The 56,565-nt window shown below is 65.8% G+C and carries 50 protein-coding genes, 2 rRNA genes and 5 pseudogenes (2 of these 57 cut by a window edge); 28 read left to right on the top strand and 29 right to left on the bottom strand.

The window, feature by feature from the left end:
* The 3 genes in view from OUO20_RS16570 to OUO20_RS16560 are tightly spaced (at most 40 nt apart) and all read left to right on the top strand, a layout consistent with a single transcriptional unit that may run on beyond the window.
* Positions 1–501 carry the 3' portion of a DUF456 domain-containing protein gene (locus OUO20_RS16570; protein WP_018769725.1) on the top strand. It extends 3 nt beyond the left edge of the window, so 501 of the gene's 504 nt are visible here — the last part of the coding sequence; the start codon falls outside the window, past its left edge; its stop codon occupies positions 499–501.
* 40 nt (positions 502–541) lie between these two features.
* On the top strand, positions 542–934 hold the full coding sequence (locus OUO20_RS16565; RefSeq protein WP_268002193.1) for a nuclear transport factor 2 family protein: 393 nt from the start codon (positions 542–544) through the stop codon (positions 932–934).
* Between the two features lie 9 nt (positions 935–943).
* Entirely contained in the window at positions 944–1,921 is a 978-nt protein-coding gene (locus tag OUO20_RS16560) for a hypothetical protein (protein WP_268002192.1), read from the top strand.
* A 13-nt stretch (positions 1,922–1,934) separates the two neighbouring features.
* Here the strand turns inward: OUO20_RS16560 and OUO20_RS16555 are convergent, their stop codons facing one another.
* On the bottom strand, positions 1,935–2,594 hold the full coding sequence (locus OUO20_RS16555; protein WP_018769722.1) for a LysE family translocator: 660 nt from the start codon (positions 2,592–2,594) through the stop codon (positions 1,935–1,937).
* 107 nt (positions 2,595–2,701) lie between these two features.
* Here OUO20_RS16555 and OUO20_RS16550 point away from each other — a divergent pair, with 107 nt between their 5' ends.
* Positions 2,702–3,157: an Lrp/AsnC family transcriptional regulator gene (locus tag OUO20_RS16550; protein ID WP_268002191.1), complete on the top strand. Its 456-nt coding sequence runs from the start codon at positions 2,702–2,704 to the stop codon at positions 3,155–3,157.
* A gap of 18 nt (positions 3,158–3,175) precedes the next feature.
* Here the strand turns inward: OUO20_RS16550 and OUO20_RS16545 are convergent, their stop codons facing one another.
* The 3 genes from OUO20_RS16545 to OUO20_RS16535 form a co-directional block, all read right to left on the bottom strand.
* Positions 3,176–3,688 carry a hypothetical protein gene (locus tag OUO20_RS16545; protein WP_442781092.1) on the bottom strand — a complete coding sequence of 171 codons (513 nt, stop codon included), beginning with the start codon at positions 3,686–3,688 and terminating at the stop codon, positions 3,176–3,178.
* A 140-nt stretch (positions 3,689–3,828) separates the two neighbouring features.
* A complete protein-coding gene (locus OUO20_RS16540) occupies positions 3,829–5,301 on the bottom strand; it encodes a WXG100 family type VII secretion target (RefSeq protein ID WP_268002189.1) in 1,473 nt (490 codons plus the stop codon).
* A gap of 99 nt (positions 5,302–5,400) precedes the next feature.
* Positions 5,401–5,868 (bottom strand): Lrp/AsnC family transcriptional regulator, encoded by a 468-nt coding sequence (locus tag OUO20_RS16535; RefSeq protein WP_018769718.1) that lies wholly within the window; start codon positions 5,866–5,868, stop codon positions 5,401–5,403.
* A 325-nt stretch (positions 5,869–6,193) separates the two neighbouring features.
* Here OUO20_RS16535 and gluQRS point away from each other — a divergent pair, with 325 nt between their 5' ends.
* Complete coding sequence (gene gluQRS / locus OUO20_RS16530; RefSeq protein WP_144601176.1) at positions 6,194–7,093, top strand: tRNA glutamyl-Q(34) synthetase GluQRS; 900 nt, start codon at positions 6,194–6,196, stop codon at positions 7,091–7,093.
* A gap of 9 nt (positions 7,094–7,102) precedes the next feature.
* Positions 7,103–7,726, top strand: a complete 624-nt coding sequence (locus OUO20_RS16525) for an HD domain-containing protein (protein WP_018769716.1) — start codon at positions 7,103–7,105, stop codon at positions 7,724–7,726.
* Here OUO20_RS16525 and OUO20_RS16520 read toward each other — a convergent pair.
* The 3 genes from OUO20_RS16520 to OUO20_RS16510 form a co-directional block, all read right to left on the bottom strand.
* Positions 7,693–8,241 (bottom strand): flavodoxin domain-containing protein, encoded by a 549-nt coding sequence (locus OUO20_RS16520; RefSeq protein ID WP_134164916.1) that lies wholly within the window; start codon positions 8,239–8,241, stop codon positions 7,693–7,695. The two genes, OUO20_RS16525 and OUO20_RS16520, sit on opposite strands and share 34 nt — an antisense overlap.
* A 92-nt stretch (positions 8,242–8,333) precedes the next feature.
* Positions 8,334–9,650 (bottom strand): ATP-binding protein, encoded by a 1,317-nt coding sequence (locus OUO20_RS16515; RefSeq protein ID WP_018769714.1) that lies wholly within the window; start codon positions 9,648–9,650, stop codon positions 8,334–8,336.
* A gap of 123 nt (positions 9,651–9,773) precedes the next feature.
* Positions 9,774–10,721: an L-lactate dehydrogenase gene (locus OUO20_RS16510; protein ID WP_018769713.1), complete on the bottom strand. Its 948-nt coding sequence runs from the start codon at positions 10,719–10,721 to the stop codon at positions 9,774–9,776.
* 90 nt (positions 10,722–10,811) lie between these two features.
* On the opposite strand from OUO20_RS16510, the gene ggt reads away from it, so the two are divergent.
* Entirely contained in the window at positions 10,812–12,665 is a 1,854-nt protein-coding gene (ggt, locus tag OUO20_RS16505; protein WP_268002188.1) for a gamma-glutamyltransferase, read from the top strand.
* A gap of 82 nt (positions 12,666–12,747) precedes the next feature.
* On the opposite strand, the pseudogene OUO20_RS16500 reads toward ggt, so the two are convergent.
* The 9 genes and pseudogenes from OUO20_RS16500 to OUO20_RS21750 all read right to left on the bottom strand — a co-directional run bounded on the left by OUO20_RS16500 (position 12,748) and on the right by OUO20_RS21750 (position 20,839).
* A pseudogene (locus tag OUO20_RS16500) lies at positions 12,748–14,261 on the bottom strand (amino acid permease).
* Between the two features lie 27 nt (positions 14,262–14,288).
* Positions 14,289–15,704: an aspartate ammonia-lyase gene (locus OUO20_RS16495; RefSeq protein WP_056391096.1), complete on the bottom strand. Its 1,416-nt coding sequence runs from the start codon at positions 15,702–15,704 to the stop codon at positions 14,289–14,291.
* Positions 15,705–15,744: 40 nt separating this feature from the next.
* Positions 15,745–16,785 carry an asparaginase gene (locus tag OUO20_RS16490; RefSeq protein ID WP_134164920.1) on the bottom strand — a complete coding sequence of 347 codons (1,041 nt, stop codon included), beginning with the start codon at positions 16,783–16,785 and terminating at the stop codon, positions 15,745–15,747.
* Between the two features lie 30 nt (positions 16,786–16,815).
* A pseudogene (locus OUO20_RS16485) lies at positions 16,816–17,522 on the bottom strand (FadR/GntR family transcriptional regulator).
* A 42-nt stretch (positions 17,523–17,564) separates the two neighbouring features.
* A complete protein-coding gene (locus tag OUO20_RS16480; RefSeq protein WP_144601524.1) occupies positions 17,565–18,200 on the bottom strand; it encodes a DedA family protein in 636 nt (211 codons plus the stop codon).
* A 9-nt stretch (positions 18,201–18,209) separates the two neighbouring features.
* Complete coding sequence (locus OUO20_RS16475; RefSeq protein ID WP_223993053.1) at positions 18,210–18,965, bottom strand: phosphatase PAP2 family protein; 756 nt, start codon at positions 18,963–18,965, stop codon at positions 18,210–18,212.
* An 83-nt stretch (positions 18,966–19,048) separates the two neighbouring features.
* Entirely contained in the window at positions 19,049–19,585 is a 537-nt protein-coding gene (locus OUO20_RS16470) for a uracil-DNA glycosylase (RefSeq protein WP_268002186.1), read from the bottom strand.
* A 211-nt stretch (positions 19,586–19,796) separates the two neighbouring features.
* A complete protein-coding gene (locus tag OUO20_RS21755; protein ID WP_442781091.1) occupies positions 19,797–20,432 on the bottom strand; it encodes an HNH endonuclease in 636 nt (211 codons plus the stop codon).
* The gene (locus OUO20_RS21750) at positions 20,360–20,839 is read right to left on the bottom strand and encodes a DUF222 domain-containing protein (RefSeq protein WP_442781144.1); all 480 of its coding nucleotides are present in this window, start codon (positions 20,837–20,839) and stop codon (positions 20,360–20,362) included. The genes OUO20_RS21755 and OUO20_RS21750 overlap by 73 nt, the downstream gene beginning before the upstream one ends.
* A 312-nt stretch (positions 20,840–21,151) precedes the next feature.
* On the opposite strand from OUO20_RS21750, the pseudogene OUO20_RS16460 reads away from it, so the two are divergent.
* Positions 21,152–21,663: pseudogene (locus OUO20_RS16460) on the top strand (hypothetical protein).
* Positions 21,664–21,680: 17 nt separating this feature from the next.
* Here OUO20_RS16460 and OUO20_RS16455 read toward each other — a convergent pair.
* Positions 21,681–22,064: an RNA-binding S4 domain-containing protein gene (locus OUO20_RS16455; RefSeq protein ID WP_268002185.1), complete on the bottom strand. Its 384-nt coding sequence runs from the start codon at positions 22,062–22,064 to the stop codon at positions 21,681–21,683.
* Between the two features lie 154 nt (positions 22,065–22,218).
* Between OUO20_RS16455 and OUO20_RS16450 the strand changes: the two genes are divergently transcribed.
* Complete coding sequence (locus OUO20_RS16450; RefSeq protein ID WP_018771930.1) at positions 22,219–22,575, top strand: hypothetical protein; 357 nt, start codon at positions 22,219–22,221, stop codon at positions 22,573–22,575.
* Positions 22,576–22,621: 46 nt separating this feature from the next.
* On the opposite strand, the gene OUO20_RS16445 is transcribed toward OUO20_RS16450, so the two are convergent.
* The 4 genes from OUO20_RS16445 to OUO20_RS16430 form a co-directional block, all read right to left on the bottom strand.
* On the bottom strand, positions 22,622–23,749 hold the full coding sequence (locus OUO20_RS16445) for a sulfite oxidase (RefSeq protein ID WP_268002184.1): 1,128 nt from the start codon (positions 23,747–23,749) through the stop codon (positions 22,622–22,624).
* 87 nt (positions 23,750–23,836) lie between these two features.
* Positions 23,837–24,712, bottom strand: a complete 876-nt coding sequence (locus OUO20_RS16440) for an SDR family oxidoreductase (protein WP_268002183.1) — start codon at positions 24,710–24,712, stop codon at positions 23,837–23,839.
* The gene (locus tag OUO20_RS16435; RefSeq protein ID WP_018771927.1) at positions 24,713–25,717 is read right to left on the bottom strand and encodes an aldo/keto reductase family protein; all 1,005 of its coding nucleotides are present in this window, start codon (positions 25,715–25,717) and stop codon (positions 24,713–24,715) included.
* Positions 25,718–25,771: 54 nt separating this feature from the next.
* Positions 25,772–26,431 carry a hypothetical protein gene (locus OUO20_RS16430; protein WP_268002182.1) on the bottom strand — a complete coding sequence of 220 codons (660 nt, stop codon included), beginning with the start codon at positions 26,429–26,431 and terminating at the stop codon, positions 25,772–25,774.
* A gap of 162 nt (positions 26,432–26,593) precedes the next feature.
* Here OUO20_RS16430 and OUO20_RS16425 point away from each other — a divergent pair, with 162 nt between their 5' ends.
* Positions 26,594–26,992, top strand: a complete 399-nt coding sequence (locus OUO20_RS16425) for a YchJ family protein (protein ID WP_268002181.1) — start codon at positions 26,594–26,596, stop codon at positions 26,990–26,992.
* Here OUO20_RS16425 and OUO20_RS16420 read toward each other — a convergent pair whose 3' ends face one another.
* The 3 genes from OUO20_RS16420 to OUO20_RS16410 all read right to left on the bottom strand — a co-directional run bounded on the left by OUO20_RS16420 (position 26,993) and on the right by OUO20_RS16410 (position 30,255).
* Positions 26,993–27,826: a TIGR04086 family membrane protein gene (locus OUO20_RS16420; RefSeq protein ID WP_018771924.1), complete on the bottom strand. Its 834-nt coding sequence runs from the start codon at positions 27,824–27,826 to the stop codon at positions 26,993–26,995.
* 64 nt (positions 27,827–27,890) lie between these two features.
* Entirely contained in the window at positions 27,891–29,891 is a 2,001-nt protein-coding gene (locus OUO20_RS16415) for an acyl-CoA dehydrogenase family protein (protein ID WP_223993028.1), read from the bottom strand.
* Between the two features lie 61 nt (positions 29,892–29,952).
* Positions 29,953–30,255: a hypothetical protein gene (locus tag OUO20_RS16410; protein ID WP_026266177.1), complete on the bottom strand. Its 303-nt coding sequence runs from the start codon at positions 30,253–30,255 to the stop codon at positions 29,953–29,955.
* 269 nt (positions 30,256–30,524) lie between these two features.
* On the opposite strand from OUO20_RS16410, the gene OUO20_RS16405 reads away from it, so the two are divergent.
* The 4 genes and pseudogenes from OUO20_RS16405 (at position 30,525) to OUO20_RS16390 (ending at position 37,102) form a co-directional block, all read left to right on the top strand.
* Positions 30,525–31,982, top strand: coding sequence for a DUF3375 family protein (locus tag OUO20_RS16405; protein ID WP_268002180.1), 1,458 nt, complete (start codon positions 30,525–30,527; stop codon positions 31,980–31,982).
* On the top strand, positions 31,975–32,787 hold the full coding sequence (locus OUO20_RS16400) for a DUF4194 domain-containing protein (protein ID WP_268002179.1): 813 nt from the start codon (positions 31,975–31,977) through the stop codon (positions 32,785–32,787). The genes OUO20_RS16405 and OUO20_RS16400 overlap by 8 nt, the downstream gene beginning before the upstream one ends.
* Positions 32,784–36,255, top strand: a pseudogene (locus tag OUO20_RS16395) (ATP-binding protein). Before OUO20_RS16400 ends, OUO20_RS16395 begins: the two are co-directional and overlap by 4 nt.
* Positions 36,256–36,439: 184 nt before the next feature.
* Entirely contained in the window at positions 36,440–37,102 is a 663-nt protein-coding gene (locus OUO20_RS16390; protein WP_268002178.1) for a hypothetical protein, read from the top strand.
* Positions 37,103–37,156: 54 nt separating this feature from the next.
* Here OUO20_RS16390 and OUO20_RS16385 read toward each other — a convergent pair whose 3' ends face one another.
* On the bottom strand, positions 37,157–37,651 hold the full coding sequence (locus OUO20_RS16385; protein ID WP_018771917.1) for an FBP domain-containing protein: 495 nt from the start codon (positions 37,649–37,651) through the stop codon (positions 37,157–37,159).
* A 358-nt stretch (positions 37,652–38,009) separates the two neighbouring features.
* On the opposite strand from OUO20_RS16385, the gene OUO20_RS16380 reads away from it, so the two are divergent.
* The 7 genes and pseudogenes from OUO20_RS16380 to OUO20_RS16350 all read left to right on the top strand — a co-directional run bounded on the left by OUO20_RS16380 (position 38,010) and on the right by OUO20_RS16350 (position 46,430).
* On the top strand, positions 38,010–39,092 hold the full coding sequence (locus tag OUO20_RS16380; protein WP_268003453.1) for an iron-siderophore ABC transporter substrate-binding protein: 1,083 nt from the start codon (positions 38,010–38,012) through the stop codon (positions 39,090–39,092).
* A gap of 13 nt (positions 39,093–39,105) precedes the next feature.
* A complete protein-coding gene (locus OUO20_RS16375) occupies positions 39,106–40,185 on the top strand; it encodes a FecCD family ABC transporter permease (RefSeq protein WP_268002177.1) in 1,080 nt (359 codons plus the stop codon).
* A pseudogene (locus tag OUO20_RS16370) lies at positions 40,185–41,213 on the top strand (FecCD family ABC transporter permease). Before OUO20_RS16375 ends, OUO20_RS16370 begins: the two are co-directional and overlap by 1 nt.
* 1 nt (position 41,214) lies before the next feature.
* The gene (locus OUO20_RS16365) at positions 41,215–42,027 is read left to right on the top strand and encodes an ABC transporter ATP-binding protein (RefSeq protein ID WP_268002176.1); all 813 of its coding nucleotides are present in this window, start codon (positions 41,215–41,217) and stop codon (positions 42,025–42,027) included.
* 59 nt (positions 42,028–42,086) lie between these two features.
* On the top strand, positions 42,087–43,109 hold the full coding sequence (locus tag OUO20_RS16360; RefSeq protein WP_268002175.1) for a siderophore-interacting protein: 1,023 nt from the start codon (positions 42,087–42,089) through the stop codon (positions 43,107–43,109).
* A 180-nt stretch (positions 43,110–43,289) separates the two neighbouring features.
* The gene (locus OUO20_RS16355) at positions 43,290–45,485 is read left to right on the top strand and encodes a CBM96 family carbohydrate-binding protein (protein WP_268002174.1); all 2,196 of its coding nucleotides are present in this window, start codon (positions 43,290–43,292) and stop codon (positions 45,483–45,485) included.
* A 99-nt stretch (positions 45,486–45,584) separates the two neighbouring features.
* Positions 45,585–46,430 carry an SGNH/GDSL hydrolase family protein gene (locus OUO20_RS16350; protein ID WP_026266174.1) on the top strand — a complete coding sequence of 282 codons (846 nt, stop codon included), beginning with the start codon at positions 45,585–45,587 and terminating at the stop codon, positions 46,428–46,430.
* A 14-nt stretch (positions 46,431–46,444) separates the two neighbouring features.
* Here OUO20_RS16350 and OUO20_RS16345 read toward each other — a convergent pair whose 3' ends face one another.
* Positions 46,445–46,750: a YciI family protein gene (locus OUO20_RS16345; RefSeq protein ID WP_268002173.1), complete on the bottom strand. Its 306-nt coding sequence runs from the start codon at positions 46,748–46,750 to the stop codon at positions 46,445–46,447.
* A 60-nt stretch (positions 46,751–46,810) separates the two neighbouring features.
* Between OUO20_RS16345 and OUO20_RS16340 the strand changes: the two genes are divergently transcribed.
* Together OUO20_RS16340 and OUO20_RS16335 are read left to right on the top strand one after the other, a co-directional pair.
* Positions 46,811–47,308 carry a MarR family winged helix-turn-helix transcriptional regulator gene (locus OUO20_RS16340; protein WP_026266173.1) on the top strand — a complete coding sequence of 166 codons (498 nt, stop codon included), beginning with the start codon at positions 46,811–46,813 and terminating at the stop codon, positions 47,306–47,308.
* Positions 47,309–47,351: 43 nt separating this feature from the next.
* Complete coding sequence (locus OUO20_RS16335) at positions 47,352–48,113, top strand: SGNH/GDSL hydrolase family protein (RefSeq protein WP_018771907.1); 762 nt, start codon at positions 47,352–47,354, stop codon at positions 48,111–48,113.
* A gap of 30 nt (positions 48,114–48,143) precedes the next feature.
* Here the strand turns inward: OUO20_RS16335 and OUO20_RS16330 are convergent, their stop codons facing one another.
* Genes OUO20_RS16330 through OUO20_RS21740 form a run of 3 tightly spaced genes read right to left on the bottom strand, consistent with a single transcriptional unit; the run spans position 48,144 to position 50,890 of the window.
* A complete protein-coding gene (locus OUO20_RS16330) occupies positions 48,144–48,920 on the bottom strand; it encodes an FAD:protein FMN transferase (protein WP_442781143.1) in 777 nt (258 codons plus the stop codon).
* Between the two features lie 28 nt (positions 48,921–48,948).
* A complete protein-coding gene (locus OUO20_RS21745; RefSeq protein ID WP_442781090.1) occupies positions 48,949–49,200 on the bottom strand; it encodes an FMN-binding protein in 252 nt (83 codons plus the stop codon).
* Positions 49,201–49,210: 10 nt separating this feature from the next.
* A complete protein-coding gene (locus OUO20_RS21740) occupies positions 49,211–50,890 on the bottom strand; it encodes a ferric reductase-like transmembrane domain-containing protein (RefSeq protein WP_442781089.1) in 1,680 nt (559 codons plus the stop codon).
* Between the two features lie 318 nt (positions 50,891–51,208).
* Between OUO20_RS21740 and rpmB the strand changes: the two genes are divergently transcribed.
* The 5 genes from rpmB to OUO20_RS16295 form a co-directional block, all read left to right on the top strand.
* Entirely contained in the window at positions 51,209–51,445 is a 237-nt protein-coding gene (gene rpmB / locus OUO20_RS16315) for a 50S ribosomal protein L28 (protein WP_013602738.1), read from the top strand.
* Positions 51,445–51,612: a 50S ribosomal protein L33 gene (rpmG, locus tag OUO20_RS16310; RefSeq protein WP_013602737.1), complete on the top strand. Its 168-nt coding sequence runs from the start codon at positions 51,445–51,447 to the stop codon at positions 51,610–51,612. The genes rpmB and rpmG overlap by 1 nt, the downstream gene beginning before the upstream one ends.
* 2 nt (positions 51,613–51,614) lie before the next feature.
* On the top strand, positions 51,615–51,920 hold the full coding sequence (rpsN, locus tag OUO20_RS16305; RefSeq protein ID WP_009358853.1) for a 30S ribosomal protein S14: 306 nt from the start codon (positions 51,615–51,617) through the stop codon (positions 51,918–51,920).
* Between the two features lie 642 nt (positions 51,921–52,562).
* Positions 52,563–54,085: ribosomal RNA gene (locus OUO20_RS16300) — 16S ribosomal RNA — on the top strand.
* Positions 54,086–54,596: 511 nt separating this feature from the next.
* Positions 54,597–56,565, top strand: a 23S ribosomal RNA gene (locus OUO20_RS16295) (it continues 1,161 nt past the right edge of the window).
* The 16S and 23S rRNA genes sit together here, the layout of an rRNA operon.

The following is a 56,565-nucleotide window of genomic DNA, read 5'->3' as shown; positions in this document are numbered from 1 at the left end:
AGCTCCGAAACCGTGGTGACCATCCTGTGCGGCCTGGCGATCCTGGTGGGGGTGGCCGGCACCATCATTCCCGTCCTGCCAGGCAGCGTCCTCATTGGCGTGAGCCTGCTGGCGTGGGCCATCTGGGGCGGCGCCGGGTCTGCGGGGTGGGTCGTGTTTGCGGTGGCCATGATCTTTGTCGCCGCGGGGATGACGGCGGGTGCCGTCCTCACCGGCAGGAAGCTCAAGCAGCATGCCATTCCCAGCCGCAGCATTGTGGTGGCCCTCGTGGCGGGCGTGGTGGGGATGTTCATCATCCCTGTGGTGGGCCTCTTCGTTGGTTTCGCGGCCGGGCTGCTGGCCAGCGAGTTCCTCCGGACTCGGAATTTTTCGACGGCGGCGAAGTCCAGCTGGGCCGCGCTGAAGGCCACCGGGCTGGGGATGCTCGCGGAGTTCGGGCTGGCCTGCCTTGCCGCCAGCACCTGGGTCATTGGTGTGTGGATCGCCGCCGCCAACGGCTGAGTCCATTGCGCCCCGGACCCTGCCCGGGTACAACCAAGGTATGACCCAGCCAGCTTCAGCCCGGGACCATGTCCACGCCTGGATGGAAAAATACCAGGCTGCCTGGACCAGCAACGGCGCCGATGACATCCGCAACCTGTTTGCCCCGGACGCGCTCTACGAGACGCGTCCCCATGATCCCGAACCCTGGCGCGGCCAGGACGGGATCGTCCAGGGCTGGCTGGCGGCACGTGACGAGCCGGCCGACTGGACGTTCAGCTGGGAACTGCTGGGGTGCGACGGCGACACCGCCTTTGTCCAGGGCCTCACCACCTACTCGGGCGGCAGGCCCACGTACGACAATCTGTGGGTGATCAGGTTTGATGGATCCGGCCGTGCCCGCTCCTTTACTGAATGGTTCATGGCGGGGAAGCCGGAGATCCCTCCCGGTTAGCATGGAAAGATGAGCGCCGGGGAGACCGCACCGATCTACTGGGACCACCGCGACCTCACACCGTTCGGGCAGGCCCAGCTGCGCACCCCTGTCCACGACCTTGCCGGGGGAGTGGGCGGCCTGCTGACCGGCGTCCTCGGCGGCCGCAACCCTGCCCTGCTCTCCATCGACGGCGAGGTGCCGCGGCTCAAGCGGCTGCTGCCCAAGCCTGCCAAGGCGGTTCATGAAGCCGTCTTCACCAGCCACGAACCGGAGCGCCTGATCACCCTGGCGCGCGCCTACCCCGGGTGGGCGGGGCTCTGCTACCTCATGGGCGGGCTCCTGGCGTACAAGCACGGCGGCTACCCGCGGGCGTCGGAACTCCTGCAACGGGGGCTCGCCACCCGCAATGACGACGAAGCCAACCGTTACTCATCGACCTACCTCACCCGTATCGTCACCCGGATCGAACTGGCCGAGCGGGTGGAGATCCCCGTGCTGTTCAGCGAGGAATCGGTGTTCCTCGCCCTGTCCCATGCGCTGCGCGAGACGGGCCGCACCGAAGCGGCGCTCGACGCACTGGGCGGGCTGCCGCCATCGCTTCCCATGGCCCTGGCGCGCTGCTCGCTGGCCCTCACCCTGGGACGAAGCCGCACGGTCATTGACTGGACGGAGGGGCTGCTGAACGCGGACGATCTCTCCGCTGCCCTGCTGCTGGTCCGCGCCCGTGCCCTGCGGCGTGAAGGCCGGCTGGAGGCTGCGCACCAGGCCATCGCCGAAGTTTTGCGCCGCCGCAAGACACACCTTGTGCTCCGCAACGACGCGCTGACGGACCGGGCATTGCTCGTGCTGGAATCGGGCCGGCGGTCGCTGAATCCCCGCGACTGGGGACGCCGGCGCGGGGACCCGGAACCGCAGCGCGAACTCGAGGCGCCGCCGCCCATCCGCAAGGATGAGGAGATGCGGCGGATCTGGGAGCAGGACTGGAAGGAACTCGGCGGAGAGTAGGAACCCGGACCGGCTACTGGGGGCGGCCGGCCAGGAACGGCACCAGCTGCTCGCCGAGCAGCACGGCCCCCAGTGCCACCATGATGATGCCGCTGGCAAGCGTTACTGCCCGGGCGGCGCCGGGCCTGCTTTGCAGCAGGGAGCGCGAGAGCAGGGCCACCACCGTGTAAACCAGGCCCGCCAGTGCCACGAACGTCATGCCCAGCAGCCCGGACTGCACCGGCACGGGCAGGGAGGCCTCGGAGCTGACGAACTGCGGTATGAGGGCCACATAAAAGAGCAGGCCCTTGGGGTTGATCCCGCTGGTGCCCATCCCCTGCAGGAAGGTGCGCAGCTGTGTTCCGGCGGCCTGTATTCCGGCGGCGCCGGGCGCGTCCGCGCTGAAGCTCGCGCCGCGCCAGGACCGGAGGGTTCCCACCCCCAGCCACAGCAGGTAGCCCGCGCCGGCCAGGGTAATCCAGCCCAGGACCCCGGGCATGCCTGCCAGCACGGCGGCCAGCCCGGCCACCAGCAGGACGGTGTGAAGGACGTATCCGCCGCAGAGCCCGGCAACCGCGGGGACGAAACTGCGCTGCCGCAGGCCCGCCGCGATGGTGTAGGCCCAGTCCACCCCCGGCGTGCAGGCCAGGGCTGCAGCAACCACCAGGAAGGCAAGGAACAACTGCGGGTTCATCGGGTTTCTCCTGTCGAAGGGCTCTCAGGAGCAACCATAGGGAGAATCCAGCCATAAGTGCTGTCCTGTTTTCGCCCGCCCCGCGGTGACAGCAGTATGTTTATTGCGTGATAGACAAGATTGACAGGAATATCTTGCGGTACCTCCAGGAGGACGGGCGCATGACCGCCACCGCGCTGGCAGCGAAGGTGGGCCTGACGGTGGCTCCCTGCCACCGGCGGCTGCGCGACCTGGAGCGGTCCGGGGTGATCCGCGGGTACAAGGCAGACATCGACCCCGCGGCGGTGGGCCTGGGATTCGAGGCGATCGTTTTCGTCACGCTCCGCCAGGTGGACCGCCCCACCATGGAGATTTTCGAGAACCGGGTGGCGGACAACCCGAACATTGTGGAGGCACAGCGGCTGTTTGGTTCCCCGGACTATCTGCTGAAGGTCATAGCGGAGGACCTGCCGGCGTACCAGCGCTTCTACGACACCGAGCTCACATCGCTGCCCGGCGTTGAACGGCTGACGTCAACGCTGGTCATGAAGAACCTCAAGTCCAACGCGGGCCCGCCCGTCTAGGTCCCCGCGGTCCGCAAGTCAGTCGGCAGGCAGAATGTGGACGATGATCACCTGCGTGTCCTTGCTGCCGTCGTAGCGGAGATCGTAGTTCACCGTCAGTCCGGTGCCTGTTCCCGGCGTGATGGAGAAATCGCTCTTGGAAGCAGGATCCGCCTGGGTGCTGCTGATCCATTCTTCAGCCGGCTCCGCTGCTATCCCGTAGCGCTGCACGCCGTCCCTGATCAACTCAAAGTACTCGTCAGGTGAGCTGGCGGTGAGGAAGTAGGTGACCTCGCTGAAGTCCGTCCGCCGGTCCGTGGTGTTGAAACGGATCCGGTCCGTTTCGGCGGTTATTTCGCCGTTGGGCGCCAGGATGCTGAGGCTGATCTTGCCCGAACCCCGGGTATTGATCTCGGGGCCGTAACTGTCCTTGGTGACGCGGACGGCGTCCTTTTCCAGGCGTCCCGAGCTCATATCCAGGCGGGCCGTCCCGGTGGTGCGGATACTTTCCACGCCGGCGGCGTCAAGGGTGGAGAAAGCGGAGGTTTTCACGGGGCTCCCTGCAGAAGATGAAGTGGCGGTGGTCGGATCGGCCGGAGTTGGCGCTTTGCAGCCGGCCAGGACAAGGAGTGAAACGAGGGCAATGACGACGGCGGTCCGTTCGCCGGGTGCGGCGCGTCGGCGGGGCGCAATCACTGGTGGACCTCCGCGTCGAACCCGTCAAGGAACCGGTCCATGATGCCGGGAATGTTGTTGGTGGGACGGTACTGGTCCACCCGGCCGTCAAAGTCGGAGCCGATGATCTGCGCCGCCCGGTCCGGGTCCGTGGCCAGAAGATGTTGGTAAGCGGGGAGGGTGTCCTGCCGGATGAGGTTCCAGCGCTGGTCCGCGTTGGCGATGTTGCCGTCGGGGAAGCCCGTGGTGAAGTCGGTGCGGAACTGGGCGGGATTGTCCCAGCTGGTGAAGGGGATGTTCTCGGGCCCGGGGCTTTCCACGCTGAAGCTGTAGGGAAACACCTCGGGGTAGCTTTTGGCGCCCGGGATGGAGGGTTCCCCGGCGAGCGTCACCATATAGGTCACGGCTTCCCCTCCAGGGTGGCCGCGCATGTTGTCGTAGTCGTCCGCGATAATTTCGTTCTGCTCGCGGTACAGGAGGGCCGTGTTTCCTTCACGGACCTGGTCGGGATCTCCCGAATCGATCTGCGCCCACGCGTTGGCCGTGGCCTGGTCGATGGCGCCGGAGTCGCGAAGGCGGTTGATCTCATCGATGCCGCCGTTCAGATACGCCTGGTGCTGGCGCGCCTGGTCCAGGAAGATTTCCTTGTTCATGTCCAGCATGCTGGTTTCATAAAAGCGGATTTCCGCATCCGTCATCCCTGCGAGCTGTTCCAGCTGGTCCAGGACGGGAAGGGGGATGTCCGAGGCTGGATTGTCGGTGATTTGTTGAGCCAAATCCCGCAGCATGGCCATGTCCCGGAATCCGCCGGCGAAGGACGGGCCAATCATATTGGCCATGCCTGCCCACTGCAGGTCCGGGTTGGCAAGGTAGGCCTGGCCGTAAAAGTCGTAGACCTTGGTGATGGTCTCCCAGTTGTATTCCGTACCTTTTGACGTGTCCCAGTCGGCTGGATCAATGCCCATGTCCAGCATCGCCTGCCGGTTCCAGTAGGAATTGAGGAAGTCCTGGTAGCCCTTGGAGTTCTTGCTGATCAGGCCGGAGTCCGCCGCGGCGTCCATGGCGGTTTTGGCTGCCTCCGGGTTCGCCTGGGCCCACTGGCGGAACCCGTCGCTCAGCAGGTAGGCGCGCCGCTCGGCCGGGGTCATGGCATTCAGTCTGTCTGTCAGGTCCTGGGCGGTTCCGCTCCCGGATCCGCCCGACCCGGGTCCTCCCGGTCCACCAGTGCTGGCCTTCTCCTGTTCGTCCGCGTTGGCAAGGAGTGTCCTGGCGGCCGACTCCAGCCCTGCCGTTGCCGACCTCAGCAGCCTGGCGTGCGATGACGTCCACTCGCTGCGGAACCTGTCGCCGTCGCGCCCTTTCCACAGGCCGGAACCAATGCTGCTGCTGAGCTGCTGCCCCAGGACGTTGAGCCGGTTGGCGCCGGCAGCCAGGTCCTTGGCGAGTTGCCGCAGCTGCTCCACATCGCCGCCGTAAAAGTTTCCCGCCATGCTGCCCCCTGTTGGCTCCCCCGCTGTTGGCTCTTCCGTGCCAGCCTAACGGGGCATCCTCCGTGCGGCGATGGGGAGTGGTGCCCCTGTGGTCCCCGCCTACTCGGCCTGGTCCCCCAGGAGCCCGGTGGTCCGGTACGGGATGACTTCGCGGAGGAACATGCTGGTGGACGTGCGGACGATGCCCGGGCAGAGCCGGATCTCCTCCGACACCCGGTAGAGGTCGTCGGGGCTCTTGGCCACCACGCGGATCAAGAGGTCGGTATCGCCGGCCGGCGCATGGCACTCCAGGACTTCGGGAATTTCACGCAGGGCAGCGATGGCCTCGTTCAGGTGGCTCTGGTCCAGCTCTGCGCTGACCGCGGCGGCCACGCCCCGTCCCAGGGCCGCCGGAAGCACCCGGCTGCTGTTGGGGCGGAGGGCGCCGGATGCCGTCATCCGCTCCAGCCGGCTCTGGACGGTTCCGCGCGCGAGGCCCAGCCGCTGGGCAAGCACCATGATGGGGACACGCGGATCCTGGTCCAGGGCATTCAGGATGCGCCGGTCGGTGGCGTCCAGTTCCTGCAATCTGACCACTTCCTGTTGCTGCTGGCCTCAGGGATTGATCAAACTGATCAACTCAAGTTGGGCCAATTGTCCCAACTGTATGTTCTCTGCTGGAATAGTGGCAACAAGGACAAAAGCTACCGCTGGTCCGCGCAGGCTACAGTTTCCCCGGCACACCACCCGGCACCTGGACACCGCTTCCCGCAAGGAAGCCGCCGCTGATTGACGCTTGTTCACACCACGCTCATTCTGCAAACACGGCAAGAGCCCCTGAGCTACCGACGCCCGCCTCCCGGAGTCATCGGTAGCTGAGGGGCTCTTGTGTGCTTCCGTTTAGGGTTAATCCATGACCTCCGCCGGCCGCTTCGCCCCCAGCCCGTCCGGTGAGCTGCACGTGGGAAACCTGCGGACCGCAATCCTCGCCTGGCTTTTCGCCCGCTCCACCGGACGCCGCTTCCTGCTGCGGGTGGAGGACCTGGACCGCGCCCGCGCAGGAGCGGAGGCCGTGCAGCTGCGCGATCTGGCGGCAGTGGGCATCACCTGGGACGGCGATGTGGTCCGGCAAACCGACCGCGGGCCCCTCTACGCCGCGGCGATCACACGGCTTGAAGAGTCCGGCCTGACGTACGAGTGCTTCTGCACCCGCCGCGAGATCCAGGAGGCGCCGTCCGCCCCGCATGCTCCGCAGGGTGCCTATCCCGGCACATGCCGCAACCTGGACCGGGCGGAACTGGACTACAAGCGGTCCACGCGGCCGGCCGCCATCCGCCTGCGGGCGGATGTGCGGGAATACACGGTCCAGGACGTCCTCCACGGCGAGTTCACCGGGGCTGTGGACGACTTCGTGCTTCGCAGGAATGACGGGGTAACCGCCTACAACCTTGCCGTCGTGGTGGATGATGCCGCGCAGGGCATAGACCAGGTGGTCCGCGGCGACGACCTGCTCCCCTCAACGCCCCGGCAGGCTTATCTCGCCTCGCTCCTGCATATTCCCGTCCCGGAATATGTGCATGTTCCCTTGGTGGTGAATCGCGACGGCCTGCGGCTGGCAAAGCGCGATGGAGCGGTCACGCTGGCGGACCTCGCCCAGGCCGGGGTGGGTGCCCACGACGTGCGGAACCTGCTGCTGGAGTCCCTGGGATTACCCGCCGGAACGCTGGGCCACGCACTGCAGGCCCTGGACCCGGCACGGTTGCCCCGCGAACCCTGGGTGTGGCCCGGGATGGACCGCCCGGCCGCTGGCTAAGCTTGGTAGATGTCAGACGAGCACATTCCGGCCCAGGCCCGGACGCCAAGGTTCACGGTGGAGACCGCCAAAGTCCTCGCAGAGGTTGCCCACAACCGGCAGAAGGACAAGCTGAAGCGGCCCTACCGGGACCATGTCCTTGCCGTCGGGGATGCCCTGGCGGACTTCGACGACGAGATCCGGATCGCGGGTTACCTCCACGACATCGCCGAGGACACACCGATGACACGGCAGGCCCTGCTGGACATGGGGGTTCCCGAGCGCTCCGTGGACATCATCGAGCGCGTCACCAACCGCCTGCACAGCGACCCCGACGATTACCAGTCCGGCATCCGTGAGATCGCCGGGGACCATGACGCCGCCCTGGTCAAGATCGCCGACAATGCGCACAACTCCCTGCCCGAACGCGTCCAGGCGCTGGCGGAGAAGTGGCCGGACAAGCCCCCGGTGACAAAGTACCGGGACGCCAGGCCGGTGCTTTACGCAGCCGTGGAGGTGGAGGAGGTCCGCAAGATTTTGGCTCGGGCCAATCCGTGGCTGCTGGAGGAATTCGACGCGCAGCTGGATGAGGCCGATGACACCGACTACGAGAACCTCCGCTACGATTCCGGCCCGGGCTCCCGCTCCAAGTAGACCAGGAACTCCTCCGCGAACCGCCGCACCCCGTCCCATTCCGTGTAGATGTAGTCGCGGCCGGTGTCCGTATCCGGGCTGCCCTGGCCGCTGACGATCTTCTTCATCATCATGCGCTTGAGGAATCCGTACTGGGTGTAGAGGAGGGCGCCGCCGAACATCGCCACCTTGTCAGGATGCCAGCCGGTGCTGTCCTCGAACTCCGCAACGTACTTTTCCGCCTCTTCCGGCTCCGCGTGCGCCGAGAGGCTGACCGAGAACAGGGCGGCCGGCAGGCGCTCCAGGCCGGACCGGTTCCGGCGGACAAAATCGGCCACGTAGCCCTCGTGCTTCCCGGCATGGATGGAGGCACCCACTATGACGCCGTCATAGCCGTCAGGCAGGCCGTGGTCTGCGTGCTTGAGGTCCAACGTGTCGGCCTGGTGCCCGTGGGCCTGCAGGACATCAGAGATGTAGTCGGCGATGCGGGCCGTTTGCCCTTCCGAAGTTCCGTACGGGATCAGGATTCTTGCCATGACCACTACTCTGGCGTCCGCCCGGAACCGGGCAAAGGGGCAAAGGTCCCTGTATGCGGTGCCCTGCAGGCGTCCTGCGGAGCAGCCGGGGACTAGACCCGTCCCAGCGCTTCGATGTCCTCCAGGAAGTCCGCCTGCACCTCCGCGCTCACGGTGGTGCGGGTATCACCAATGGCGTCGAGGTAGTCCTGGGTGGAGGGACCTTTCCTGACGGCGGCGCGGACGGAAACGTCGCCCCCGGAGGCCAGCCCGCCGTCGTCGTACACGGCTTTTTCCAGCGCCCGCTGGGAGGCGCTGCGGGCCGCGTACTCGATGTCGGCCGGGGAGAAGCCCTCGGTACGTTCCACCAGGAGTTCCACGTCCACGGCGTCCACCACGGCCGCCGGGATGAAACGCTGCCACATCGCCTCCCGGGCCTGCCGGTCCGGCAGCCCGATGGGGATGACATAGTCGAACCGCCCGTGGCGCAGGAAGGCCGAGTCGAGGGCGCGGATGAAGTTGGTGGCGCAGACCAGGAGCCTGCCGGGCTGTTCCCGGAATGCGGGAATGATCTTCAGCAGCTCGTTGGTCACCCCCTGCAGCGGTGACGGCGGATCACCGGCGCGCTGGGAGGCGATCTCCTCCACCTCGTCGATGAACACCACCGCGTGCTCCAGTTCCGCGATTTCCAGGAAGGTCTCGCGCAGCGCGCCGGCCAGGCCCTGCGGGTCGCCGGCCAGGCGGGACGGGAAGACCTCCACGAACGGCCACTCCAGCCGGGAGGCGATGGCCTTGGCAAAGGTGGTCTTGCCGGTGCCGGGAGGCCCGAAAAGGACGACGGCGCGCGGCGGCACCACGCCGAATTCATCGGCCAGGTCCGCCTCGGCGAGCGGCAGCACCAGGCGCCGTTCCAGCAGTTCCTTTTCCCTGCGCATGCCGGCAACGTTTTCCCAAAGGTCGCGGGCCAGGACGCGGCCGCCCAGCTGGCCCAGGGCGCCGAGCTCCTGGCGCTGGACGGGAATGGTCCGCTCGAAGTAGCGCAGGTTTTTCTTGAGTGCGAAGCCGCGGCCCAGGAAGGCCTCCACGCGGGTTTCGGACTCAGGCATCAGGGCGGAGAGCTTGTTCAGGCCGTGCGGGGCCATCCGGTTTTCGACGGCGGCGAGCAGCGAGGTGCCGATGCCCCTGCCGCGGTACTCGGGAAGGGTGGCCAGGAACACGATCCAGCCCTGGTCATGCGCGGCCCGTCCCACAGCGGCGCCCACCACCTGCTCGCCCTGCACCGCAACCACCGCATGGTCTTTTTCGCACGACGCCAGGACCTCGGACAGGGCGTATACGGGTTCGACGTTGTGGGCCTTGAGCGTCTCCCACAGGTGCAGGATGCCGTCCAGGTCCGCCGAGTGGAAATCCCTGATCCGCCAGTTGGTCATGCGTTACTCCTGTTGGTTCGTCATTGAGCCAGCCGTGGTCGAGCCAGCGTGGACATCTCAGGTGAGCATATGTGAAGCAGGCACCGGGCGGGGTTGCGGTGGCGTTGCATGCCGTGCCCCTGCTCAAACCCCCAGCATGTCCATTGTGTTCCGCAGCGTGTCCGCGGAATGGTGCAGGGCGGCCAGCTCGACGTCGTCCATGGGCGTTTCCAGGACACGGTGCACCCCGCCCCTTCCCACCACGCTGGGGAGGGACAGCGCCACGCCGGAAATCCCGTACAGCCCCGACAGCACAGTGGAAACCGGAAGGACAGCGTTGTCGTCCCGGAGCAGCGCCTCCACAATGCGGGCACCGGACAGGCCGATGGCGTAGTTCGTGGCCCCCTTGCCGGCGATGACCTTGTAGGCCGCCTGCACCACTTCACGGGCGGTGCCGGCGAGGTATTCGGGCGTGAAGATCCGCTCCCCGCCCACCGTCCAGTCCCTGATGGGGACCGGACCGATCGTGGCGCCGGACCACAACGGGAACTCCGTGTCCCCGTGCTCTCCCACCATGCTGGCGTGGACGCTGGTAACGGAAACCCCGGCCTCCAGGGCCAGGAGCCACCGCAGCCGGGACGTATCCAGCACCGTGCCGGAGGAGAAAATCCGTTCCGGTGGCAGCCCGGAGATGCGCTGGGCAGCCACCGTCAGGACGTCGCAGGGGTTGGTCACCAGGACATAGACAGCATCCGGCGCACGTTCCAGCAGAGGCGGCATCAGCTGCTCGAGGATCCGGACGTTGGTCCCCGCCAGGTCAAGGCGGCTCTGGCCTGGGTTCTGCTTGGCACCGGCCGTGATGACCACGACGTCGGCGCCTTCCGTGACGGCGATATCCCCGCCGCCGGTGACGGTGGCCGACGCCGCGGCGAACTGGCTGCCGTGGGCAAGATCCAGTGCTTCCGCCTCCGCCTTGGGCGTGTTGACGTCGTACAAGGCGATACTGCTGGCGGAGCCGCGGATCAGCGCGGCGTACGCCAGCGACGTCCCGACGCTCCCGGCGCCCACCACTGCGAGCTTGGATCCTGCCATGCTGCACTCTCCCTTTCCGGAGCCGTTGAGTGTGTCCTACCCGAAGAGTAGCGTGGCCCACATCACTCAAATCCCCAATTAGGAGCCACCATGCCACATTATGGAGGCCGGCTCGCAGCTGTTACTGCAGCGCTGGCTATGAGCGTTACCACCGGGGCCATCAGTCCTGCTTTTGCCACCAACCAACACGGCGCCGATGAACGGCACACGGACAAGAATCCCACCGCCACCGGTTACGGCGGTGCCGTCAGCACCGTGGACCCGGAAGCTTCAGCGGCGGCCATTGACGTCCTCCGTCACGGAGGCAACGCTGTGGACGCCGCCGTGGCTGCTGCGGCCACCCTTGGCGTCACCGAACCCTACAGCGCCGGCATTGGCGGCGGCGGTTATTTCGTTTACTACGACGCGAAGTCCGGAAAGGTCAGCACCATTGACGGCCGCGAGACGGCTCCGGCGGGGATTACCCATGATGCGTTCATCGATCCGGCCACCGGCAAGCCCTACCCGTTCACTCCCGAGCTTGTCACCAGTGGCGTCTCGGTGGGTGTTCCGGGGACGCCGGCCACCTGGGAGCGCGCGCTGGAGCGCTGGGGAAAGTTCAGCCTGAAGAAGGCGCTGGAACCCGCCATCGAGGTGGCGGACCGCGGGTTCGTGGTGGACGAGACGTTCCGGAGCCAGACGGCGGACAACCAGAAACGGTTCGAAGCCTTCACCTCAACCAAGGACCTGTACCTGCATAACGGGAAGCTTCCGGAGGTGGGCTCGGTCTTCAAGAACCCTGACCTCGCCGACACCTACCGGCTGCTGGCAGACAAGGGCATGGACGCGTTCTACGACGGAGCGTTGGCCAAGGAGATCGCCAAGACCGTACAGAACCCGCCCAAGTCTCCGGACACCAAGCTTCCTGTGCCCAAAGGCTCCATGACCGAGGAGGACCTGGAGCACTACAAGGCCCTGGACCAGGACCCCACCCACGTGAACTACCGTGGCTATGACGTCTACGGCATGGCACCCTCCAGCAGTGGCGGCACCACCGTGGGTGAGTCGCTGAACATCCTGGACGTGTTCAACGTCCCGTCCCTCAAGGCTGACCAGCCCGCCGTGCTGCACCACTACCTGGAGGCCAGCGCCCTGGCTTTCGCGGACCGTGCCAAGTACGTGGGGGACCCCGCGTTCGTGAAGGTGCCCACCAAGGCGCTGACCGATCCCATCTTCGGCAAGGAGCGTGCCTGCGAGCTTGATCCCATGCACGCGGCTATTAAGCCCTTGAAGACCGCAGGCGATGTCACCTCCTACGACGGCACCTGCCCGGTCAAACCGGCTGCGCTCGCGGATGAGAAGGATACGGAAAACATCTCCACCACCAACATGACCGTCTCGGACAAGTGGGGCAACGTCGTCGAGTACACGCTGACCATCGAACAGACCGGCGGCTCCGGCATGGTGGTTCCCGGCCGCGGGTTCCTGCTCAACAACGAGCTGACCGACTTCTCCACGGTCTATGACCCTGCCGACCCCAACCGGATCGAGCCGGGCAAGCGGCCGCGGTCGTCCATGTCGCCCACCATCCTGCTGGAGGACGGCAAGCCGTTCCTGGCCCTGGGCTCCCCGGGCGGCTCCACCATCATCACCACGGTGCTGCAGACGCTGGTCAACCGCATCGACCTGGGCATGAGCATCCCGGACGCCATCGCCGCTCCCCGTGCTTCACAGCGGAACACCAAGGCCGTCACTGCTGAGCCGGCGTTCATCGACAAGTACGGCGCAGCACTGACGTCGCGCTTCGGGCACACCCTGACCCCATCGGGCGACTCGTTCTCCTCCGCCTCGGAGATCGGGGCGGCCACCGCCATCGAATTCCTGGAGGACGGCCGGACACTAGCGGCAGCCGAGCCGGTCAGGCGCGGCGGCGGATCGGCCATGGTGGTCAAACCGTCAAAGTAGAAGAGCCACTGCATTAAACGCCCGACGGCGGCACCCGGCTCCTGGATTTCCAGGACCTGGGTGCCGCCGTCGTTCAGGGCAGCTACTTTTTGAAGGTCTCCGCCGGGGCATTGGCAACCACCGGCGACATGCCGGTGTAGCCGTCGCGGGTTTCGGCGATTTGGCGGATGCGGGTGCGGCAGGCGTACCAGCCGGCGACCATGAGGATGGAGGCGATGGCGGTGACGAGCATGGTCAGGGGTGAGTCGATGAAGACCATGATGAGGACGCCGATGAGGAAGAGCAGGGAGAGGTAGCCGGTGTAGGGGGCGCCGAACATGCGGAAGGAGGGGCGGGTGACCCAGCCTTTGTCGGCCCAGCGTTTGAGTTGGATTTGGCACAGGACGATGGTGGCCCAGGTCATGATGATGCCGACGGAGGCGATGTTCAGGACGATTTCGAAGGCTTCGGCGGGGACGAGGTAGTTCAGGGGGACGCCGAGGAGGGAGACGGTGGCGGTGATGGCGATGCCGCCGTAGGGGACGCCTGCTTTGTTCATGCGGGAGGCGAAGCGGGGGCGGAGCCGTTGACGGACATGGAGCGCAGGATCCGGCCGGTGGAGTAGAGTCCGGCGTTCAGGGAGGACAGGGCGGCGGTGAGGACGACGAGGTTCATGATGACGTCTACGCCCTGGACGCCGATGGAGCCGAAGAAGGTCACGAAGGGGCTGACGCCTTTTTGGTAGGAGGTGAAGGGCAGCAGCAGGGCCAGGAGGATCACGGAGCCGACGTAGAACACGGCGATGCGGAAGACCACGGAGTTGATGGCCTTGGGCATGATTTTTTCGGGGTTTTCGGTTTCGCCGGCGGCGGTGCCGACGAGTTCGATGGAGGCGTAGGCGAACAGGACGCCCTGCATGAGGATGATCATGGGCAGCAGGCCGTTGGGGAAGATCCCGCCGTTGTCGGACAGGAGGCTGATGCCGACCTGTTGGCCGTCCACGGGGGTGCCGAAGATGACGAAGTAGGTGCCGATGATGAGGAACGCGACCAGGGCGGCGACCTTGATCAGGGCGAACCAGAATTCCATTTCGCCGAAGACCTTGACCGAGACCAGGTTCAGGGCCAGGACGACGATGAGGGCGGTCAGTGCCCAGGCCCACTGGGGGACGTCGGCCATCCAGGGGATGTAGTTGCCGAAGAAGTGCATGTAGAGGGCGGCGGCGGTGATGTCCACGATGGTGGTGGTGGCCCAGTTGATCCAGTAGAACCAGCCGGAGACGAACGCGGCTTTTTCGCCGAAGAATTCGCGGGCGTAGGAGACGAACGAGCCGGAGGAGGGCCGGTGCAGGACCAGTTCGCCCAGGGCGCGCAGGATCAGGAACGCGAAGAACCCGCAGACCGCGTAGGCGATGACCAGGGACGGGCCCGCGGCGTTGAGCCGGCCGCCGGCGCCCAGGAACAGGCCGGTGCCGATCGCGCCGCCGATCGCGATCATCTGGATCTGCCGGGGCTTGAGGTTCTTGTGGTAACCCTTGTCCTCCGCGTGCAGGGAGGTCTCGGACGCATGCGCGTGACCACCATCAATCAGGTGGTCGGGAAGGGGAGTATTTGTCATTGGTGTGTCCTTCGGAGCAGGTGGGGACTACTTGCTGAGGTTTGCCAGGCGTTCGGGGCTCAGGAGTTCCTGGAGCTGGGCGTCGGTGAGGAGCCCGTGTTCCAGGACCAGTTCAGCCACGCCCTTGCCGGTGGCAAGCGCCTCCTGCGCGATGGCGGTGGCGGTGGCGTAGCCGAGGTGGGGATTCAATGCGGTGACCAGGCCGATTGACTGCTCCACGGTGCGGCGCAGGTGTTCGGTGTTGGCGGTGATGCCACGGATGCAGCGGGCCGTAAGGGTGCGGCATGCTGCTTCCAGGTGGGAGATGCTCTTGTGGAGGCTGTGGACGATGATGGGTTCGAAGGCGTTGAGCTGCAGCTGCCCGGCCTCGGCGGCCATGGTGATGGTGACATCGTTGCCGATCACCTCGTAGGCCACCTGGGAGACCACTTCCGGGATGACGGGGTTGATCTTGCCGGGCATGATGGACGATCCGGACTGGACGGCCGGCAGATTGATCTCGCCGAAGCCGGCGCGGGGGCCTGAGGAGAGCAGGCGGAGGTCGTTGCAGATCTTGGACAGCTTGACCGCCACACGCTTCAGCACGCCGGACAGGTGCACAAAAGCGCCCACGTCCTGTGTGGCTTCAATGAGGTCGACGGCGGTCACCAGCGGCAGTCCGGTGACCTCCGCAAGGTGCCGGCAGGCCGTTGCGGCGTAACCGGCCGGGGCATTCAGGCCGGTGCCGATGGCGGTGGCCCCGAGGTTGATCTCGTGGATCAGCAGCTCTGCCTCCGCCAGGCGCAGCCGGTCCTCGCCGATGGTGACGGCGTAGCTGCCGAACTCCTGGCCCAGGGTCATGGGGACGGCGTCCTGCAGCTGGGTGCGGCCCATCTTGACCACGGTGCGGAATTCCATGGCCTTGGCAGCGCAGGCATCCTCGAGTTCTTCGAGTGCAGCCAGCAGCTCCCTCGCGGCGAAGATGGTGCCCAGCTTCACGGCCGTGGGGTACACGTCATTGGTGGACTGGCTGAGGTTGACGTGGTCGTTCGGGTGCAGCCGCGCGTAGTCACCCTTGGGGTGGCCAAGGATTTCCAGCGCCCGGTTGGCGATGACCTCATTGGCGTTCATGTTCGACGACGTCCCGGCACCGCCCTGCACCACGTCCACCACGAACTGGTCGGCAAGCCGTCCGGCCAGGACGTCCTGGCATGCCTGTTCGATGGCGTCGGCGCGTTCGGCGTCCAGCAGGCCAAGCTCGCGGTTGGTGCGGGCGGCGGCCAGTTTCACGGCGGCAAGCCCGCGGACCAGGTGCATGTTGGAGGACAGCTTCTGGCCGGTGATCGGGAAGTTCTCTACCGCGCGGAGCGTGTGCACGCCCCAGTAGGCGTGGGCCGGTACGTCGCGGTCGCCGAGCAGGTCGTGCTCGGACCGGACGTCTGCGGTGGTTTGGGTGATGGTCATGGGGTCCTTACGGGGCGTCGTTGTCGGGTTCGGACGGTGGTTATGCGGAAACAGGGGCAAGAAAATCGGTGGCCAACAGCCGGCCCACCTGGTGGCCGCCGCCCAGCACGGGTGCGGTGGCGATACCGGTGAGCGGTTCGATGTCCACGCCCAGCGCATCCAGCAGGCGGACGGTGGCGGGCATCCGGGCGCGGTCGCCGCCGTCGGAAATCTTTACAGCCACGGCGCTGCCGTCGGCCAGGCCCACCAGCTGCACGCCCTCAAAACCGTCCTTGGCCACGGCGCCGGGCAGCAGGCGCATCAGTTCGGTGACGTCGCGGCCTTCCCCGGCCACCATGTGCGGGTGCTGCTGCATGGCCAGCCCGACGGCGGCCTCCGCACTTCCCGAATCCAAGGCGTCATTGTGCGCGGCCGCTTGGGCGATCCGGCCAAAGGCGCGGGCCATGCCGCGCAGGCTCAGGGCAAACAACGGGGTCCCGCAGCCATCGGTGCTCGCCGCGGCCGGCTCCTCGCCGGTCAGGTCGGTGACGGTCTGCGCAACGAGTTGCTGCAGCGGGTGGGCGGGATCCAGATAGCCCTGCACGGACCAGCCGTTGATGGCGCAGGTGGCGGCCATGGCGGCGTGTTTCCCGGAGCAGTTCTGGGTGATCCGGGTGGCGTTTCCGCCGTTCCGCAGCCAGTCCTCACGCTCGGTGGTGCCGTAGGGAAGGTCGGTGCTGTTTTCCAGGTCGGTGGGGGCGAGCCCGTGCAGTTCCAGGATGCGCAGGGCGCCGTCCCGGTGGACTGCGGCACCCGAATGGCTTGCGGCGGCCAATGCCAGGAGGTCTGCGGGGAGTTCAAGGCCGGCGCGGACCAGGGCGACTGCCTGGAGGGGCTTGAGCGCAGAGCGGGGGTAGAAGGGAGTCTGGGGATCCCCAGCGGCTGCCGCCACTGAACCGTCAGCCGCAAGGGCGATCGCTGAGCCGTAGTGGACACTTTCCACCAGGCCGTCACGGGTGGCGGCCACCAGCGGGACGTGCTGCGGCAGGGCCAGCTGGGCCGGGGCAGCGGTGTGGGCAGCAGAAAACACGGGGGATGGCATGGAGTCCTAGGAAGGTTTGGTTGGATACGGCTAGTTGTTAAGGATGGAGTCCAGGGCCACGCCCACGGCTTCCAGGTGGTGGGCCATGGCGGCGCGGGCGTTTTCCGCCGAGCCGGCCTCGATGGCAGCGAGGATCTGCTGGTGCTCAATATCGGAGGCATGCTGGCGGTCTGCCACCATGTTCAGGGTCTCGGACTGGTGCGCCAGAGCGTCGCGGATGTCAGCCACGACGCTGGCAAACACTTTGTTGCCGCTGGCGCGTGCGATCGCGGCGTGGAAGCTGGAGTCCAGGGCCACCCAGGATTCCGGATCGGCTTCCGTGGCCATGGCGGCAACGATCCCGCGGAGGACGTCGAGCTCCTCCGGAGTGCGGCGTTCCGCTGCCAGGCCTGCAGCCGGGACCTCGATGTGCGGACGCGCTTCTGTCAGGTCCCGCGCCGAGTATTGCCCCAGCATGAGGTCGTTGGCCACCTTGCTGGCAATGACGAACGTGCCCTTGCCGGTCCTGGTGACCGTGAGGCCCAGCGCGGTGCAGGAGCGGAGGGCTTCCCGGATTACCGATCGGCTGACTCCGTACTGCTGCGAGAGGGTTGCCTCCGAGCTGAGCTTGCTTCCCACCGGAAGCGCGCCGGACTCGATGTCCTCACGGATGGCGTTGAACACCGCCTCGGCAGCGCTCAGCCGGGCAAGGGGCGGAATGCAGGCTGTCCTGCTGTCCGGCTGTCTGACAGGTTCACGCCTTAAATATGGCACTGGTCACAGTTGCTGTCAAGCTCTCCCTAGTCCTGCCGCCGGCTGGCCGCACGCCGCCGGTCGCGCCGCCGTCGTGACCGGACGTGCCAGACGATGAGCCCTGCCACCGCCACGATCGCTATGACGACGGCGAGATCCCGGCCCGCTGCCTGGGCAACGGCTTCGTAGGAGTTGCCCGCGAGGAAACCCAGCAGGACGAAGCCGATGCCCCACACCATGCCGCCCACCGCGTTGTAGGCAAGGAACCGGCCATAGGGCATCCGGGACGTGCCCGCGAGGGCGGGCATGACGGCCCGGAAAAAGGCGGTGAAGCGGCCCAGGAAGACTGCCGAACCGCCCTTGCGGCGGAGGAAGTCCTGCGCGTTCTCCAACCTCCCGGCATGGCGGCGCAGCATTCTTGCCTTCATGATGCGCGTGCCCAGATGTTTGCCCACTTCGTAGCCCACGCTGTCGCCGATGATGGCGGCAGCGACCACCAGGGCCATCATCGCGCCCAGCTGCACTTCACCGCGGCTGGCCACTACTCCACCCAGGACGGCCGCTGTCTCACCTGGAACCACGAAGCCCACAAACAATGCGTCCTCGGCAAAGACCAGGCAGAAGACGGCAATATATGCCACAAGCGGGCTGACGTTCAGGAGGCCGTCGATGAAGCCCGTCATGGCTGCTGGTCAGCCTTGCGGGGCCGGGACGGGGCCGAGCTTTGCCAGGAACGGGACCCGGGCCAGCAGTGACAGCCCAAAGCGGTTCCACAGGCCGGTCAGGAACGCGGCACCGGTAGCTGCGGTAAGGAAGGATGCCGTGACGTCGGTGGGGTAGTGCACGCCGAGGTAAACACGGGAGAAGGCCACGAGGACCGCCACGGCGATTCCGAGGACGGCAGCCGGCCGCTGCCACCTGGTGCCGCGGGCCAGCAGGAAGACGGCAATGGCCAGCGCGGAAGCCAGCGCCACATGCCCGCTGGGGAAGCTGTCCGTTCCCGGCTCCGGGATGAGCGGGTTGTACAGGGCTGTCGAGTCCGGGCGGTGCCGGGCCACCAGCACCTTGAACAATTCGCTGCTCACCCAGGCGCCGGCCGCAACCAGGCCCGTGGCGACGGCGTTAACGGGGCTGCGGCGGACCAGCAGCAGATAGAGGCACAGGGCTGCGATCATCAGCACCCCGCCAGCCGGGCTGAACACCACATTGATGAACATCGCCATGCCGGTCAGGGGTGCGGTGTGGTCATGGCTCAGCTCGGCGTCCACGGACATGTCCGCTGACGTCAATGCCGGGCTGAACCTCAGCGCCAGTCCGCCTGCCACAATCAGGACTGCTGCGATGACGGGCACGGCAATCCAGTGCCGAAGCTGGGGGAGCACGGCCATGCGGATGGCTGCAGCCTCCGCTGGAGGTCCTGCCTCATGGGAACGGTCGGGGTGGGACATCAAGGTCAGCCTGGTTCTCTCGCCGGTCAGGGTACCTACGAGTATGCGCCTGCGCGGCTGGAAGAAAGCTGGGAAACCGTCCGCTAAAGGTGCTGGATGCCTGCCCGCTGCATGGCATCACGGTAGGTGTCCACGCTCTTGGCCAGCAGTTCTTCCTGCTTGGCTTCGGAAACAGCAAAGGCCCTGCCGCCGAGGGCAGAGGCCTTGTAGATTTTGATGCCGGCGTTCTTCAGCGATGAATGGTAGGTCTTCTCGAACAGGGTCAGGAACGTGGAGGCGTCCGTGCCGTGCGCGATGATCGCCGAAACGCGGGAATTGATTTTGAGGAACTGCCGGAAAGGACGCAGGCCGTCGGTCTTTTCCTGGACACTCAGGGCCGATGGGCTGCCACTCTCGCGGACCCACGGGTAGGCGTTCCACGGCATGACGTAGCGCGGATCCAGTTCAGCGAGCTCGTAGATCTGGGTGGCTCGGCGGGCCGCTTCGTCGTCGTTGTTGTGGGAGACGAATCCGGACTCCGTCCCCTTGCCGGGACTCGCCTGAAGGCTGATGATCCTGCACTCGTCTTCGTCGTGGACGGGGTCGATATAGGGGACGACGGAACCGGGCTTCTTTTCCATCAGCTCATCGCAAAGCTGGGTTACCTTCGCGATATTTGGTTCCTGTAGCAGGGCCTTTTTTTCGTCCCAATCAATCGTCACGATTTCTCCCTTTGCAGCGAGGCGTCCAGAATCAGGCGTCCTATGCCACTCTACGCTTTTGCGGGGAGGGGTGGGCACACCAAATTTGTTCCGGCCGGGCTGTGGGAGTAAATGACGACGTCAGGGGGCCTCATGCGCGAACGCCAGCCACTCTTCGTGGGAGTTGCGTGATCGTGCTCCTGCCGGCGGGCGAGCAGGGGTGTGGCGTTCCGGGTGGTGGTGGTGCGGTGGAATGGGGTGCGGTGGAATGGTAGGTGTGGCCGGTGGGGGTGGTGGTTGCCACTGTATGCCGCGGGCCGGGCACCTGCTGGGCGGTCCAGCCGGGGGTTTCCTTGGTGTGGTTGCAGGCTTCGCAGAGGCCCTGGCCGTTGCCGGCGCTCGTGGAGCCGCCATCGTGCCAGGCGGCGATGTGGTCGTGGTGCCGGATCGGGGCGTCGCAGTACGGGGTGCGGCAGGTATCGTCCCGGATCTGCAGGAAGCGTTTCAACCCCGCCGGGAACAGCCGGGCCCTGGAATCCATGCCCACCAGATCCCCGCTGCCGGGGGCGGTGTAAAGCCGGCGGACCCACAGGCTGGGTTCGGTGTGGCCGGCGCCGGTGAGGGCGACGTTCCGGGCCCAGGCGGCGGGGATGGTGCCGTAGCCGGGGAGCCGTGCGGGTTCGGCATCACCCTGGAGGAAGGTCCGGTCGGTCATCACGAGCTGGATCTCGACCCCGCTGACGCCTCCAGAGGTCCCGGTGACGCGTTCGACGAGGGCGTCAGCCATGACCTGCCCCCGGGAGCGCCCATCCCCGGCCGAACGCACCGTATCCGCGCCGTCCAGGGTGCCGGTGTCAGCGGGAGTGCCTCATCCACCCCGGCCCGGTCCTCCGCTGACAGACAGATGGTTTCCTTCACGATCAGGGTTGCCCGCCATTCATTCAGCCGGCCCGCCCGGAACGCCGCGAACGTGCGCGGCATCCTGGGAAGGGTTCTGGCCAGGCCGAGCAACCGGGACCCCCTGGCCGGGGATTCCCGCCGGGCCAACGCGAGCTGCGCCGCGACCCCGGCACCCTGCTCATGAGCCGGGACCCCGGCGGCGGCCTGCTCACCCCGCTGCTGTAGATCAAACGCCACCGCGGTATCGGCCTGACGGGCACCGGCAAGGCACTTCAAATCCTCCAGCCCACGCATCTGGTCGATCATCCCCGCGCTGTCGGCAGCCAGCTGAACAGAAGCGAGCAGCTTCAAGACATCACCAATCGAAGGCGCAGCAGGCGGGAACGGAAGCCCATCCTTGACACCCGTAACAGCAAACGTGCGATGCGGCGGACCAGCAGCCAACAGCCCCCGAGGCTCCGCCCCAAGCACTGCCGCCATCCCACCAACCGCTTCCATGACCAAAGTCTTCCACCAGGGTCCGACAACGACAGCCACCCAAAAGCCCTATGTGGAAAACGGCAGGCTGCAACAGTGAGGGTCCGAGGACATGCTGTTCAATGGATTATGCAGTTCACCAGGAAGGGCCTGAAGGCCGAAGGTTTCGCTGGCTTCCGGCCCATCCAGGATCTCGAGACCATGAGGATCCCGCAGGCAACAGGCCTCTTCACCGTCGTGGCTCCGGAAGGTTTCCAGCCGCGCTTCCTCACGAAAAGCACAGCAGGAGTCTTCAAGAAGAAGGAACCGTCCCTCTCCGCCGCCGCTCTGACCGCCGAGTGGGTAGAGGGCGCCGTCGTTCTCTATGTCGGAAAGGCCGGGCCGGGAAGCAAAGGTAACCGGGGGCTGCGACGTCAGATCCAGGAGTTTGTGGACTTCGGGCAAGGAAAGCCCCCGGGCACTGGGATGGGCGGGCGATCTGGCAGCTGGCCAATGCTGGATCACTGGCCATTGCGTGGAAAGAACTCCCGGCGGAACAACTGAATGACGCAGAAGCGGCCTGCCATTCAGCTTTCGTGGCGGAATTCGGCCGGTTGCCGTTCGCTAACCTCGTGCAGGCGCGCACCAAGTCTGGCGGTTAACCTCTGCAGTACGCTCCTCACGCAGGGCCGCGCAAACGCTCCATCTCGCGACGGTCCTTCTTGGTGGGCCGCCCGGCGCCCCGGTCCCGTTGCGGCAGGCCAAGTGCCGGCAGGACAGGCCGCGGGGGAGTGTGGTCGGTAAAGCAGTGCGATGCCGCGTCGGCTCCCACACGTTTGGCGATCAGCCGCCGAACCTCCAGGATGCGCTCGTATCCCGGCATGCGGACGGTCACGGTATCACCGGTGACGAGGGTGGCTGATGCCTTGGAAGGGCTGCCGTTGAGGCGGACATGCCCGGCGCGGCAGGCTGCTGTGGCGGCGGACCGCGTCTTATAGGCGCGAATGGCCCACAGCCAGGCATCGATTCGGACACTGGCGGGGGAGGAGGGGAGGCTGGTCATGGTTGGCACCGAGTATAGCCGCGGCCGCGTCGTGCCGTCCCGCGCCTCGTGCAAGACTTGGAGCACCTGCCAGGAAGAGAGAAACGTGGAGCCCTACCGCCCTCACCAGCACCAGGACCCCAGAGCCTGTCCGGATTCATCACAAAGGCCTGCGTTGCCTGCATGGGCGGGGACGTTCCGGACGGTCCTGCTGGTCCTGGCCGCGATTTTGTTGCTGCTTCTGCTGCTCCTGCTCATGATGGGCACGTCAAGAGTCGGGGACATGTATGCCGGCGGCACTTCGGCAGTCCTGCAGGCGACCATCTGGATTGGATTGGCGCTGCCCGCCCTGGGCGTCCCGTACGTGGTGGCCAGCATTGCCTACGGAGCCTTGTGGACGGCAAGGCTGCGGGGCAGGGGCTACCGCCGCTACCCGGCCACGACGTGGATGCTTGTGGCAGGGCCGATTGTTGTGGGACTCTCCATCACGGCCCTGGTCGCGCTGGTCATGGCACCGGCCAGCCTGCTGTGATGCCCGGTAACCCTGACCGGCTGTACCCTTGCACGCAGGACTAACTTCACTCCACCGTCACGCTGACCCGCTGCACCACGTTGTTGCCCATCCCCTGGTAGTTCCAGTTCTGTTCCAGGGGCTGGGTGGCACCAGTGACGTCCGTGGCGCGGCAGGCCAGGACGTGCTCGCCGGGGTCGGCCACCCAGGGCAGGCTCCACCTCCGCCACGCGAATCCGCCGGACGGCTTGTCCAGATGGGCCGGCAGCCAGGTGCCGTCAATCCCCACCTCGACGGCGGTCACGGCGCCTTCCCCTGACCAGGCCCTGCCTTCCAGCATGACCGGGCCCGGGCGAAGGAACCGTTGCCGGGTGAAGAAGTCCGGAACGCCCGGCGGAACCATCAACGAACGCACCCTGATCCGCGTGACCGGCCTGCCGGCGTCGTCCGCGGAACTCTGGTAGCGGTAGGCGGACTGCTGCTGGAACCCGGTGAACGGCGCCCGGACCACGTCGATGGACTGCAGCCACTTCACGCTGGCCATGCCGTACCAGCCCGGCACCACCAGCCGCAGCGGGTACCCATGCTGCGGCGGAAGGTCGGTGCCGTTCATCTTGTAGGCAAGAACGACGTCGGGACGCAGCGCTTCACGGATCGGCAGGCTCCGCGCGTACTGCTGGGGGACGCCGCCCTGAACCCCGGCATCGGCTCCGGTGAAGACCACCTCCACCGCGTCCGGCAGCACCCCCGCCTTGCCCAGGAGGTACGCCAGCGGCACCCCGGTCCAGTGCGCCGTGCCCACCGCCTCCAGCACCCAGGGCTGGCTCAGGGGCCGCGGTTCCAGGAGCGAGCGGCCGTTGCCCGCGCACTCGAGGGTGACCGGGACGGTGATGGCCGGATCCCTGCGAAGTGCCGCCATTCCCAGCTCCAGGGCACGTTCCACTGCGCCGCCGATCCGCAGATGCCAGGACGAAGCATCAAGGTCGGGAATGTCGAAGTGGGTCAACACGTAGTGAAGCCCCGGCGGCGTGACGTCGCGGCGGAGCGCCTCCAGCGGCAAGGAATGGTTCCGGGCGGCGAGCTGCAGCTCCTCACGCGTCAGTGGACCTGACACGGGCTGCGCGGCCGGGGACAGCACCGGCGCCTGCCCTGCCGCCGGCTCCTGGCCAATGGACTGCTGGTTGCTGTGATTCATGGCGGTGCGATTCTGCTTGGCGTAGTAAAGGTCCCCGCCACAGGTCTACGCCGGGTCCATCCGCCCGTCAACGCATAAAACTGCCCACTACAGCACCGGCCGCGTCAGGAACTCGGCTAGGCTGATGGGGTCCTGGCCGGTCAGCCCGTGGATGTCCGGCGAGAGCCCCGCCATCTGACCGGCGGCCATCGCCGTGTAGGTGCTGACCCAGGCGTCCAGCTGCCACTGCGGCACACCGTAGGAGGCCCGGGACGCATAGGCTTCCTCCACCGTCTCGGGGTGGTAGCTGATGGTGCGCCCGGTCCCGGTGCTCAGCACCTCCGCCGCCTGTGCCAGGGTCAGTTCCTCCGGACCGGTCAGGTCATAGGTCTTGCCCTTGTGGATGGCCGGATCCCGCAGGACCGCATGGGCGCAGCGGGCAACATCCTCCCGGGCCACGCCCGAGAACACGCCGTCGCCGGCAGGCCCGCGGATCACGCCGTCCTCCCCGGCCAGCAGCGGCAGGAAGTCGAGGTAGAAGTTGTCCCGCAGGAAGGTGTATTGCAGCCCGGACGCCCTGACCCGCTCCTCCGTGGCGTGATGGTCCCTGGCCAGGGTGAAGGTGGCGTCCGGCGCGGCACGGTAAAAGGACGTGTACACCACGTGCTCCACGCCGGCATCAGCAGCGGCGTCCACAAATGCGTAGTGCTGCTGCAGCCTGTCTTCGGCCTCCGCGGCGGACACCATGAAGAGGATTTTCGCCCCCTCCAGGGCGCGCCGGGAGGCAGCGCCGTCCCCGTAGGAACACACCACGGGATGGGCGTCATCCAGCTGTGGCGCCCGTGCCGCATCGCGCACCAGCAGGCGCTGGGCGAAGCCGGAGGCGGCAAGCTGCCGCGCCAGCATTCCGCCCAGGCCTCCGGTGGCCCCGGTGACCGCAAGCTCCGGGAGCTCTGACGGGGACAGTTCCGACGGGGACGCCACTTACGCTTCCCGGGTGGCCGGCGACTTGGTCTGTGCGGGGTCCCGTTCAGCAAGGCCACCGACGGCGTCGTCGATCTTCTTGAGGACCTCCGCCTCCAGCTTCACGCCGGCTGCGCCCACGCTGTCGGCAATCTGCTCGGGCCGTGAGGCACCCACGATGGCTGACGCAACGTTGGGGTTCTGCAGCACCCATGCCACAGCCAGCTGCGGCATGGAGAGGCCCGCTTCCTGGGCGATCGGCTTCAGTTCCTGCACGGCTGCCAGGACGTCGTCGCGCATCCAGCGCTGGATCATCTTGGCGCCGCCCTTTTCATCCGTGGCGCGGCTGCCCTCCGGAGCGGGCTGGCCGGGCTGGTACTTGCCGCTGAGGACGCCCTGGGCCATGGGAGACCAGACAATCTGGGAGACCCCCAGTTCCTCCGACGCCGGGACCACCTCGGCTTCGATCACGCGCCACAGCATGGAGTACTGCGGCTGGTTGGAGATGAGCTGGAAGCCAAGCTCTTTGGACAGCTTGTGGCCCTCGCGGAGCTGGTCCGCGGTCCACTCGCTCACGCCGATGTACAGCGCCTTGCCCTGCCGGACGATGTCCGCGAAGGCCTGCATGGTTTCTTCCAGCGGCGTTTCGAAGTCATAGCGGTGGGCCTGGTAGAGGTCCACGTAGTCCGTTTGCAGCCTCCGCAGCGAGCCATTGATGGACTCCATGATGTGTTTGCGGGACAGGCCAAGATCGTTCTTGCCCTTGGGGCCGGTGGGGCCAAAGACTTTGGTGAAGATTTCCAGGGACTCGCGGCGCTCGTCCTTCAGGGCCTGGCCCAGGACGGTTTCCGCGGCTGTGTTGGCGTAGACGTCGGCGGTATCGAAGGTGCTGATGCCGGCGTCGAGGGCAGCCCGCACGCACTGGGTGGCAACGTCGTTTTCCACCTGCGAGCCGTGCGTCAGCCAGTTGCCGAACGTGATTTCCGAGACTTTGAAGCCGCTGTTTCCGAGGTATCTGAATTCCATATGTTCACGCTAACCCAGATGGTTGCTCAGGGTAAGGGCTTGGCCGTTTCTCCCTTACGGCTTGGGGCGCGGATCCTGCGCCTTCTCCTTGAGCACCTGCTGCGGGCCGGCTATGGAAACCAGGGACCCGGTATCCAGCGGCGGTACCGGATGAGGCGGCTGGGGCTTCTTGAAGGACCTGGGCAGCTCATGCGGCGGCCGGTGGTTGTGCAGGGCGGACTCCACCAGCGGGGCTACCTCGGACACCTTGTCGGCAGGGACGGCCGGGTCTGGAAGGTCCCGCACCGACAGTTTGATTTCGGGCGCCGCGGCGCGCGCCCTGGCCTGGGCGCGCTTGTCGGCCTCGGCGACCGCGGAGGCCCAGTCCTCAGCGAGGACCGGGGGTTCATGGCGGGCGGCGGCAAGCTTGGGATGGCGTTCGACGGCGGTGCGGAGCGACTTTTTCGGCCGGTCCGGCTTGAGTGCGGAGGCCCGAGCCCGGAGCGGCCTGCGGGCTTGGTCCGGATTCACGGGGGCGCCGGCGGTACCGGGAGAATCCCTCCTGCCGGGAACGCGCCCGAACAAGGCCATCAGCACAAGGGCGGCAAACCGGCACAGGCCCGCGAGCACCAAGGTGATAACGCCCAGCAGGAAGAGGACCAGAAACATAAGGAGCGCAACGCCCACCGTGCCCAGGAATGTCAGGTTGAGGACGAGAGTGTCCGGGTTCTCCACGTCTTCTCTCCTCTCCAATCAACATCCTGGGCCGCCCCGGCACTCACGTCCGGCGGCAGGCTCCTTCTCCACCATACGGATTTTTATCAGGCGATGCCGCCGCCTGCCCGGCACGGTTCGAGGTTGTAGCGAAGCTGTTACCGGATATGGCAGCATCACCGGATGACCGAATCGATGGAGTCCGCGAACTGCACGTGCCTGTCCGGGGAGCCGTACGCCGAATGTTGCGGCAGGTTCCTTTCCGGCCGCGCATCTGCAGCCACTGCCGAACAGCTGATGCGGTTACGCTACAGCGCCTTCGTCCGGCTGGATGAGGACTACCTGCTGCGCACCCACCATCCGTCCACCGCGCCGGCCAGCCTGGACCTGGACACGGCCATGGAATGGCGCCGCCTGGACATTGTGTCCACCAGCAACGGCGGTCCCTTCGATACCGAAGGGACCGTCGAATTCAAGGCCTACTACCGGCAGGGCCGGGAACGCGGGGTCCTGCACGAGAACAGCAGGTTTGTCCGGGAGTATGGCCGGTGGCTGTATGTGGACGGTGACATCCTCGCCTGACTACTCCCCGTCGTCGTAAAACTCGCTGTCCGGGGTGAACCCGGCGCGGTCGACCTTCCGGTGGAACCGCATGCCCGCCAGGCCGCCCAGCAGCGCGCCGACAAGGGCGACTGCCGCCACCACGATCGCGGCGATGATGCTGGTGGTGGTCAGCTGTCCCTCGTTGATTGGGATCCGCGGGAAGCTGTTCAGGTTGGCCAGAACGTTGAACTGTTGCCCGGCCACCAGGCCCAGGATGGCCACCACAACGGCTGCGATCAGCGCCCAGATCCAGACCATGAGTCCCTGCTTGAGGCCGTTGAAGCGGGCCATCCGCCCGGCCACGTAGCCGCCGCAGTAGTAGGAGAGGAAGAGGATCACCAGCAGCACGATGATGCCCACCAGGCCAACCGTGCCGCTGTTCTGCGCCGCCTGGTTCACGGCCTCGTTGACGTCGGTGTTGCTGGCCAGGCCCACGGCGGTTCCGGCGGCTGCCACCAGTGCGGTGAGGAGCACGGCCATCCCGGTGGCGGTCAGCCATCCGAAGAAGGCCGAGCCCACTTTGATGCCGCCAAACCGCTCCTTCTGGCGCGCGACGGCGGTTTCCCGGTTCGCAAGCGTTGGGTCTGCCACCGGTTCCACCACGGGTGTGGCCCTGGTGGGGGCAGGCTGGTATTCGCGCTCCGCGGCGGGGGCGCGGGTGTAGTCCCGCTCCCGCTGGCCGGCCGGCGCCTGGTCCATCGAGCGCGTGGCGGCATCGTCTGCGGCTGCCTCCCGGTAGCTTCCGCTGCGGGCGGTTTCGTCCTCCCGGGCACGCCGGGGAGGCAGGTTCTCTGGTTCCGTTGAGCTGCTCATGGCTCAACTCAACCACCCGCCCCGGGTGATAGCAAGCGTGCTTACTATTTTGTGACCTGCGGCTTTACCGGTATTTCCGGTGCAGGTCCTCCTTCCTGGATGGGCCCGGCGAGGCATCGGCGATCCACGGGCCGGTGCCTTCGGACTGGTCCAGGACCCCTGCCTCAAGCCATGGGTAGTCACCGGCGAGGACCTTCCGCGTCAACGCCCGGTCGGCATCGTCGGTGTTCCGCCACAGCTGGTCGAAGTACTCGTCCACCCGCACCCTGGCCTGCTCGCAGTAGGCGTCGGCAAGCTCGTAGGCGCCGGCAGCCTTTTCCGGGGCGGTTTTCAGCAGCATCTCTGCGCGGGAGCAGCATGCAGTCATGGCGAACAGTTCGGCGCCGATATCCACCACTCGGCCCAGGAACGCCTGCTTCCGCTCCAGCTTGGCCTGCCACCGGCCCATGCCATAGAAGGTCTGCCGGGCCAGCCGGCGCGACGACCGTTCAACGAACCGGAGGTGTTTGGCCAGCCTGCCGAACTCCCCGTAGGAGCGGGGGTCCATGCCGGCGCCGGCCACCAGCTTGGGCAGCCACTTTGCATAGAAGCCGGAGGCGCCGACGGCGGCCTTCGCTTTGTCCGCCATGCTCGCATCCAGCGAAGCAAGGTCGCCGGCGGCAGCCAGGTGCGCATCCACCGCCTCGCGCGCAATCAGCAGCCGCATGATTTCGGAGGACCCCTCGAAGATCCGGTTGATCCGCATGTCCCGCAGCTGCTGCTCCGCCGCTACGGCACGTTCACCGCGCGCGGCCAGTGATTCAGCGGTCTCAAACCCCCGTCCGCCGCGGATCTGGACCAGTTCGTCCGCGATCCGGCAGCTGATTTCCGTGGCCCAGAGCTTTGCGAGCGCGGCCTCGATCCGGACATCCTTCTGCCCGGCATCGGCAAGTTCTGCGGAGAGTTCGAACACGGCATCCAGGGCAAAAGCCGTGGCCGCGATGAAGGCGATCTTCTTGCCGACTGCCTCATGTTCACCCACGGGCCTGCCCCACTGGGTGCGGGCGTTGGACCATTCACGGGCAATCTTCAGGCTCCAGCGCCCGGACGCCACGCACAGCGCCGGAAGCGCCAGGCGGCCGGTGTTGAGCGTGGTCAGCGCGATCTTCAGTCCCTGGCCCTCCCGGCCCAGCCGGTTGGCGGCCGGCACCCGCACCTGGTGGAACCGGGTAACCCCGTTCTCGATGCCGCGCAGGCCCATGAAGGCATTGCGGTTTTCCACCGTGATGCCCGGCGAGTCCATTTCCACCACGAACGCGCTGATGCCGCCCTTGTGCCTGGTGCCGTCCGGATCGGTGTGCGCCGGGACAACTGCCATGACCACCACCAGTTCCGCGATCACCCCGTTGGTGGTCCAAAGTTTCACGCCGTCCAAAAGGTACGCGTCGCCGTCGTCCGTGGGAGTTGCCGTGCTGCCCAGCCGGGCGGGATCGCTGCCCACGTCCGGTTCGGTGAGGAGGAAAGCAGTGACGGCGCCGGCAGCGCACCGCGGCAGGTACTCACGCTTCTGTTCGGGCGTGCCGAACACCTTGACCGGCTCGGGCACGCCGATGGACTGATGGGCGGAAATGAGGGCGCCCAGGCTGGGGTGCACGCTGCCCAGCAGGGCAAGGGCCCTGCCGTAATAGACCAGGGAGAGGCCCAGGCCGCCGTATTCCTCCGGGATCTTCATCCCGAAGACGCCCAGGGCTGCCAGGTCCTTGATGTATTCGTCCGGAATCTTCGCTTCCCGTTCAATGACCCGCCCGGACATGGTTTTGGCGAACTCCGTGAGGCGGGCCATGAATGCCTCGCCCTTGTCCACGGAAGCGGGGTCGGCAGCCGGCCAGGGATGGACCAGGCCCAGGTCGAAACTGCCCAAATAGAGGCCCTTGGCGAAGCTGGGACGGTCCCAGCCGGATTCACGGGCGGCTTCGGCAACGGCCCGGGCATCTTCGGCGGTGGCTCCGGCGCCGATGTTGCCGGCGGGGACGGGGGTTTCTTCAGCCGGGGCGTCTTTGGCCTGGCTGTCAGTTGCGGAGGTCATGGGTTATCTCCTTGGCCGGAATGGCCGGTGTAGCCATGGATCCGCCGGGTTGGAGAACCCTTCAGCTGTCCCTCAAGATTACCCGCGGGTAGGTTCCGGTGCTAGGGGATGGCTGCGCCTGGAAATCGCCGGGCAGTTCCACGGTGGAGGCCCGGTGGACCAGCCGGTCCCAGCCGGAGTTGATCCCGTGGACCACCGCCAGGAGCGTATTGGCCACCACCATCCAGGTGAGCTTGCCCACCCCCAGCAGCGCCAGGGCAACCAGCCCCGCCGAGAGGACGAATGCGGCCAGGACTGCGCCGAACACCAGCGTCCCGATGAAGACCAAGGTGGCTGTTTCCACTGAGCTTAGATCGAACTGCATGAATCCCCCTGCTGCGACGTTGCTTTGCATAAGACTGCGGTGGCGAAGACCAGTAGCAGAAGCGTAGGGGGACAGCTGCGCGGCCAGCCAGACCCGGCACGGGCGGGGGAGCCTGTTGATATGGGATCGAAATGCTACCGGCAGGTAGGTCACGGAGCGGTCGCGGCGGCTGCGTTAACCTTGTAGTTGGCAGTTTTCCGGTTCGTCCCCTGCGTGCCGCCCCTGCCCGGTCCCCGTTCAGCCCCCGTTCAACAGTCCAAGGAGAGTGCGTGCCCCGCTCCGCCAGGTCATCCGCTGACGCCATCAGCGCCCGGCTCCGGGACCTCGAACTCCTCACCAAGGGGCCCGCGTGGGCACTGACGCGTTCGGCGCCCTGGGTGATCGCCGTGCTCCAGGCTTCCTTCACCCGCACCCGGCCGCAGGTGCCGCTCGAGGAATTCCATGCCGACGTCGACTCCTTCCTTGAGGAGCTCCGGCGCCAGGATCCGGGCCTGGGCGGAGGGGCCAGCGGAAAGGCGTTCGGGGATGAGTGGACCCGGCGGCAGTTCCTGACCCGGCGGAACCAGTCAGGCCAGATCGTCTACGAGGCCACCGAGCCTGCAGCACGCGTGCTCGCCTTCCTTGACAGCCTTTCCAGCGAGCGGTCCACGTTGAACGGTTCCCGGCTGGGCACCCTGCTGGGGGACGTGGAAAAGCTCGCCAACGAGACCAACCCGGACCAAAGTGCGCGCCTCGAAGCCCTGGAAGAGGAAATCGAAGAGCGGCAGCAGCTGATCCAGGACATCAGCACGGGCGACTTCGACGGCCTTCTTGACGACGACGAGGCCGTGGAGGCCGCCGGAAACATCCTGGACCTGGCCGCCAGTTTGCCCGCGGACTACAAAAAGATGCGCGACCGGATCGAGGAACTGGTGGGCGGACTGCGCAACCAGATCATCGAGGAGTCGCTGACCAAGGGCGCCACCATGGCCCAGGTCCTGGAGGCGGACAAGCGGCTCCGCCAAAGCCCGGAGGGCAGGACGTTCCGGTCCTTTACCGCCTTCCTGGAGGACCCGCAGCAGCAATTGCGGTTCCGGTCCGCGATTGGGGAGGTCCTGAGCCGCCAGTTCGCGGATGACCTGTCACCTGACGACCGGGAGACACTGAAGAACCTGGTGGCCGAGCTCCGGCAGCAGCACAGCCAGATCCAGCGCATCTACGGCAAGCTCAGCGAAAGCCTGAACACGTACGTCCAGAGCGACGACTTCCGCCAGTCGGTCCGGCTCCGGAAGGTCCTGCGCGAGGCAGAACAGGCCATCCGTTCACTCCCGTACGAGCGTGAACGGCCCGGCCTGGTTCCCGGCCCCGTCCTGTACAACGCAGGGTTTGAGTCACTGTCCATGGTGAAGCTCTTCGACCCCGACGAGTTCGCGGCACCACCCAGGCTGGCCGATCCCATCGCGTTCACCGACTCGGACCGGGTGCGCTCGCCGCGGACGGGCAAGGCCAGGCCCGACGTCGTCCGGTCCGCCATGGCTGGGGCTGCCACGCTAGCCGACGCCTGGCAGCAGCTGCCGCCCGAAGAGCAGCACATCAACACCATCCGCGCGCTGCTGTCCGAGGCCCTGCACGCCGGGGCCGACTTCAACCGCAGCGCCTGGGATGGCCTGGACTTCGAACAGATAGACGGCTCCACCCGCAGGGCCTACCTGCCCGTGGTTACGCTCGCAAAGGATCCACATGACTGAAGTTTCAAACGCTGAGGGCCCAGAGCTGATCGAAGACCAGCCGCGCGGCGAACGGGCGGGGGCGGCACCGGGCGTTGAGCGCCCCTTCGCAGTGTCCCCGCGCGACACCTTCGTCGACGGCGCTGCCCTGTTCCCCGGCGATACCGGCGTCCTGTCCATGAAAGTGCGCCAGGCCCTGGTGAAGCTGTTGAAGGGCCCGTACATCGACGGCGGCCGGGACGAAAAGCTCTGGACGGTACTGCTGGACAACCAGGTGATCCTGCGCAGCCGCCTGTCCGAGCTGTTCCTGACCCTGCAGCTGGACCACGAGCGGAAAATCGCGGTCCTTCGCCCCGTGGACCCGGACGTCATCGGCGGCAGCGCCCGGTCCAGCATCCTGCGCCAGCAGCGTGCCCTCAGCCGGGTGGAAACCATTGTGCTGCTCCGGCTCCGCCTGCTGCTGGACCGGCACGTCACGGCCCAGACCGACCCCACCATCACCCGCGAGGAGATCACGGAGCTGGTGGCGCACTACCAGCCCGCCGGCCAGCAGGACGCCCTGCGCGACTCCGATGTGGTCACCCGTGCCATCACCAAGCTCCTGGCCCGCCAGCTCCTGCTCCCCACCGGACTGGACGACGTCTACACCATCTCCAACGCCCTGCCCCTGGCCCTGCCGTTCGAAAACATCGGCGACATCCCGGCCCACATCGAAGCCCTCGTAGCCGCCTCGGCTGACCAATCAGGAACGGAGCCGCTCCTGGACCTGGAGGACACAGCCGCCGCGGAGGCGAACGGAACCACGTCCGAGGAGGATGACCAGTGACCATCGCAAGCATGCTCCCGCTGGGGGATGTCACCAACCCGGGCCAGATGCGGCTTGCGTTGGTGCAGGTGGTCAACTGGGGGACGTTCCATGGAGCGCACACCATGCACGTTGACCGGAACGGAACCCTGCTGACCGGTAACTCGGGCGTGGGTAAATCCACGCTGTTCGACGCGATGCTGCGGGTCTTCGATGCGCGGCCGCGGTCAAACGAGGCGGCGGCGCAGCGGTCGGGCGGTGCCGTGGAGGACAAGCGGACCACCTTCACGTACATGCGCGGCAAGGTGGGGGACAAGGCGGTGGGGGAGGGCTCGGCGAGTGCGTTCCAGCGCCCGGGTGCCACCTGGTCCGCCGTCGCCCTGACCTTCGACAACGCCGCCGGGACGCGGGTGACGGTGTCGGCGCTGTTCGACCTGCCCAAGAACGGCACGGAGTCCAGCGTGGGCCGGTTCTACCTGATCGACAACGTGCCCCTGGACCTTGAGGCGGTTGAGGGCATCGCCGACAAACGGTTCACCAAGGGCGCGCTTGAGGCGATCTTCCCGCATGCCCAGGTCTTCGACGTGCACAAGGCGTTCGCGGAGCGGTTCCGCCGGCTGCTGGGGATCAACTCGGACCAGGCCCTGCCCCTGCTGCGCGTCATCCAGGCCGGCAAGGGCCTGGGCGGCAGCGTCAACACCTTCTTCCGCGACCAGGTGCTGGATGCCCCGGCAACCCTTGCCGCCGCCGATGACGTGGTGGAGGAGTTCAGCAACCTGATGTCCATCCGCCAGCGGCTGGAGGATGTCCGGCAGCAGCGCGACCAGCTGGCGCCGGTGCCGGGACTGAACCGCGAATATGCGCAGTCGCTGCTGGACGCGAACCGGCTGCGGGAGCTGGTGGGTGGGGAGTTCGAGGCGTACAGGCAGCAGCTCGCCGTCACCGTGCACCAGAAGACGCTGGTCCGTTTCCGCGAGCTGGCGCAGGCGAAGGCGAAGGAACTCGGCGCCGAGCGTGCGGTCCGCGACAACCTGGCCAAGGAACTGCGGCAGCTGGAAACCGAGTACAACAACCAGGGCGGCAACGCGATTTCCGCGATTGAGCAGTCGCTGGAGAACGCCCGGGTTGGCCTGAAGCTGCGGCGCCAGGTGGAGGAGGCGGCGCAGCAGGCATTGGCCGACGCCGGGCTGCAGCTTGAGTGGAGCGCGGCCGGCTGGGAGCAGGCACACGAGCAGGCGGCGGCACGGTCGGCCGAGCTGAAGGATGATTCGCAGGCCCTGCAGGAGCTGCGGTTCGAGGCCTTCGACGCCCACGCCAGCCGCAAGCGGGAGCTGGCGGCTGCCGGGCAGGAACTCGTGTCGTTGAAGACGCGCAAGTCCCTGCTGCCGCCGTCGAGCATTGAAAACCGTGCCGCCATCGCCGCTGCCACCGGTATTGCGGAAGACCGCATGCCCTTTGCCGGCGAGCTCATGGACCTCGCAGACGGCGAGGAACGGTGGCGCCCCGCTGCCGAGCGTGCGCTCCGCAGCCTGGCCACCACCCTGCTGGTGCCCGGTGAGCACTTCGGCGCCGTCACCCGCTACCTGAATGACCACAACGTCCGCGGCGCGCTGCGGGCAGTGGACGTCTCCAAGCCGCTCGCCGGCGGCGCGCTCGCTGTGGAGGACGTGCGCGACGGCGACCTGCTCACCAAGCTGAATATCCTCGAGTCCGGCGCGGCGGCCGAAGCCGGCGGGTGGGTCCGTGAGCGCATCGCGCTGGACTTTGCCTACCCCTGCGTGGAGGACCCGGACGAGCTGGCAGCCCTGGACAAGGGCCTGAGCCTGGGCGGCGTGGTCAAGCGGAACCGCCACACGGTGGAGAAGGACGACCGCTTCACCAGCCGCCAGGACTACGTCCTGGGCTTCGACAATGCCGCCAAGCTGGAACTCGTGGCCGGCCAGGTGGAGGACCTCCGGCAGGAAGTGGCCAAGGCCGCCGAACTGGCGCAGAGCCGCGAGGACTCGCACCAGGGCATGAGCCGCCAGCTCGACGCCCTGCGCCGGATTGCCGAAGACGACCGGCCCTGGGAACAGGTGTCCGCGGCCGTTGCTGCCGATGAGCTCACCAGGATCGAGCAGCGGCTCAAGGACGCACTTGCCGCGCAGGCGGACCTGGAGCCCCTGCGCGCCACCATCGAGGAGGTCCGGCAAAAGCACCAGACCAGCACCGAGTCCGCGGCCGTCCTGCAAAGCGAATACAAGGCATTGGACCGCCAGCTCACGGCTGCGGATTCACTGCTGGAAGCGGCGCGTGACCGCCTGGCCCAGGCGCCGCCGTCGGACGCTACCGTGACGGCGCTGGAACCGTACTTTGCGGAATTCGGCGACGTTACCGAAATGCACGAGCTGGACAACCTTGCCAACCGCGTCCGGACCACCCTGCTGGGCGAACTGCACACTGCTGAATCACGGGGGCAAGGGACAGCCGAGCGGCTCACCCGGATTTTCGAAGGCTTCGTCCGGGAGTGGGGCAGCGCCATTTCGGCGGACCACGGCACCAGCATCGGCGCGGCCAGCGAATTCGAAGCCCGCTACCATGCCATCGTCAACGACGGCCTGCCGGCGCAGGAGGCGGAGTTCCGGCAGTTCTTCAACCAGCGCACGCACGAATCCTTCAGCACCCTGCTGCACCTGCTGGATGAGGAACGCCGCTCCATCACCAGCCGCATCCTGCCCCTCAACGGCATCCTCTCCCAGGTGAACTTCCATGAGGGCAGTTACCTGGAGCTGGATATCAAGCAGACGCTGCCGCCCACTGCCAAGCAGTTCAAGGACGCCATCCAGAACGCCTTGAAGGCCCGCCACGCTCGGCCGGCCAGGACGGACGCCGCCAGGGGGAGGGGCCGGACGGTGACGACGCCGAGCTCACCGCGCGCTACAAGTCCCTGGAGACCCTGGTCAAGAGGCTTGGCTCGCAGGCGCCGGAAGACCGGCGGTGGCGGGCGGAGGTGCTCGACGTCCGCGGCCACCTGTTCATCCAGTGCAAGGAGCACCGGGAAGTGACCGGCCCGGCGGCTGGCAAAAGAAGGGCGGCGGCACGAAGACCGAGGTCTTCATGCACGCAGACACCGGTTCCATGTCCGGCGGCGAGCGGCAGCGGTTCACCGCGTTCATCATGGCCGCGGCCCTGAGCTACCAGCTGGGGATCGCCGAGCAGGGCTTCACCACCTACGGCACCGTGATGATGGACGAAGCGTTCGTGCTCGCCTCCGAGGAATTCGCCGGCGCCGGCATCAAGGCCCTCCACGAATTCGGGTTCCAGCTGCTGCTGGCCGCCCCGGAAAACGTCATCGATCTGTCCCGGCACCTGGGCTCCGTCACCGAGATCCTCCGTGACCGCCGCACCAACCGCTCCGGCGTCCTCACGGCCCCGGTGATCCGGCCGCGTCCGGGGGAGGAAGGAGCCTGGCGCTCCGAGGCAAACCCGGTGGATATCGTCCTGCGCTGAAACCGGATCCAGCAATATAACAAATTGATGGATTTATCGCTCCGGCCGTGGTGGCCGGTCTTTTCGCTGTGCCACTCTGGGCTTTACCAACTCACCTCGCCAGAGTAGATCCCATAGGTACTGCAGGATGCTGGGTCCGCACTTTCTCCGAGAGAACGATGGCGTCCTCTTGAAAGGCACCCCCATGCGCCCACGGCACCCCGCTCCAATCCTCCTTGTGATAACAGCCGCAGCGGCGCTGTCCCTCGCCGCCTGCGCGGACTACGCCCCCGAAGGGAGCGGGGGCGCGTCCACGGAGACTGCCGTTCCGCCGCCCTCGCCTGCTCCCACGTCCGCGCCCACTCCTGCCGGGATGGTGACCTATACCTTCCCCGATGGCCGGCTGTCCTTTGCCCATCCGGCGGACTGGCGCGTGGTACATGAGCAGGTTTCCGCATCACCCCCGGTGGAAACGGCCGCCGTCATTGGTGCCAACGGCGCCGGGCGGGTCAACATCTACTACAGCCAGGTGGGTGACGCCGTGGCCGGTCCTGATGCCAGGTTTGTCCTTGCGGCGGACCCTGTGCCGGGGCTGGTGGGCCACGCAGTTCCCACGCCCCATTCGTCGTTCTTCGCCGATCACGTCAATGGTGCCGTTGAGTACCGCATGGGGCTGACGGCGGGATTGCCGGTGTCACCGGACGGCAAGGTGCAAAACGGGCCCGTCATGCTCGGCGACCGCATTTTGGCCGCAGACGTGCTGTTCACCGGTCCGCCGTTTGCCAATGACGAGGCGGCGAAGGCGTGGTACTGGGGCGGGGACGGCCAAAAACTGAAGGCGTTGCTGATGAGCTTCTCTTACCGCTGAGGCACATGGGGAAGCCCTCCGTCACCGGAGTGATGGAGGGCTTCCGCTGCCCGCCTACTTATTCTGCACGCGGGCCAGGAACTGCGCGGTGCGGTCCTGCAGGCCCTGGATCTGGCGTACCACGACGGCCGCCGGATCGGGGTTGATCTCGTTGGCCGGCGGTTCCTTGCGGACGTTGCCACAACACAGGAAGTCGGCGCAGATCAGGGTCCCCACGGTGTTGCCGTCGCGTCCTGACTGGCCTGCGCGCCTTGCGACCCAAAGGAGCACGTCCTCCTTCGAGAACACATCCCGGCACAGTTCGCACAATACCGAGCGGTTCTTCCTGGCTCCTCCTTCGGGCGCCCGGAGCAGGATGCCCGTGAGGCCCTTGGGGCCGGGAACCACCAAGTACCCGCGCAGCGGCATCTTTTCATCGCGCCAGCCCAGGAACTCCAGGCTGTCCCAGTCCAGGGCGTCGAAGTTCCTGGGCAGTGTCAGCTTGGCTGCTTCTGAGCGGCTGGCGTTGACGAAGGATGAACGGATTTGTTGGGGCGTGACTGATTGCATGGCTGAACTTTCGTAAAGGGTGGGCGGCCCTAAGCCGGGCCGGGGTAACAGGGGAGTCAGTCAGTCTCCGCGGAGCAGGCCAAAGCGGCCGCCCCGCTTCCCATGGCAGCGGCGGCCGGAACGACCTTTTGCATGCGCATTGTTCCCGTTGTTCCGTTTCTGTTCAGCGTGCCCTGGTAAGGGTGACCTGCCGGCAAGGCAATCCTGCCAAATGTGCCCCGCCCTGTCCAAGAACCTGATGGCGGATGTGGCCTTTGTCACGTTGCGGGATTAGGTGACAAAAACGTTGCGTAATCGACATTTACATAGGTTAGCCTTACTTAAGTTTCCAGCAGCCTGATCCAAGGAGCCCCGTGACATCCCCCTCTTTTCCGGCCCTCTCTCCACCCGCCGGACGCTTTTCTCTTCCGCCGGACAGGCGGCTGCGGTGCTCGCCGCGGCAGCCTTGACCCTGTCCGCCTGCAGCACGGGTCCGGCCTCTTCAGTGGCTGGCACGGGCGGCACCGGCAGCAGCACCCAGTTCCCGGTGACCATCGGGCATGCATTCGGCCAAACCACCATCGAGAAGCAGCCCGCGCGCGTGGCGACGGTTTCATGGGTGAACGACGACGTCGCGATTGCCCTCGGCGTGGTGCCCGTCGGTATCCCCAGGAACGAGTGGGGTGGCAATGACAAGGGGTCCACCCCCTGGAAGGACGCGGCGCTCGAAAAGCTGGGGGCCGGATTCGGATCGGCCAAGGCCCCCGTGCAGTACTCGGAGGCGGACGGCATCAACTTCACGGAAATCGCCAAGCTCGCCCCGGACGTCATCCTCGCCGCCTACTCCGGCCTCACCGAGGAGGACTACAGGAAGCTCAGCGAAATCGCCCCCGTGGTGGCGCACCCGGAAGTGGCCTACGGAACCTCGTGGCAGGACTCCACCACCATCATCGGCAAGGCCCTGGGCAAGGAAGCGGAAGCGGCCAAGCTGGTCTCCGACACCGAGGCCACCGTTAAGGACAAGGTCTCCCAGTACCCGCAGATCCAGGGCAAGAGCTTTATCTACGGCAACCTGGAGCCCGCCCGGGGTGACGGCGTCAACGTCTACACCGCCAACGACAACCGTCCCCGCTTCCTCACCGAAATCGGCATGACCCTGGCCCATGTGGTCGCGGAGAACTCCAAGGGTTCCAAGGAGTTCTACCTTTCCTGGTCCGCCGAGAAGGCGAACGAACTGCAGTCGGACATCTTCGTCACCTGGGTTCCCGACGCGTCCACCGCGGAGGCCATCAAGGCTGATCCGCTGCTCGGGCAGATCCCGGCCATCAGGAAGGGCGCCCTGGTGGCCGACCAGGACAACACCCTGACCCTGTCCATCTCGGCGTCGTCGCCGCTGAGCCTGCCGTGGTCGCTGGATACGTTCCTGCCGCAGTTGGCCACGGCGGCGGATGCAGTGAAGTAGGGGCCGCGCCTTCATGGGTACGACGACGGTACGTCCGGCCGCCGGCACGGGCACCCAGGCGCCGGCCGGGGCAGCCGTTGCTCCCCTCTGCGGTGTTGCGCCGGGAACGCGATCCGCCTGGCTGGCCGGCGCCGTCGTCGTGCTGGTGCTGGTGGCCGGGGCATCGCTGGCCGTGGGGGCACGGGAGGTTCCCCTTGCGACGGTATGGCAGGCCCTTTCCGCGTTCGATCCCGCCAACGGTGACCATGCCGTGGTGCTGGCCCGCATTCCGCGCACGGTCCTGGGCCTGCTGGCCGGCGGCGCGCTGGGCCTGGCCGGGGCCGCAGTGCAGGGAGTTGCCCGCAATCCGCTGGCCGACCCCGGCATTCTTGGCGTCAACGCCGGAGCCGCCCTGGCGGTGGTCGCCGGCATTTACATCTTCGGTGTGGCCACCTTCTCCGGCTACGTTTGGTACGCCTTGATCGGGGCCGCTGCTGCCGCAGTGGTGGTATACCTCATCGCCTCGCTGGGCAGCGAGGGAGCCACCCCGGTCAAGCTCGCGCTGGCGGGAGCCGCGCTCAGCGCCGGACTGTCCTCGCTCATGAACATCATCCTGGTCTCCAGCCAGGACACCCTGGACAGGTTCCGCTTTTGGCAGGTGGGCGGCATCGCGGGCCGTGACTGGACCGTACTCCTGCCCGGCCTGCCGATCCTGGCAGCCGGTGCGCTCATCGTGCTCCTGGCCGGCCGCACCCTCAACAGCCTGGCGCTGGGGGACGACATCGCGCGGGGGCTTGGCCGGCGCGTCGGGCCCTCGCGGGCCCTGGTGGCCCTGGGCATCGTCCTGCTCTGCGGCACCGCCACGGCATTGGCGGGCCCCATCGGCTTTGTGGGCCTGGTGGTACCGCATGCCGTGCGTGTCCTCACCGGGCCCGACTACCGCTGGATCCTGGCCTTCTCCCTGGTGGCGGCTCCGGTCCTGCTCCTGGCCGCCGACATTCTTGGGCGGGTGGTGCTGCCGCCGGGCGAAGTCCCGGCCGGCATCATGACCGCCCTCATCGGTGCGCCGGTGTTCGTGTGGCTGATCCGCCGCGGAAAGGGGGCCGGGCTGTGATGGCCAAGGGGGCCGGCAACCGGACCGCCGTGCTGGGCGCCGCCGTCGTGCTCCTGTTTTTCGTATCCGTCCTGCTGGGCAGCTACACGGTGACCGTCCCGGACTTCTTCACCATCGTCTTCAACCATGTGACGGGCGGCGCCAGGACTCCGGGCGCCAGCTTCATCGTGATGGAGAACAAGCTTCCGCGGGCCGTCATCGGCACCATGACCGGGACTGCCTTCGGGCTGGCCGGCGCCCTGTTCCAGACCATGCTGCGGAACCCCTGGCCAGCCCCGACGTCATCGGCATCAGCTCCGGGGCCAGCGCGGCGGCGGTGGTTGCGATTGTCATCTTCGGCGCCTCCGGTGCGCTGGTTTCCGGGGCGGCGCTGGCGGGTGCACTGGCCGTGGCAGGCCTGATCCATGCGATCTCCAGCGGCGGTGCCACCCGCAGGGCAGGCCGGGGAGCGCCGCCGGAAACCGGCTGGTCCTTGCCGGCGTCGGGATCGCTGCCGCCCTGCACGCAGTGGTCAGCTTCCTGATGACCCGCGCTGACATCCGCACTGCCGCCGACGTCCTGGTCTGGCTCAATGGATCCCTGAACTCCGCCAACTGGGACCGGGCCGGAGTCCTGTTCCTGGCGCTCGCGGTGCTGGTTCCCGCCGTTGTGCTCATCGCCGGTCCGCTCCGCATCCTGGAGCTGGGTGATGATGCCGCGGCCGGGCTGGGGGTCCGCGTCAATGCCGCACGCCTGGCGCTGGTGGTCATCGCGGTATCCCTGGCGGCAGTTGCGACGGCAGCCGCAGGGCCGGTGTCGTTCGTCGCCTTCCTGGCCGCTCCCATCGCCCGCCGCTTCGCCGGCAAGGCCAGCCTGCCGGCGTCGGCCCTGGTGGGCGCCCTGATTGTCCTGGCGGCAGACTATGTCGCCGCCAACCTGGCCCCCTGTTCCTGGACGGCACCGTCCTGCCGGTGGGTGTTGTCACCGGCGCGCTCGGCGCCCCCTTCCTGCTGTGGCTCCTGGTCACGGCCAACCGAAAGGATGCCTGACGTGGCAGTTCTCGAAGCACGCGACCTGACGCTCACGTACGGCCAGCGCTGTGTGGCGGACGGGCTCAACGTCCGGATTCCCGAGGGCAGGGTGACCATGATCGTGGGTGCCAACGCGTGCGGAAAGTCCACCCTGCTGCGCGGGCTGTCCCGGCTCCTGAAGCCCGCCGGCGGCACCGTGACCCTGGACGGCAGGGACATCCACACCCGTCCGGCCCGTGAACTGGCCCGGACCCTCGGCCTGCTTCCCCAGCACCCCACCGCCCCGGACGGCATCACCGTCCGAGACCTGGTGGGACGCGGGCGCTACCCGCACCAGGGTTTCTTCCGGAGCAGGAGTGACAAGGACGACGCCGCCGTGCAGCGCGCGCTGGAAGCCACCGGGACGCTGGACCTCGCCGGGCGCGACGTGGACGAACTGTCCGGCGGCCAGCGGCAGCGGGCCTGGATTGCCATGGCACTCGCCCAGGAAACCGACGTCCTGCTGCTGGACGAACCCACCACCTACCTGGACCTGGCCCACCAGGTGGAGGTCCTGGACCTGGTAACGGACCTCAACCGCAGACGGGGTATCACCGTGGCAATCGTCCTGCACGACCTCAATCTGGCGGCCCGCTACGCGGACCACGTCATCGCCATGAAGGACGGCACCGTGACAGCGGTGGGGTCCCCGCGCGAGGTGGTGACGGAAGGACTGGTCCGCCACGTCTTCGGCCTGGAGAGCCGGGTCATCCCGGACCCCGTTTCGGCCACCCCGCTGATCATCCCCATCGGCCGCCACCACACTGCCTACGAACTGGAGCCCGTCCCATGACGACCCGCGACACCGCCCGAGCACAAACGGCAACTGCACAACCGGCAAGTGCCCAGCCGATGACCACCCAGCCGATGAGTCTCGCCTTTGAGGTCACCGTTTCCTCCGTCCAGCAGCTCAGCCCCACCTTCCGCAGGATCACGTTCGGTGGCTACGCGCTGCGTGACTTCGGCGTCCGAGGCCACACCCTGGACCTCCGGATCAAGCTCCTGATTCCGTCCCTGGCCCCGGACGGCTCGCAGCTGCCGCTGCCGGCCGTCAACACCGGCCAGCCCGGCTGGTATCGGGATTGGCTGGCCATGGACCCGGAGGTGCGCGGCTCGATGCGGACCTACACCGTCCGTGAGGCGCGGCTGGACGCGGTCTATCCGGAGATCGACGTGGACTTTGCGATGCACAAGGACGGGCCGCACAACAGCGGGCCGGCCGCGGACTGGGCCCTGAAGGCCAAACCCGGTGACGCCCTCACCATCATCGGGCCCAACAACCGTGCCGCCCACTGCATCACCGCCGGGACATACTCCGGCATCGAATGGCGGCCCGGCCTGGCCCAGCGCATCCTCCTTGCCGGTGACGAAACCGCAGTCCCCGCCATCTCCGCCATCCTCGAAACCCTCCCGCCGTACATGAGCGGGCACGCCCTCCTGGAGGTTCCCCAGGCCGGCGACTTCCTTGACCTGCAGTCCCCGGCGGACATCGAGATCACGTGGCTTGCCCGCGGCGCCGTCATCGGCCGCTCCCGGCCGCACGGCCAGCTGCTGCAGGAGGCCGTACGCACAGCAGTCCCCGTGCCGGGCTGGGTGGGCATCAAAGCGGACGGCGGCGGCGCCGGCCCGGAGCCCGAAGACGTCAACGTGGACACGGACATCCTCTGGGAAACCCCCGCACGCCTCGAAACGGGGGACATCGGCGCCGCCGGCAACCCCGGAATGCCCGCCGGCGCCATGCCCTTCTACGCCTGGATCGCCGGCGAAGCCGCCGTCATCAAGGACCTGCGGCGCTACCTGGTGCGCGACGTGGGGATGGACCGGAAACAGGTGGCCTTCATGGGTTACTGGCGGCAGGGCAAAGCCGAAGGCTAACCCCGGCCCGCTCGGCGCCTCCGCGCAGTAACACAAATTTTCAGCAATTGCCAATTAAGGAAATTGCTGTGTCACAGGGTGTGACACGCGTATGCTTCGGATATTTCAACTGGAACATTAAGGTCTCATTCCATGAAAACTATCCTGCGGCCAGCTGTTTCCGTCCTGACACTCTTAGTCATGCTCGCCTCACTTGCCGTAGTGGGCAGCGTGGCGAACGCGGTGGGAGCGCTGACATTCGCGCCGACCGCCGACAGTTATGTCCAGGCCGACCGGCCAACGGAGAACTTCGGGACCAGTGTGCGTTGGTCCACGGAGGGCCGGACAGGCATCTCGCGGAGCAGTCTCCTGCGGTTCAACGTCCAGGTCCCCGCCGGGGAACACGTCGTCTCGGCAAAGCTGCGGGCATATTCTGAGGCGGCGGCAACGTCGACCGAGTTTGTGGACGTTTACACCACCAGCGGCACATGGGCCGAAACGGGCGTCACCTGGAAAAACGCACCGGCCCGCGGGAGTTGGCTGGCCAAGGCCGGCGGGTTCGCCACGGGGGCCTGGGTGGAATGGGACGTTACCAAGGGCGTCGGCGCCACCGGCGGCGAGCAGAACTTCCGGCTCGAATCCAGCGCGCAGAAATGGCTGGGCTTCAAATCGAACCAGGCCCTGGACGCGGCACTCCGCCCAAAGCTGGTGGTCACCACCGCCGCTGACGCCGTGGTGACAAGCCCCGCCCCGACGCCAACCCCCACCCCTACCTCCACCCCTGCGCCCGCGCCCGCTGATGCGGGCGGAGTCCAGGCTGCTGCCACGCAGAACTGGGGCGCACCTGTGGCCGGGGACGAGTTCAACTACACCGGAGCCCCGGACGCCACCAAATGGAGCGTGTACAACAGCGCAGGGCACGCCGGCCAAGGCATCCGCAGCCCGCAGCAGGTAACAGTGGACGGTTCCAAGATGGTCATGAGCGGGACCCCGGACGGGACCACTGCCGGCATGTCCGCGAAGTTCGCCAAACAAAAGTACGGGCGGTGGGAAGTCCGCGCCGCCGGGTCGGGCGACAATGAGTACCATATGGTTTCGATCCTGTGGCCGGACAGCGGAAACTGGCCTTGCGACGGCGAAGTGGATTACGCGGAAACAACGGGTGCCTGGAACGTGATCAACTTCTTCCAGCACTTCTCCTGCAGCAACTCCCAGACAAGGGCCAGCAAGACGCTGGACGTGACCCAGTTCCACAACTACGCAGTGGACTGGTCCCCCGCCGGGATGGTCGGATACGTGGATGGCGTGAAGTGGTTCGAGGACACCGACCCCACCCACGAGCCTCCGGGCAGTATGCACCAGACGCTGCAACTGGACTGGTTCCCTGATTCCACTGCTGACGGTGCTGCGGAAATGCGCGTGGACTGGATACGTGTCTACCCGGCCGCCGGCGGGACGAGCCCCACCCCGACTCCAACCCCCACCCCGACTCCAACCCCGGCGCCTACCACGCCGCCGGCGGGTGATTCCTTCGAGTTCGCCGCTGTTGGCGACATGAACCCGTCAGGAAATACGTCCACGAGTTCAGCGTCCGGCAAGAACGCTGCCAGCATCATCAGCGGCCTCAACGACGGTTCGTTGGATAATTTCCTTGCCATCGGCGACTTCCAGTACGACAAGGGGACCTGCTCGGCGCTTGGAGCGTGGAACACGCTGTGGGGCGGGTTGAAAGCCAAGACGTACTGGACCACGGGCCCCAACCACGATGTGGAGCCGGGTGTGAACGATGACGTGGACCGGTTCATGGACGGCCAGTGCGTCAACGCCACCAAGTCCGCTACCAGCACCACTCTGGGCCGGTTCCAGGATGCGCTGGAGTGGTATTCGTTCGATAAGGGGAACTGGCATATCCTGGTGGCGCCCACGGCCACATGGCGCTACAACGTGGCCCGGGCGCAGGCGATGACCGCCGAAATGGACGCTGACCTGAAGGCGGCCAAGGCCGCGGGGAAGCATCTGGCGGCCGTCTACCACGACCCGTATTTCACGTCCGACACATCCAGCCACACGCGCTTCACCCAGGCGAAGCCCTGGATCGACATGTTCTGGAACAACCGGGTGAAAGTCCTGCTGTCCGGGTCCCAGCACAACTATGAGCGGACCTGCCCGGTGAACAACGCCGACCAATGCGTCCCCGACGGCATGCAGCAGTTCCAGGTGTCCACCGGCGGTATCGGCCTCCGATCGTTCGCGAGCAACCCGGCCTACGTCCAGCGGAAGTTCAGTGATACCTGGGGCCACCTGAGGATGAGCCTGAAAGCGGACGGCTCCTACACCTGGGAGTTCCGTCCGGTTTACGGAGGAATGCAGACGGACAGCGGGTCCCGGACGCCATAAGCGCTCCACCGGATCCCGCAACGCTTTCCCAGGCTCCCGCTCACTTACTGTTCATCCCGGCGTCGTCCTTGCTTTTCCCAGCGCCGCTACGTTGGGGCGGTGGTGACTGGATCCTTGCTTCCTGACTCCGGGCGGCGGGTGTTTGTGGCCCTTGGCGACTCCTTCACCGAAGGCGTGGGGGACCGGGATGAGCGGCTGCCCAACGGAGTGCGGGGGTGGGCCGACAGGGTTGCCGAGAAGCTCGCCAAGGCGCAGCCGGGGTGGAAGTACGCCAACCTGGCCATCAGGAGCAAGCGGCTGCGGCACATCATCGACGAGCAGCTGGAGCCGGCACTGCGGATGCGGCCAACACTGGTGACCCTGTACGCCGGCGGTAACGACATCCTGGACCTGAAGACCGATATGCCCGCGCTCATGGCGGACTATGAACAGCTTGTTGCCCAGCTCGCCGGCACGGGGGCCACAGTGGTCCTCTTCACGGGGTTCGACGTCAAGGTTTCCGCGCTCCTGGAGCCGTTGAAGAAACGCAACGCCTACTACAACCAGCGGGTGCGGGACATCGCGGAAAAGTACGGGGCCGTGCTGGTGGACTACTGGTGCCTGGATGCCTTCCACGACGCCAGGATGTGGGACTCTGACCGGCTCCACATGTCCAAGGCCGGGCACAAATACCTGGCCGGGCAGGTGCTGGACCAGCTGGGCGTGCCGCACAAGATCAAACCCAGGGACTGGGAGCCACCACCAAGGTTGGGCCTGCGCGAATGGGAACGGCGCCAGCGGCGCTGGGTCCATGACTGGGTCCTGCCGCTCTTTGGCCGCAAGCTCCGCGGGGTGACGCTGGGGGACAGGCTCAGCCCGCGCTGGCCCAAGCCTGTGAAGGTGCCGCGGAAAGGTGGCCTGAAGAAGCTCGCCGCAGAAGGGTACGACGGCGGCAGCCCACCCTAGCGGCCTGCGTCACCTTAGGTGGTTTGCGCGGGCGGGGTGTCCAACAGGTTTTCGAACCCCGGGGCCACCCGGCCGGCGTGGAACTCCAGCACCTCGAAGTCGGCCACGCCGTTGATGTAGAACGGGTCCTGCGCAAGGCTCGCGTCAAGGGTTTCCCGTTCAGTCTGCGAGAGCAGCAGCCCTCCAGTGCGGGGAATCTTGCGGCCGGCGGCAATGAAGACACCGTCGTCGAACGCCTTTTGCAGCCAGGCGATGTGGGCGTCGTTGTGGAAGTCGACGATCTCCTGCGGCACGCGGTAGGTGAGGGAGACAACATACATGGGGCAAGCCTACCGGTGCCGCTTCCAGCTACTTGAAAGATCAATCGTAGAATGGGGGCCATGACCGAACCCCGCTGGCTCAACGCTGACGAACGCCGCGCCTGGCTGGCGCTGGTGAGCATCAATACGCTGCTGCCGGCGGCCCTCGACACCAGGCTGCATGCGGCCGGGAAGCTGTCCCTCTTCGACTACACGGTCCTTGCCATGCTGTCCGAGGCAGACGACCGGTTCCTGCCCATGAGTGAGCTCGCTGCCCGCAGCAGCGCTTCACTGTCCAGGCTTTCGCATGTGGTGACCAAGCTGCAGAAGCGCGGCTGGGTGGAGCGGCGTCCCCACCCCCATGACGCAAGGGTGACCACCGCGCACCTCACGGAGGAAGGCATGGCCACCATCGTTGGGCTGGCCCCGGGCCATGTTGAGGACGTCCGCGACCTGTTCCTCGATGCCCTGACCGGGCAGGATGTGCTGGACCTGGCGCGGATCGGCGAGAAAGTGGTGGGACGCCTGGACAAGGACCACTGGATCCTGCGCGAAACCCAGCCTGACCAAGCGACATAACCGGCGATTGGTTGCTTCCGGCAACGGATGGCAAACTAACCGCATGGATTTCACTTCCCGGTTCGTGGCCCTTGGCGACTCGTTTACCGAAGGCGTCGGTGACGACGACCCCACCCGCCCCAACGGGGTCCGCGGCTGGGCGGACCGGGTGGCGGAGCAGCTCTGCGCCGCTGATCCGGATTTCGGCTACGCCAACCTGGCCATCCGCGGCAGGAAGCTTCGGCAGATCGTGGCCGAGCAGGTGGACGCCGCCGTCGAACTTAAACCCACGCTGGTGAGCATCTACGCCGGGGCCAATGACATCCTCCGCCCGCGCGTGGACATCGATGACCTCCTGGTGGAGTACAACGACGCCGTCGGGAAGCTGGCGGCCACCGGCGCCACTGTGGTGATGTTCACGGGTTTCGATGCCCGGGGTTCAAAGGTGTTCGGCACCATGCGCGGCCGCACCGCCATCTACAACGAACTGGTCCGCGGAATCGCAGGGGACCACGGCGCCCTGCTGGTGGATTACTGGCGCTTCAGCGAGTACTACGACTGGGGCATGTGGGCCCACGACCGGATGCACATGTCCGCCGCCGGCCACGCCAACATGGCCAAGCGCGTCCTCGAGGTCCTCAAGTACGACCATTCCATCGACGTCCCGCCGATGACCCCTGTTCCGGAGTTGAGCGGCGCCGACGCCCTCCGCGCCAACGCCCGGTGGTTCCGCGAGTACGCCGCGCCGTGGGTGGTCCGGCGCGTCACCGGCAAGTCGTCCGGCGACAACCTGCAGCCCAAGTACGCTCAGCTCACCCGGCTGTAGCGGTTGTAGCGGCGGTGGGGCGCGGGCGGTTCAGGCGGGATGGAAGGCCGGAGTCGCCAGCGTGGAGCCGTCAGCTCGGATCGCCAGCACGGCAACATCCCAGGTGTCCGTGGCGCGGTTCAGCATCTGTGTTCCGCCGGCGACGATCGCCGTGGCCAGCACGTCGGCGGTGACAATGTCCGCGGCGGCCACGGTGACCTGGACAAACCCGGCGCCGCGTCCCACCCGCCAAATGTGCTCACCGCGTTCAGCGGAGCCGGAGGTGGCGATCGCACTGTGCCGGCTGCCCGCGCCCAGTGCGTAGCCGGTAATCAGGGTTTGGCGGTCCGCCGGATCCACGATGCCGGCTTTCCAGGGCTCGGCGCTGCCGGGGCGTGGTGAGCCGCTGACCAACACGTCGCCCCCGGCATTCAGGCACCAATCGTGCCGGCCCAGGGCCTGGAGCGACGTGGCCGCCTCGCGGATGGCATGACCCTTGATGATCCCGGACAGGTCCAGGACGCCGTCAGGCCGTTCCGGGGTGAAGGCGCCCTCCGTGCGCAGCCGCCATTCGTGCGCCTCGGCGTACCGCTCTCGCATCTGGGCTGAGGCGGCCCGCAGCATCAGCTCGCCGCGGGCCAGCCTGGCCGCTTCCGAATCCGGGCGGTAGAGGCTGAAGTGTTCGTCCAGGTCGCGGAAAAGGCGTTCGACGACGGCGGTGGCGGCAGCCAGCTCATCGAGCCCAGGCTGCCCTTCCGCAGGGGAGCTGACGGGCAGCGTCAGCCCGATGACCGTGCCCATGCATTCAAAGGTGCGGGCCTTCAGCATGGCGGCGGGGGTTGCGGCGTCCAGGGGGCTAGAGGTGGGCTGCATCGATGGCCGCCTGGACTGAGGTCAGGTACGCGTCGCTGGTAATGGTGGCGCCGCTGACGGTCTGGACATCCGCCGACTGCGCCGCGAGGACCTTGCTCCGGAGCAGGGGTGCCGCGCGGTTGCTGATCTGGATGGATTTGTCGTCGGTGTTGGTGAGCTGGAGGGCGGTGATATCCGTGATCTTCCCGTTGGCCACCGTGATCTGGACCTGCACGGGACCGAACCGGGTCTGCACGGCGGTTCCCTTATAGGTGCCGGAAGCCGAGGTGCCCGAAGAGCCCGAGGAGCCGGACGTACCCGTACCCGTCGAGCCCGTACCCGTCGAGCCCGTGGTGCCTGTCGCCGTCGTGCTTGATGCGACGGTGCTGATGCCGCCTGCCTGGGTGCCTGTTTGCCATCCCGCCATGAGGATCCCGGCGGAGGCCAGGGCCGCTGCAACTGTTCCGCGTATTTTCACCAGTCAAACCTTTCGTGATGGATCTGTTCCCCGGAGACGCCGGCCTTCCCGGCATCCGCCATGACGTTGGCCGCCCACGCCGCCGGGCCGCAGACGTAGACGTCCGCATCCGCGATGTCGGGCACGTAGGAGGTGAGGCTGTAGCCGTTCCGCACGGCGTCCCCGGGAAGCCAGGTGGAGTGGCCGTGGGCCCTCGGCCCGGTGAGGTGGAAGAGCCGGACCCCCTGGCCTGGCAGATGTCGAGGATTTCGCTGCCCAGGTACAGCTCCTGGTCGGTGTGGCCGCGGAGCAGGACTGTCGCCTCGCCGGGAGCAAACGGCGTGGTTTCCAGCAGTGCGCGCAGGGGTGTGATGCCGATGCCGGCCCCGATCATCACCACCTTGTTCCTGGTCCTGGCAGCCGTACTGAGCAGTCCGTAGGGACCCTCCAGCGCCACCTTGGTCCCCTTCCGCAGCCGCAGGAGCTGGGCGGAGCCGCTGCCAAGGTTCCGTACGGTGACCCGCAGCGTCCCCTGGCCGTCCGGGCCATGGAAGACGGGTTCGGCGGACAGGCTGAACGGGTGGGGATGCCACCACAGTCCCGGAGCCAGGAAGCGCCAGATGAAGAACCGTCCGCCCGTGCCCGCCAGCTGGTCCAGTTTCCGGCCATTCATGACGATGTTCACCACGCCCGGCGCCACGGCCTCCACGCGGGCCACCGACAGTTGGTGCCGCGCCGTGGCCAGTACCGGCTCCAGTACCCGGAAATACACCAGGGCAGCGCCGGTGTAGATGCAAATGGCCAGCCAGTACCAGCGCTGCCACGTGCCTGCCGCAAAGAGGCCTCCCACGCTGAACTGGTGGGGCAGCGACGTTGCCACCGCGGCGTAGGTCAGGAGGTGCACCACGTACCAGAACTCGTACGGGAAACGACGCCGGACAGCCACCAGGGACGTGACGACGACCGCGATGAACAGCGCCATGGAGACAAACGCCAGCCACATGTCCGGCACCTGCACCCAAAGGTTGACGGACTCGGTGAACGGATCCAGTCCTTCGGCCATGCCGTACCCAGCCGCGACCAGGAGGCCGTGTGCCAGAAGCAGGTACAGCGAAGGCTTTCCCAGCTTCCCGTGGAACTCCAGCGCGCGGTCGTGGCCGATGGTGCGGTCAATGAAGGGAATCCTCGCGGCCAGCAGCAGCATGAGCAGGACCAGGTCCATGCCCGCCAGCCCGGCCACGATGCCCGCCGCCGTGAACAGGGACGCCGGCGACGTGATCGCGGTGGCCCCGCCGTCGGCAAGCCAGAGGGCAATTGCGGCGGCAACGGAGGCCCAGGCAATGACCGTCAGGAGGTCCGTCCGCAGCATGCGCTGCCGGTACTGTCGGGCAAACCAGCCACGGGCGGGCCTCTTCGCTGAAGGTGATGAAGGCTCCGGGCGGCCGGAGCTGCTTGCGGCCGGAGATGCCGGCAGGAGCTGCGTGTTCATGTATCCAAGGTGCTTGGCGAAGCTATGTGCCTGCTGTGAAAAGGACCAACCTGTGGCTGTGACCTTCCGGCGGCCCTTATACACCCGATGACCCCCGATTGGTCTTTAATTGCGCCAACTCGTAGACTTGGTAGGCGCTAAGTGCGCGGAGCGTGCGCAATTGCTCCGGTTGCCCGGTAATTTTCTCCAGGGTGGCCGGTAGTTAGGGGCTCAAGTTGCGTGACTAACCGTTGCCCTTCTGCATTTTTGGGTCGCCCTTAGCAGCATGGTCCAGCAGCAGATATGCGGATCATTACTTTCAATTCTTGAGGAGAAGTCATGGCAGCACACTGCCAAGTGACCGGGGCCGAGCCGGGCTTTGGGCACAGCATTTCGCACTCGCACCGCCGCAACAAGCGTCGGTTCGATCCGAACATCCAGAAGAAGCGCTACTGGGTTCCGTCCCTGCGCCGTAACGTCACGCTGCAGGTCTCTGCACGTGGCATCAAGACCATCGACGTACGCGGCATCGACGTAGTCGTCGCCCAGATCCTGGCTCGTGGGGTGAAGCTCTAGTGGCTAAGGACAAGGACGTACGTCCGATCATCAAGCTCAAGTCGACCGCGGGTACGGGTTACACCTACGTAACCCGCAAGAACCGTCGTAACGATCCGGACCGCATGGTCCTGAAGAAGTACGACCCCAAGATCCGCCAGCACGTCGAATTCCGAGAGGAGCGCTAAACATGGCTAAGAAGTCCAAGATTGCTCGCAACGAGCAGCGCAAGGTCATCGTTGAGCGTTACGCTGCAAAGCGCCTCGAGCTGAAGAAGACCCTGGTTGACGAGAACGCAACCGACGAAGCACGCGAAGCAGCCCGCCTGGGCCTGCAGAAGCTGCCCCGCAACGCGTCCCCGATCCGTCTGCGTAACCGCGACATCATCGACGGCCGCCCCCGCGGTACCTTCCAGAAGTTCGGCATCTCCCGTGTCCGCTTCCGCGACATGGCCCACAAGGGCGAACTCCCGGGCATCACCAAGTCTTCCTGGTAATCCAGCACCGCTGAATCCAGCTGCTTGAGAAGGGCCGGCAACCTTAGGGTTGCCGGCCCTTTTGCTGTCTGCCGTGATGGCTGCCGGATGTGCGGCAGCGCACACAGCGGAATTACGACGGCGTGAGGCCGGCGGGTGCCCCGCATGGCCGTTCCTGCCCCGGAATCCCGGGGAATTGCAGCCATTGGATGACCGGTTTGCGGTGGGCTACGAGTGCGTGTATTGTTTTCTAAGTCGCCGCGGGGGAGACAGCCAAGAGCTGGTAACCGCGGGTGGCCAAACCCCCAAATTCAAGACCAAATTCTGGTCGCTCCTTAGGGCGCCGGAAATTGGTGGGGGACCGTCTTCTGGTCTGACGGGAATCCTGAGAAATGGATTTGCGTCGGGGTGGTTGATCGGGTAAGTTTGGAAAGTTGCTCCGGAGCGAGCCTGGACGTTGGTTTGGGTGGTGCCGGGTGTGTCTGTTGTTTGAGAACTCAATAGTGTGCCAAGTTTGTTGATACCGATTATGTATGTAATTGGTTGATTGTGCTGTGCCGCCACCCCGTGGTGTGCATGGTGTTTTTGGCTGGTTTCAAATTTTGTGCAGCTGTTTCTGCCGTTATTTCCGGTGGTTGTGGTTGTGTCTGTTTTTGTTTTACTTCAACGGAGAGTTTGATCCTGGCTCAGGATGAACGCTGGCGGCGTGTTTAACACATGCAAGTCGAACGATGATGCCAGCTTGCTGGTGGATTAGTGGCGAACGGGTGAGTAACACGTGAGTAACCTGCCCTTGACTCTGGGATAAGCCTGGGAAACTGGGTCTAATACCGGATATGACCTTCCATCGCATGGTGGTTGGTGGAAAGCTTTTGTGGTTTTGGATGGACTCGCGGCCTATCAGCTTGTTGGTGGGGTAATGGCCTACCAAGGCGACGACGGGTAGCCGGCCTGAGAGGGTGACCGGCCACACTGGGACTGAGACACGGCCCAGACTCCTACGGGAGGCAGCAGTGGGGAATATTGCACAATGGGCGAAAGCCTGATGCAGCGACGCCGCGTGAGGGATGACGGCCTTCGGGTTGTAAACCTCTTTCAGTAGGGAAGAAGCGTAAGTGACGGTACCTGCAGAAGAAGCGCCGGCTAACTACGTGCCAGCAGCCGCGGTAATACGTAGGGCGCAAGCGTTATCCGGAATTATTGGGCGTAAAGAGCTCGTAGGCGGTTTGTCGCGTCTGCCGTGAAAGTCCGGGGCTCAACTCCGGATCTGCGGTGGGTACGGGCAGACTAGAGTGATGTAGGGGAGACTGGAATTCCTGGTGTAGCGGTGAAATGCGCAGATATCAGGAGGAACACCGATGGCGAAGGCAGGTCTCTGGGCATTAACTGACGCTGAGGAGCGAAAGCATGGGGAGCGAACAGGATTAGATACCCTGGTAGTCCATGCCGTAAACGTTGGGCACTAGGTGTGGGGGACATTCCACGTTTTCCGCGCCGTAGCTAACGCATTAAGTGCCCCGCCTGGGGAGTACGGCCGCAAGGCTAAAACTCAAAGGAATTGACGGGGGCCCGCACAAGCGGCGGAGCATGCGGATTAATTCGATGCAACGCGAAGAACCTTACCAAGGCTTGACATGAACCGGACCGCTGCAGAAATGTGGTTTCCCCTTTGGGGCTGGTTTACAGGTGGTGCATGGTTGTCGTCAGCTCGTGTCGTGAGATGTTGGGTTAAGTCCCGCAACGAGCGCAACCCTCGTTCTATGTTGCCAGCACGTGATGGTGGGGACTCATAGGAGACTGCCGGGGTCAACTCGGAGGAAGGTGGGGACGACGTCAAATCATCATGCCCCTTATGTCTTGGGCTTCACGCATGCTACAATGGCCGGTACAAAGGGTTGCGATACTGTGAGGTGGAGCTAATCCCAAAAAGCCGGTCTCAGTTCGGATTGGGGTCTGCAACTCGACCCCATGAAGTCGGAGTCGCTAGTAATCGCAGATCAGCAACGCTGCGGTGAATACGTTCCCGGGCCTTGTACACACCGCCCGTCAAGTCACGAAAGTTGGTAACACCCGAAGCCGGTGGCCTAACCCCTTGTGGGAGGGAGCTGTCGAAGGTGGGACTGGCGATTGGGACTAAGTCGTAACAAGGTAGCCGTACCGGAAGGTGCGGCTGGATCACCTCCTTTCTAAGGAGCACCTCCAACTCTTCTGTGCTGGTGAATGCCGGTGTGGGGGTTGTCAGGAAGCAAGCCCGCAGCATGGACGATTGTTCCGTGGCGGGTGCTCATGGGTGGAATATCAACAAATAGGTGCCTGGTGGCACGGACCGGTTTGGTTAGTACGAATGTTTTGTTCTTCTCTTCGGGGGAGGGCGGGTGTTCTGGAACGCGGCTGGTTTGGGTTGCTGGGTAGTGTTTGGCACACTGTTGGGTCCTGAGGCAACAGGGCCGGGGGTTTTCCCTCGGGTTTGTTTGTTTCTGGTTTCCCTGCCGTGACGTTCCGTGCGCCTGTTGTGGGTGTGTGGGGTGTGTGGTGTGGGGTTGTTGTTTGAGAACTACATAGTGGACGCGAGCATCTTGTATAAGAAGCAATTTCCAAGATTAATGAACCTGGATCTGGCTGCGCTGTTGATGCCCTTTGGGTGTTGGGGTGTGGTTGGTTTCTGTGGTTCTCTCGAGAAATGTTTTTGATCTTTGTGGTCAAGTTTTTAAGAGCACACGGTGGATGCCTTGGCATTAGGAGCCGAAGAAGGACGTAGGAATCTGCGATAAGCCTGGGGGAGTCGATAACCGGACTGTGATCCCAGGGTGTCCGAATGGGGAAACCCCGCCGAGCGCGCGAGTGACTCGGTGACCCGTACCTGAACACATAGGGTGCGTGGGGGGAACGCGGGGAAGTGAAACATCTCAGTACCCGCAGGAAGAGAAAACAATAGTGATTCCGTTAGTAGTGGCGAGCGAACGCGGATCAGGCTAAACCGTTCCATGTGTGATAGCCGGCGGGCGTTGCATGGTCGGGGTTGTGGGACTTTCCATACCAGTTCTGCCGGGCTGGTGGGGTGTGATGTGCGCGCATAGGTGAACGGTTTTGAAAGGCCGGCCAGAGAGGGTGTTAGTCCCGTAACCGTAATGTGTTTGTACCGCCTGTGAGAGTATCCCAAGTAGTACGGGGCCCGAGAAATCCCGTGCGAATCTGTCAGGACCACCTGATAAGCCTAAATACTCCCTAATGACCGATAGCGGACCAGTACCGTGAGGGAAAGGTGAAAAGTACCCCGGGAGGGGAGTGAAACAGTACCTGAAACCGTGTGCTTACAATCCGTCGGAGCCAGTCTGATTCTGGTGACGGCGTGCCTTTTGAAGAATGAGCCTGCGAGTTAGTGTTACGTCGCGAGGTTAACCCGTGTGGGGCAGCCGTAGCGAAAGCGAGTCTGAATAGGGCGTGTGAGTGGCGTGATCTAGACCCGAAGCGAAGTGATCTACCCATGGCCAGGTTGAAGCGACGGTAAGACGTCGTGGAGGACCGAACCCACTTCAGTTGAAAATGGAGGGGATGAGCTGTGGGTAGGGGTGAAAGGCCAATCAAACTTCGTGATAGCTGGTTCTCCCCGAAATGCATTTAGGTGCAGCGTTGCGTGTTTCTTGCTGGAGGTAGAGCTACTGGATGGCTAATGGGCCCTACAAGGTTACTGACGTCAGCCAAACTCCGAATGCCGGTAAGTGAGAGCGCAGCAGTGAGACTGTGGGGGATAAGCTTCATAGTCGAGAGGGAAACAGCCCAGACCACCAACTAAGGCCCCTAAGCGTGTGCTAAGTGGGAAAGGATGTGGAGTTGCCCAGACAACCAGGAGGTTGGCTTAGAAGCAGCCACCCTTAAAAGAGTGCGTAATAGCTCACTGGTCAAGTGATTCCGCGCCGACAATGTAGCGGGGCTCAAGTACACCGCCGAAGTTGTGGCATTCACATTTTAGCTAAGCCCTTGTGGTTCAGGCGTGTGGATGGGTAGGGGAGCGTCGTGTGGGCGGTGAAGTCGCGGTGTAAACCAGCGGTGGAGCCTACACGAGTGAGAATGCAGGCATGAGTAGCGAAAGACGGGTGAGAAACCCGTCCGCCGAATGATCAAGGGTTCCAGGGTCAAGCTAATCTGCCCTGGGTAAGTCGGGACCTAAGGCGAGGCCGACAGGCGTAGTCGATGGACAACGGGTTGATATTCCCGTACCGGCGAAAAACCGCCCATGCTGAGCGGGGGATACTAACTGCCCGAAGCCTGCCCGAGCGCCCTTGTGGTGTGAGGGTTTTGGTGGAGCGCAGGACCTGATCCCGGGAGGCAAGCGTATTAACAGGTGTGACGCAGGAAGGTAGCCGAGCCGGGCGATGGTTGTCCCGGTCTAAGGATGTAGGGCGAGTGGTAGGCAAATCCGCCACTCATGGTGCCTGAGATCTGATGGGACCCCCGTTTGGGGGGATTTGGTGATCCTATGCTGCCGAGAAAAGCATCGACGCGAGGTTTTAGCCGCCCGTACCCCAAACCGACACAGGTGATCAGGTAGAGAATACCAAGGCGATCGAGAGAATTATGGTTAAGGAACTCGGCAAAATGCCCCCGTAACTTCGGGAGAAGGGGGGCCCCAACCTTGATACACCCTTTGCGGTGTGGAGGGGATCGG

This window comes from Arthrobacter sp. FX8 (assembly GCF_026723805.1).
Taxonomy (GTDB): Bacteria; Actinomycetota; Actinomycetes; order Actinomycetales; family Micrococcaceae; genus Arthrobacter.
Note: the sequence above shows the minus strand (reverse complement) of the source record. Positions and strands in the feature narration are given on the sequence as shown.

Excerpts from the sequence above, each read along its gene's own strand:
- OUO20_RS16525 (WP_018769716.1), top strand. The coding sequence starts at position 7,103 with ATGTCAGACGAGCACATTCCGGCCCAGGCCCGGACGCCAAGGTTCACG.
- rpmB (WP_013602738.1), top strand. The coding sequence starts at position 51,209 with ATGGCAGCACACTGCCAAGTGACCGGGGCCGAGCCGGGCTTTGGGCAC.
- OUO20_RS16475 (WP_223993053.1), bottom strand. The coding sequence starts at position 18,965 with ATGTCCCACCCCGACCGTTCCCATGAGGCAGGACCTCCAGCGGAGGCT.
- OUO20_RS21740 (WP_442781089.1), bottom strand. The coding sequence starts at position 50,890 with ATGAACACGCAGCTCCTGCCGGCATCTCCGGCCGCAAGCAGCTCCGGC.
- OUO20_RS21750 (WP_442781144.1), bottom strand. The coding sequence starts at position 20,839 with ATGCGTGGGCTGGAGGATTTGAAGTGCCTTGCCGGTGCCCGTCAGGCC.
- OUO20_RS16390 (WP_268002178.1), top strand. The coding sequence starts at position 36,440 with ATGCGCCCACGGCACCCCGCTCCAATCCTCCTTGTGATAACAGCCGCA.
- OUO20_RS16420 (WP_018771924.1), bottom strand. The coding sequence starts at position 27,826 with ATGAGCAGCTCAACGGAACCAGAGAACCTGCCTCCCCGGCGTGCCCGG.
- OUO20_RS16355 (WP_268002174.1), top strand. The coding sequence starts at position 43,290 with ATGCTCGCCTCACTTGCCGTAGTGGGCAGCGTGGCGAACGCGGTGGGA.
- OUO20_RS16385 (WP_018771917.1), bottom strand. The coding sequence starts at position 37,651 with ATGCAATCAGTCACGCCCCAACAAATCCGTTCATCCTTCGTCAACGCC.
- OUO20_RS16340 (WP_026266173.1), top strand. The coding sequence starts at position 46,811 with ATGACCGAACCCCGCTGGCTCAACGCTGACGAACGCCGCGCCTGGCTG.
- OUO20_RS16560 (WP_268002192.1), top strand. The coding sequence starts at position 944 with ATGAGCGCCGGGGAGACCGCACCGATCTACTGGGACCACCGCGACCTC.
- OUO20_RS16565 (WP_268002193.1), top strand. The coding sequence starts at position 542 with ATGACCCAGCCAGCTTCAGCCCGGGACCATGTCCACGCCTGGATGGAA.
- OUO20_RS16520 (WP_134164916.1), bottom strand. The coding sequence starts at position 8,241 with ATGGCAAGAATCCTGATCCCGTACGGAACTTCGGAAGGGCAAACGGCC.
- OUO20_RS16510 (WP_018769713.1), bottom strand. The coding sequence starts at position 10,721 with ATGGCAGGATCCAAGCTCGCAGTGGTGGGCGCCGGGAGCGTCGGGACG.
- OUO20_RS16480 (WP_144601524.1), bottom strand. The coding sequence starts at position 18,200 with ATGACGGGCTTCATCGACGGCCTCCTGAACGTCAGCCCGCTTGTGGCA.
- OUO20_RS16455 (WP_268002185.1), bottom strand. The coding sequence starts at position 22,064 with ATGACCAGCCTCCCCTCCTCCCCCGCCAGTGTCCGAATCGATGCCTGG.
- OUO20_RS16330 (WP_442781143.1), bottom strand. The coding sequence starts at position 48,920 with ATGCTGAAGGCCCGCACCTTTGAATGCATGGGCACGGTCATCGGGCTG.
- OUO20_RS16435 (WP_018771927.1), bottom strand. The coding sequence starts at position 25,717 with ATGGAATTCAGATACCTCGGAAACAGCGGCTTCAAAGTCTCGGAAATC.
- OUO20_RS16375 (WP_268002177.1), top strand. The coding sequence starts at position 39,106 with ATGGGTACGACGACGGTACGTCCGGCCGCCGGCACGGGCACCCAGGCG.
- gluQRS (WP_144601176.1), top strand. The coding sequence starts at position 6,194 with ATGACCTCCGCCGGCCGCTTCGCCCCCAGCCCGTCCGGTGAGCTGCAC.
- OUO20_RS16490 (WP_134164920.1), bottom strand. The coding sequence starts at position 16,785 with ATGCCATCCCCCGTGTTTTCTGCTGCCCACACCGCTGCCCCGGCCCAG.
- OUO20_RS16445 (WP_268002184.1), bottom strand. The coding sequence starts at position 23,749 with ATGAATCACAGCAACCAGCAGTCCATTGGCCAGGAGCCGGCGGCAGGG.
- OUO20_RS16495 (WP_056391096.1), bottom strand. The coding sequence starts at position 15,704 with ATGACCATCACCCAAACCACCGCAGACGTCCGGTCCGAGCACGACCTG.
- OUO20_RS16555 (WP_018769722.1), bottom strand. The coding sequence starts at position 2,594 with ATGAACCCGCAGTTGTTCCTTGCCTTCCTGGTGGTTGCTGCAGCCCTG.
- OUO20_RS21755 (WP_442781091.1), bottom strand. The coding sequence starts at position 20,432 with ATGGCTGACGCCCTCGTCGAACGCGTCACCGGGACCTCTGGAGGCGTC.
- OUO20_RS16425 (WP_268002181.1), top strand. The coding sequence starts at position 26,594 with ATGACCGAATCGATGGAGTCCGCGAACTGCACGTGCCTGTCCGGGGAG.
- OUO20_RS16415 (WP_223993028.1), bottom strand. The coding sequence starts at position 29,891 with ATGACCTCCGCAACTGACAGCCAGGCCAAAGACGCCCCGGCTGAAGAA.
- OUO20_RS16335 (WP_018771907.1), top strand. The coding sequence starts at position 47,352 with ATGGATTTCACTTCCCGGTTCGTGGCCCTTGGCGACTCGTTTACCGAA.
- OUO20_RS16360 (WP_268002175.1), top strand. The coding sequence starts at position 42,087 with ATGACCACCCAGCCGATGAGTCTCGCCTTTGAGGTCACCGTTTCCTCC.
- rpsN (WP_009358853.1), top strand. The coding sequence starts at position 51,615 with ATGGCTAAGAAGTCCAAGATTGCTCGCAACGAGCAGCGCAAGGTCATC.
- OUO20_RS16345 (WP_268002173.1), bottom strand. The coding sequence starts at position 46,750 with ATGTATGTTGTCTCCCTCACCTACCGCGTGCCGCAGGAGATCGTCGAC.
- ggt (WP_268002188.1), top strand. The coding sequence starts at position 10,812 with ATGCCACATTATGGAGGCCGGCTCGCAGCTGTTACTGCAGCGCTGGCT.
- OUO20_RS16540 (WP_268002189.1), bottom strand. The coding sequence starts at position 5,301 with ATGGCGGGAAACTTTTACGGCGGCGATGTGGAGCAGCTGCGGCAACTC.
- OUO20_RS16470 (WP_268002186.1), bottom strand. The coding sequence starts at position 19,585 with ATGGAAAAGAAGCCCGGTTCCGTCGTCCCCTATATCGACCCCGTCCAC.
- OUO20_RS16400 (WP_268002179.1), top strand. The coding sequence starts at position 31,975 with ATGACTGAAGTTTCAAACGCTGAGGGCCCAGAGCTGATCGAAGACCAG.
- OUO20_RS16410 (WP_026266177.1), bottom strand. The coding sequence starts at position 30,255 with ATGCAGTTCGATCTAAGCTCAGTGGAAACAGCCACCTTGGTCTTCATC.
- OUO20_RS16515 (WP_018769714.1), bottom strand. The coding sequence starts at position 9,650 with ATGACCAACTGGCGGATCAGGGATTTCCACTCGGCGGACCTGGACGGC.